Here is a 57,671-nt window from a genome sequence, read left to right as displayed (position 1 = left end):
TACTACTCTCCTTACCCCCTGTCCATTAAGGATAAAGTTGAGTTCGTACTCCGGGTGAAAATGTATAGGAAAGTCAAAATCATCTTTAATTCTGTCAAAAACCAGAAAACTGTCTTCCGGGGAGAGGGGGGTAATTTCCCGATGTACTTCAGCAGTCATTTTGTAGGTGGAAAAATCTTATTAATAAATGACAAAATCCTATTATTGAAATTCCGACATGCCAGCTAAATTTGAATGTCGTAATTTATCTGATCAGAAAATCCGAATCTGAAAAATGATTCCACAGCTAAAGATAAGCTAATTTTTTCCGATCTAAAATATCTTGTCAAACAGAAGCATGAAAACTACACCCAGCATAATACATTTTGTACAGAAGCTTTTAATTTTCACGGTTGCAATTCAATTGATAGGCTGTAAATCAACTTCAGGTATAGATTTTAACAATATCAAGGTCTCAGATGCAGAGGCAACAAATTCTACCAAATTGTTGTACCACAACATTCAGAAAATATCAAAAGAAGGAATTGCTTTTGGTCATCAGGACGCGACCGCCTACGGTATCGGCTGGAAACATGAGGAAAAACCAAATAGGTTGCGAAGTGATATAAAATTTGTAGCCGGTGAGCTTCCCGCAGTCCATGGCTATGACATTGGGCATATTGAACTTGGAAAATCCCACAATCTGGATACTGTTTCTTTTGATCTCATGAGGGATCATATTCAAAAATTATATGACAAGGGAGCTATTATTACTATGAGCTGGCATTTGGATAATCCTGTTTCTAACGGCAGCTCCTGGGATCAAACTCCGGCGGTTCCCGCAATTCTTGAAGGCGGAGCTGAACGCGAAAAATATGAGCTTTGGGTTCAAAGGTTATCCTCCTTCTTAAACTCTCTAAAAGATAAAAAAGGAAGGGTTATTCCGGTGGTTTTTAGACCATACCACGAAATGAATGGCTCCTGGTTCTGGTGGGGCGGCAACAATGTTTCTCCCGAAGATTATAAGCAGCTTTGGAAAGAAACCCAGCAGTTGCTAAAGCAGAATAACGTGCATAGCCTGTTGTATGCCTATTCTCCCAATATTGTTGGTAGTGAAGAAGAGTTCCAAAAATATTATCCCGGGGACGAGTTTGTTGACATTCTCGGAGTAGACATCTACAACTACGGTGGCAATGAAGCTTTCAGCAAAAACATAAAAAGCAACCTGGAAATAGTGCGTAAAAAGGCAAATATGGCCGATAAACCTTTTGCTCTTACTGAAACCGGAAACACCAATTTCGGGGAAGATCCAAACTGGTGGACAAAAACTTTTTATCCAGGATTAAAGGATTCGGGAGCTGCATGGGTGCTACTGTGGAGAAATGCCCGACCTTCCCATTATTTTGCTACCTATCCCGGGGAAATATCTGAAGAAGATTTTAAAGAATTTGCAAAGCTGGAGGAGATCCTCTTCCTCGATGAAGTGGAAGATATCACCAATTAAGAGAAGCTCCGTATGTTACAAGGATTAGATATTGCAATTATTTTAGCTTACCTCATAGGTACAATCCTTATAGGGCTGGCCTTGCGAAAGAAAGCTCAAAAAAGTAAGGATGATTATCTCTTAGGAGGAAAAGACCTGCCCTGGTATATGCTCGGTCTTTCCAATGCCTCCGGAATGTTCGACATTTCGGGAACCATGTGGCTGGTGACACTCACCTTCGTCTACGGACTTAAAAGTATTTGGATCCCATGGCTATGGCCGGTGTTCAACCAGGTATTCCTTATGGTATTTCTTGCTACCTGGCTTCGGCGGTCACAGGTAACCACAGGTGCCGAATGGATACACTTCAGATTCGGAAAGGGCCAGGGCGGAAACAGGTCTCACAGCATCATCGTTATTTTTGCCATTTTAAGCTGCCTTGGATTTCTGGCTTACGGCTTTATAGGCCTGGGGAAATTTGTAGAGATCTTTATTCCCTGGGAAATGGTCTCAGGTTACGTTCCCTTTAATGTTCCGGCAGAATACATTCCTCACTTTTATGGAGTGGTTTTCACCATGTTTGCGGTCTTCTACTCCGTTCTTGGAGGTATGTCCGGAATTGTGTGGACAGATCTCCTTCAGTACTCCATAATGACCGTTTCTTCTATTGCCATAGCGGTCATTGCCTGGCAGGCGATGGGAGAAAATACTCTAACCGTCCCAGATGGCTGGATGGATCCTCTCTTTGGTTGGCAGCTCGATATTGACTGGACGGGGATCATAGAAGAGGTCAATCAAAAAATAGCATCCGACCAATACTCCCTCTTTGGGTTATTTTTTATGCTGATGGTCTTTAAAGGGATACTGGCCAGTATAGCGGGACCTGCACCAAATTACGATATGCAAAAAATACTTTCCACCCGCAGCCCTCTGGAGGCAGCCAAGATGAGCTCTTTTGCTATCGCGGCTTTAATGCCTACCAGGTACTTGATGGTCGGAGGCTTCTCAGTTTTGGCAATAATCTTTTATGATGATCTAAGACTGGAAACTGCCGGAATTTTAGACTTTGAAAAGATCCTGCCGGCAGCAATTGGTGAGTTTGTTCCAGTAGGTCTGCTAGGTCTATTGCTCGCCGGACTTTTGGCAGCTTTTATGTCCACCTTTGCCGGAACCCTTAATGCCGCACAGGCTTACCTGGTCAACGATATCTATTTAAAGAACAAACCCGATGCCTCTCATAAACAGGTGAAGAGAATGAACTACGGGAGTGGCATGATCGTGGTCCTTATCAGCATCATTCTCGGATTTTTTGTGCTTGATGTCAATTCCATTCTTCAATGGATCGTGTCTGCCCTTTATGGAAGTTATGTTATCTCTAATACCCTAAAATGGTACTGGTGGCGCTTTAATGGAGAAGGTTATTTCTGGGGAATGCTCTCCGGAATTATTCCTGCATTGATATTCCCAATGATCACCGATACCCTGGATCTTTATTATTTCCCTGTGATCCTGTTGATCTCCCTCGCCGGAAGCATCGCTGGCACCTATACCGCTCCTCCTACCGATGAGCGTATACTGAAGGTTTTCTACAAAAAAACCCGTCCCTGGGGCTTTTGGAAGCCTATTCTCAAAATGGTGAAGGAGGAAGATCCGGAAGTAAGCAGAAATAAAAATTTCTCACGGGATATGTTCAATGTGATGATAGGGGTAATAGCACAAACTCTTTTAGTGCTCATTCCGCTTTACCTCATTTTACATGAGAATGTTTCTGTCATAATTTCCATTGTTGTACTTGTGATATGTGTGATCATTCTGAAAAAGAACTGGTGGGACCACATTAAAAAGGAAGCAGGGGTTAACCTGAAATAAAATTGCCTGCCACAGGCTTTTAATAAAAAAAGAAAAATAATGGGTAAAATTTCTCAATACGAACAGCTTACAAAAGCTCATAAAGAGTTGATAAAAACACCGAACAAACCAGTTGAAGATTCAAACGAAATTGTACAGCGTTACAAAAATGCGGTAGTTACAGCAGCCCACGCTCCTCTACACTGGCGTTACGACTTCAATGCTGAAACTAATCCGCTGGGGCTTGAAAGAATTGGCGTAAATGCCACTTTTAACCCGGGGGCAATTAAGTGGAAAGGCAAATATGTGCTGGCAGTGAGGGTGGAAGGGAACGATCGCAAATCTTTCTTTGCAATGGCCGAAAGTCCAAACGGAGTGGACAATTTTGAATTTTGGGATAAACCTCTGGAACTACCGCAGACCGAAGAGCCGGATACTAATGTTTACGACATGAGACTCACCCAACATGAAGACGGATGGATCTATGGAGTCTTTTGTACAGAACGCAAGGATAAATCCAATCCCGATACCAGTGCAGCAGTTGCCAATGCAGGAATTGTTAGAACAAAAGATCTTCTAAAGTGGGAAAGGTTACCGGACCTGATCTCCAATTCAGGCCAGCAGCGAAACGTGGTGATGCATCCTGAGTTTGTGAATGGAAAATACGCTCTTTATACGCGCCCGCAGGACGGATTTATTGAGGTAGGCAAAGGCGGCGGAATTGGACTGGGGTATATCACAGATATTACAAACCCTGTTCTGGAAGATGAAAAGATCATCAACCACAAGGTCTATCATACAGTGTACGAACTGAAAAACGGTCTTGGCCCTGCTCCCATTAAAACCGAAGAAGGCTGGCTTCACCTCGCTCACGGGGTAAGAAATACAGCCGGTGGCCTGCGCTATACGCTTTACCTTTTCATGACAGATCTCAATGACATTTCAAAGGTCATTCACCAACCGGCCGGCTATTTTATGGCACCCAATTACGAAGAAACCGTCGGGGATGTTCCAAACGTATTGTTCGGGAATGGCTGGATAAGGGATAATGACGGCAAGGTGTTTATCTACTACGCATCTTCAGATACCCGCTGTCATGTAGCATTTTCCACTGTGGAAAAATTGCTGGATTATGTAAAGAATACACCCGAAGATGGCCTTACCTCAAGAGCATCGGTAAATTCAATTGTAAATTTGGTGAACAGGAATAAAGAAGTGATGTAATGACAGATGCAGCCACACAATTCAGGAGTGAACTATCAGCAGAACTCGAGAATATTATCGGTTACTGGAAGAACTTCAGCATTGATGAAGCAAACGGAGGTTTTGTGGGGCAGAGAGATTATTACAATAGAGAAATTCTGGAAGCTTCAAAAGGAATTATCCTCAATACCCGGCTCCTATGGACTTTTTCCGCAGTTGCTAACCATAAAAAGGAAAGATCGGGTGAACTTGGATCATTAGCCGATCGTGCCTACCAGTATCTAAAAAAGGCATTTAAAGATGACATTTTTGGAGGGGTATTCTGGGAAGTGGATTTTAGAGGAAATGTCATCAACAGAAGGAAACAGATCTATGCCCAGGCTTTTACGATCTATTCCCTTTCAGAATATTACTTGCTTTCCGAAGAAAAAGAGGCTCTTGAATGGGCACTTGAGCTGTTCGAACTGATCGAGAAATATGCCAGGGAGTGGGAATTTAATGGTTATTTGGAGGCTTTTCAGGAAGACTGGTCGCCTATAGAAGATATGCGGCTGAGCGAAAAGGATAAGAATTCCGCCAAGACCATGAATACCCATCTACATATTCTGGAAGCTTACACTACCCTATACAAGGTGTCAAAATCTGAAAAGGTCAAAGCAGCGCTGGAAAACCTAACCGAACTTTTCCTGGAGAAATTTTACAACCCAAAAATTCAACATTTTCAGTTATTTTTTGACAATGAATGGAATCGCGAGGGAAATTTAGTTTCCTATGGTCATGACATTGAAACTATCTGGCTCATGATCGAAGCGGCAAAAGCTTCAGGAAATCAAGACCTCATCGATAGAACCAAAGCAATTGCTGTACCGGTGGCCAAAACTTTCATAGAGGAAGGCTATATTCCCGGTAAAGGGGTGATCAATGAAAAAGACCTGGATTCAGGAGAAGTGGATACAGATCGTCACTGGTGGCAACAAGCTGAAGCAATGGTCGGGCTTCAATATGCTTACCAGATTTCCGGAGAGGAGAAATTCAGAAAAGTGATGTTGGACATCTGGAAATTCACCCGGAAAAATATGATTGACCACGAGAACGGAGAGTGGTTCTTCAGAATAAATGAAAATAATTTGCCTTACAAACAGGAAGATAAACTGGGGATGTGGAAATGCCCCTATCATAATTCCCGTGCATGTATGGTGCTAACACAATAGATCATGAAAAAAATAATTTTTCTGGCTTTGGCATCGACAATGATCCTTGCCTCCTGTAGCAGTCTCAAAAATGTAAAAAACAGACCTGCTCCCATAACAGTTAAAGACGGGATCTTTTACAAAGGCAATGAACCCTACTATTTTGTGGGTGCGAATTACTGGTATGGACCTCTTATAGCTGCCAGTAATATTGGAGATAGAGAACGCCTTATAAAAGAGTTGGATCTCATGAAGAGTAAAGGAATTGATAACCTGAGAATATTAGTGGGTGCCGAAGGTGGTACTCAGGATTTCCAGGTGAAACCTGCACTTCAACCACAACAGGGGGAGTATAACGACGACCTGCTGGCCGGGCTCGATTTTCTTTTAGCCGAGATGGCCAAAAGGGACATGTATGCTGTGCTTTACCTTAACAACAACTGGATCTGGTCTGGCGGAATGTCGGCTTACCTGGAATGGAACGATTACGGCGAAGTTGCCAATCCATTCCTGGAAAAATACACCTGGCCGGAATATTTTGAATACACACAACAGTTCCATACCTGTACACCATGTCGTGAAGCTTTTCAGGACCACATAAGATTCATTATTGGTCGAACCAATCAATATACAGGAGTAAAATACACAGATGACACTACCATCATGTCCTGGCAGGTGGCAAACGAGCCGCGGATCTTTACTGAAGAGGATAGGGAGCCATTCAGGGACTGGCTAAAAGAAGTAGTTGAATTACTGGATGAACTGGATCCAAATACTCTTGTCTCAACAGGGGCCGAAGGAAAAGCAAGCTATTTGCAGGATCTTCAGGAATATGAATCCCTTCACTCCAATCCGAAGATCGATTATTTGACTGCGCACATGTGGCCAAAGAACTGGGGATGGTATGATATAGAAGATGAAAAAGGAAGTCTGCAGGTTTCTATTGATAATGCATATGAGTATATTAGTGAACATGTGGAAGTAGCTCAAAAACTGAATAAGCCGATTGTTCTTTCCGAATTTGGTTTTCCAAGGGAAAAGGAAAGTCTGGCACTAAGCTCTTCAGTAGAGAACAGAGATGAGTTCTATGAGGCACTTTTTCTGAAAATTAGAGAGAGCTACGAAGAAAAAGGACATTTGGCAGGTGCAAATTTCTGGGGCTTTGGAGGCTTTGCAAAAACTGACCAGAAGCGTGGAAAGTGGGAAAAGGGAGATGATTTTACGGGAGATCCTCCACAAGAACCACAGGGTCTCAATACCGTGTTTGCCCAGGATGAATCTACTCTTCAACTTATAAAAAAATATAACGAAATTGTAAACCCTGAAGCATTTCAGAATTAGATTTAGAAATAGTAATAAAATGAAAAGAATCAGTAAATATTTTCTGCTTTTAGGTACCCTGATGTGCCTCAGCGGATTTTCAGCAAAACAAAACCGACAAATGAATTCCTCTCCATCTTCTAATGACAGCATAGAAGCAAAGATAGACTCGCTGCTGAGTATCATGACCCTTGAAGAAAAGGCCGGGCAAATGAACCAGTACAACGGGTTTTGGGAAGTCACCGGGCCGGCGCCTCAGGGTGGCGATGCTGCTTTAAAATATGAACATTTGAGAAATGGCCGGGTCGGTTCCATGTTGACAGTTCGAGGTATAGATCAGGTTAGGGCAGTGCAGGAACTGGTAGTGAATGAATCCCGTCTCGGAATTCCTCTAATCATAGGTTTTGATGTGATTCACGGATATAAAACATTAGCACCAATTCCACTGGCCGAGGCTGCGAGTTGGGATCTGGAGGCCATAAGAAGGTCGGCTGAAGTCGGAGCTGCGGAAGCCGCTGCTTCAGGAATCAACTGGACCTTTGCGCCAATGGTTGATGTATCCAGAGATGCAAGATGGGGCCGCGTCATGGAAGGCGGAGGAGAAGATCCTTACCTGGGAAGCAAAATTGCAGCTGCCAGAGTAAAAGGTTTTCAGGGAGATGATCTTTCCGATCCTCTTACTATTGCTGCCACCGCCAAGCACTTTGCCGGTTATGGTTTTGCTGAAGCAGGTCGCGAATACAACAAAGCAGACATTGGGAATTCCACGCTATACAACATTGTTTTACCTCCTTTTAAAGCTGCTGAAGAAGCCGGAGTAAGAACTTTTATGACCGGCTTTAATACTCTGGACGAAATTCCTGTGACAGGAAATGAATTCTTATTACGGGACATCCTGAAAGGAAATTGGAACTTCGACGGATTTGTTATTTCAGATTATGCGTCTATTGAAGAAATGGTCACTCACGGGTTCGTAAAGGACGAAAAAGCGGCTGCCAAAAAAGCTGTGGAAGCCGGCGTAGACATGGATATGGAAGCTTATTCTTATGTGAATGAGATTGTGGGCCTTGTGGAGGAAGGAAAACTGGATGAAAAGCATGTTGATGATGCCGTAAGAAGGATTCTTCGGGTGAAATATGAGTTAGGTTTAATGGATGATCCCTACAAATATCTCGATGCACAAAGAGAAAAAGAAGTGGTAGGCAATCCTGCACATCACGAGGCTGTGCTGGATATGGCTAAAAAATCTATTGTTCTTCTAAAGAATGAAGGAAACCTGCTTCCGCTAAAGAAACAGGGACAGAAAATTGCTTTGATAGGAGATTTGGCAGATGATAAGAACAGTCCGCTGGGGAGCTGGAGAATAGCTTCAGATGATAACACAGCTGTTTCGGTTCTTGAAGGAATGCAGAAATACAAAGGCAATAAACTGACCTTTGAACAGGGTGCTCCTCTGGTAGTGGGTAGGGAGACCTTCATCAATGAGCTGAAGTTTAATACTACCGACAAAAGCGGATTCCCTACAGCCGTTCAAGCTGCAAAAAATGCCGATGTGGTGGTTATGGTATTGGGTGAGCACGGTTTCCAGAGCGGGGAAGGTAGAAGCCGTACAGATCTTGATCTTCCCGGGGTTCAACAGGAACTTCTTGAAGAAGTTTACGCTGCCAACAAAAATGTAGTGCTTGTTCTTAACAACGGTCGTCCTCTCGCCATAGACTGGGCTGCAGAAAATATTCCGGCTATCGTAGAAGCCTGGCAACTGGGAACCCAAACCGGAAATGCCGTGGCGCAGGTGCTCTACGGAGACTACAACCCAAGCGGAAAATTACCTATGACCTTTCCACGAAACAGTGGTCAAACTCCCATCTATTACAATCAGCAAAACACCGGGCGACCTGTAGATCCACAACCGGGAGATGAAATGGTTTTCTGGTCACATTATATGGACGTGGAGAACACGCCGCTTTATCCTTTTGGGTATGGACTAAGTTATACTACTTTTAAGTATGATAATCTTAAGCTCACCAAAAACCAATACGACATGGGAGAGGATGTACAGGTTTCTGTAGATGTTACCAACACAGGAAATTATGCCGGAAAAGAAGTTGTTCAGCTTTATATCAGAGATCTTTACGGCAGCACTGTAAGACCTGTTAAGGAACTTAAAGGTTTTGAACTGGTAGACCTTCAAAAAGGGGAAAAAAGAACAGTGAATTTCACCTTGAGTGAAGATGAGCTCGGATTTTATAACAACCAGGGCGAATTTGTAGTTGAACCCGGTGAGTTTGAGATTTTTGTCGGTGGAAATTCCATGGAGACATTAAAAACTTCTTTTATGCTGGGAGAGGAATAAAAAAGAATTATTGTTCAAAAGAAAGCCCTTCAAAAGTGTCATTTTTGAAGGGCTTTCTTAATTCTTTCTCTTTAAAGCACATTACCTGTTTTCATTGATCTCTTCCAGAAAGCTAGAAGCCGGGAGACCTGCTTCATTGAAGAGGTTTGAACTTGCAGCATTACGCCAGGAGTAGCGCACTTGTGTCGGTTCTTCGATCTTACTTATATCAAGTTCAACGTGATCTTTCTTAATTTTCATCTTTACCAGTTGAAACTCTCCATTTTCACCGGCTACTTCAAATTGAGATACTGGATTTTCCTTATCAATTTTTAATTGTTCAGCATTTGCAAAGTAGATTCGCAATCTATCTTTCTTTTTCTCTGCCTTTTCAAAAAGAGGAAAATAGGCAGCTGTTTTCTTTCCGTAGATTTCGTTTAGGGCCAGATTCGCGAACCGTAAACCCACATCTTTTTTATTCCGGGGATGGATATCTTCTATGTCTCCAATGTCGCTGGTCATGACCATGCCGGTTTTTGGCATTTTTAGCACCCTGCGTTGCGCGTCTCTTACTTTGACACCGGCGAAGTTATCTCCGTAATCATAGGGTGCAATCTGGGCATAATAGAAAGGCAATTTAGAATTCCATTTTTGGCGCCAGGAATCTATGAGTGCTGAAAACATATGTTCGTAATAGTCGGCATTATCAGTGTTTGACTCTCCCTGGTACCAAAGCACTCCTGCTATTTCAAAAAGTGTAATAGGGTTGATCATGGAATTAAAAAGCAGACCCGGTTCCCGCGGACCCCATTCAACATCGGGTAACATTTTTGCTGCTCTTAAAAGTTCCTCATCCTTCTCAATAACTTCAGCAGGTATCCACACTTCAGCCGGAGTACCTCCCCAGCTGGCATTAATAAGTCCTATAGGAACATCAAGTTCTTCGTGAAGTTTTTTTCCGAAGAAATAGGCAACTGCACTAAAGTGCTTCATAGATTCCGGACTACTCGCGATCCATTGCCCGTCAAGATCCTGCTGTGGGAATTCTGCAGTTCTATGGTGAACACTGAAAAACCTGATTTGAGGATTTTCTGCCCCGGCTATAGCTTCTTCTGCGTTATCAATTCCTGCAGCCGCAGTCCACTCCATATTCGACTGCCCGCTTACCAGCCAAACCTCTCCCAGAAGTACATTTTTTAGCACTACAGTGTTATAACCTGTTATAGTCAGCTCCTGTGGTTCCCGAAGGTTGGGTGTAGGCAGGAGAATTTCCCAGCTTCCATTGTTGCCAACCCTTGTTTGAAGTGCGTCCTTATTCCAGCTGGTCGTAATTTTTACTACTTCGCCGGGTTTCGCCCAGCCCCAGATCCTGACTTCAGCATTGCGCTGTAACACCATATTATCAGAAAAAATTGCAGGCAGGCTAATATTTGAAAATGCTTCTACAGTAGACATTAGCAGTAGGAGGATTAGATAAATATTTCTTTTCATTTTCTATTGAACTTACTAAAGAACTGTAATTATTTGTTTTTGTAGAATAAATAAAAGCTTTATAGTCGTTTCTCTTAGATCTTATTATTGGGTACTGTGCGGAATTCTTTGTAAATCTGGCTGGCTGCAAGGAAAGAGGTATGTCGAACTATTAGCCAGATTAAATAAAACCCTAACAGGAGAATCTACTCGATAACACTTGCCATCACCATTTGCCGGAATTTCCATCCGGTTTCATCTCCGGTATCCCCCTGCGTCTGTTTCAATAGAATTCCAATTACATTTTCCTCAGGATCGGCGAAGTACTGGGTATTGAAATAGCCACCCCAATCAAAGGTTCCTTCGCTGCCCAGACCACCCTTGCGGGCACCCGCTTCGTTCACCACTCCAAAAGCTAATCCATGGTCGGTATCAGAATCCCCCATGAGGTCTCCGGAATGGTTTTTCAGGATGAGATGAACTGTTGTGGGACTTAAGATCTGTTTTCCGTTGTAGCTGCCACCATTGAGGTACATTTGAAGAAACTTCGCATAGTCTTTTGCTGTACTGGTAAGCCCTGCACCACCGGAAAGAAATCTTTTAGCTCCCTTTTTCGGATAGTCGGGATCATAAAAAGTGACTGGGAAATTTTGCCATTTTCCGTCCTCTTTATGCTGGACGGCCACCAGCCTGTCCTCATCCTCTGCTGAAAGGTAAAACTGAGTATCCTCCATTTCCAGGGGATCAAAGATCCTTTCCTGAAGAAACTCATCAAATGGCTGGCCTGAAACTACTTCAACAAGATAACCCAGCACATCAATTCCCTCACTGTAATGCCATGCTTCCCCAGGAACTGACTTTAGAGGCAATTTGGCCAGCTTCTTCACATTATCACCAATGCTGACGTCCTTTGTGGTGTAAAGATCCACAATTCCGGCTTTGTTGTAAATTTTCCGGATCCTGTCATCTGAATCGATTACTCCGTATCCCAGACCCGAAGTGTGGGTAAGAAGTTGCCTGATGGTGATCTCCTTTCCTGCAGGTTTGGTGGTGTAAGAAGAATCTCTTTCATTGAAGGTCTCAAGCACTACAGGTTCTTTAAATTCAGGAATAAATTTTGAAACCGGGTCGTCCAGCTGAAAATGACCTTCTTCCCACAGCATCATCACTGCTGTGGAAGTAATCGCCTTGGTTTGAGAAGCAATCCTGAAGATATCATCCTTTTCCAAATCTCCCCCCTGAGCATTGGCCTTTCCGAAGCTTTTATGGTAGACGATCTTACCCTCTTTGGCAATTAATGCCACCGCTCCCGGGATCTGACCTTTCTCGATTGCTTTGAGGATCATCTTGTCAATCTTCTCAAGCCTTTCAGGATTCATCCCGACTTCCTTAGCCGATGCTGCAGGAGTAAGTACCACTTCAGCATTCTGAGCCGTCATGTTCACAATAAACAACAGCATCAGGATGAACATGATCTTTGAAAAAAGGTTTTTCTTAAGCATATTTCAGAAATTAATTATCAGCTTTAAAATCTCAGAGCAAAGTCAACAGTATACCTTCCAGAAAGGGTAAAAATCAGTTCTTCTTTTAACCTTGTTCAGATCAAAGATTCTGCGTCTCTATCTTCACAACAAACGCCTTCTCATCTACTTTCTGTTGAGGAGTAGTGAAATGAAGGCCGGCATCATTTAGCTCATAATCGAGTGTTCCCTGCTCTCCCAAAACTGAAACAGATTTTATCTTCGGCAACTTCTCTCCCAACACTTCTTTAGAAAATGAATTTAACTTCACCTTTTTGCCGTCTCCCGGCCAGCCCAGGAAAATTGCATAAATATTATCACCTTTTTTGGTGTATCGCACATCTTCTGCTGTATAAATGAGCTTATCTAAAAACATCCCTGATCGCTCCTGTTTCGTCGGACCTTCGCCAAATACTTCCCACGTGCGGGTGCCATAGATCGCCTCTCCATTTCGCTCCAGCCAATCCCCGATCTCAAGCAAAATTTCCTGCTGGTTCTGCGGAATTACTCCGTTGGCTTTAGGAGATACATTGAGCATCAAAGCTCCGTTTTTACTCACAATATCAGCCAGTAAGTCAATAATCTCATCTGCCGTTTTAAGTCCGAGGTCCTTGGTGTAACTCCAGCTGCCAACAGAAACAGTTTCATCGGTAAGCCAGTATTCTTCGGTCTTGTCTTTCATCCTGCCCTTTTCAAGGTCTTCGAGACTCACAGACTTCGGCAATTCCCCTTCTTTATGAGTGATGACTACTTCTTTGTTTTTGGCGTCGGCATGGTTTAAATAATAAGCTACGAATTGCCTTTTTAAAGAGTCAGGTAACTTATTAAGTTTTCCGTCGAAGTAGATGAGATCGGGGCTGTAGTTATCTATGACTTCTTTTAGCTCTCCCAGCCAGTTCCTATAAAATTGCTCCTTCGGAATATTGCCATACATGATTGACAGCAAGGAATCTTCAGAAGAAGTCGGCAGCTTTGGATTGTATGGGAAGTATGAAGTGTCGTCCAGCCATTTGGTCGAGTCCTGCTGAAAGATCTGCAGATTCCGGGCTTTATGAAAAGTGGTGACAAATTTCATATCCCTCATCTTTATTGCCTTTTCAAGCTCTCCTACGATATCTCTGTTCGGACCCATATCAACAGAGTTCCACGGATTAATCTCACTGTCCCAGTTAGACCAGCCGTCATGATGGATGGCTACAATTCCACCAAATTTTGCTCCTGCCTTTTTCCAGAGTTCGGCCCAGGCATCAGCATCAAATTCTTCGGCTTTGAACATAGGCACGTAATCATGATAACCAAATTCGGAATGTGGTCCGTATGTTTTTACGTGATGTTCATATTCACTGGTCCCCTCCACGTGCATGTTCCGCGGAAACCAGTCGTTGGCGTAAGCCGGAACAGAAAGCACTCCCCAATGGGCATAGATCCCGAACTTGGCATCCTTAAACCAATCGGCAGCTTCGTCGTATTTAGCAAGAGAATCCCAATCGGCCACGTACCGCGGTTCCGATTCTGCCACAGCGGCCTGTTCCCTGCTCCCACAGGAGGTGAGAAAAAATGCCGACAGGAGCAGGTACAACAATCCGGTGTATTTCATAATTATTTGATGTTAACAATCACTTCTTCTGAGATGTTTCTCGAAGAATTTCCGATTCTTAAGGTATAAGTTCCCGGCTCAACTACCCAGTCACTATTTTCGTTGCTGTAGTAAGCAAGATCTTTTACAGGAATTTCTATGGTAACGGTCTTTGATCCTCCGGCCGGCACTAAAGCTTTTATGAAGCCCTTCAGCTCCTGAGCGGCACGCTCTACTTCTGAATCTTCTTTTGAAACATAAAGCTGCACTACCTCTTTCCCATCAAGCTTTCCGGTATTTTCAACATCTACAGAAACTCTAATGGTTTCGGCATTAGCATAGGCTTCCGTCTTGTCTACTTTTGCATTTGACAGCTCAAAATCGGTGTAAGAAAGTCCGTACCCGAAAGGATACAGCGGTTCTATATTCTTAGTGTCAAACCATTTGTACCCAACAAGGATTCCCTCGTCGTAAGTGGCTACATCGCCTCCGGGGAAACTTTTGGTTGCATGCGCAGGAGAATCTTCAAGATTTTTAGGCATGGTCCATGGAAGTTTTCCGGAAGGATTCACTTTACCAAGGAGCACATCTGCCAAAGCATTTCCACCTTCAGAGCCATTAAACCAGCTCCACACTAAAGTAGACGCTCTTTGATCAACATTTTCAATATCAAAAGGAGCACCTGCGATCATCACCACAATGGTATTGGGATTAGCCTCCATTACTTTATTGATCAATTCTTCCTGCCCAAATGGGAGGTCAAGATTGGCACGGTCTGAAGCTTCAGTCTCGTAATCGCGATTAGAACCGGCAAAAATAATAGCAACATCAGAATTCTTTGCAGCATTTACAGCCTCTTCTAACAATTGTGGATCAAGTTCATCAATAGTTACAGGCCCATTTAAGGTAATATCACCATATTTAGCTTTATCGGTCTTAGAGTAGCGCTCCAGGTAACCCTGTGCATGGTTTATCTGAATGGATTCAGGTAACCTGTTCTGAAGACCTTCCAGCGGAGTCACCTCCAGTTTTGTTTTTACTCCGGCTCCAAAACCGCCCAAAGCATTCTTCTTTGTAGCGTTATCACCTATCACTGCTATACTTGAGATCCCTTCAAGATCTAAAGGCAGCATTTTTTTGTCATTTTTGAGGAGTACAATAGATTCTGAAGCAATATCGTACGCATCTTTTAAGTGCTGCTCGGTATTTCGGGCACCTTTTGCACGGCCGGTAGAATCAATGCTCTTGATGTTGTACATCAACCTTAGCACCCGCCTTACGTGCTTGTCCACCTCTTCTTCTGAAAGTTCGCCGGCTTTTACTGCTGCTATAAGAGGATCGGCAAAATAGAACTCATTAAAAGGCCGGGGCGTTCCCATCTCCACATCTGCTCCGGCTTTTAAAGCCTTTACAGTACTGTGAATTGCAGCCCAGTCCGATATTACTATTCCCTTAAAGCCCCACTGGTCTCTCAGGACATTCTGAAGCATATATTCATTCTCGTTGAGATAATCTCCGCGGAACCTGTTGTAAGCTCCCATTACACTGTAGGCATGCGCGTCTGTGATCGCAGCTTCAAAAGCCGGAAGGTAAATTTCTCTTAGAGTTCGCTCATCCATTTGAACATCTACCGTCCCGCGATTGGTTTCCTGATTGTTTACAGCATAGTGCTTGATACAGGCTGCCACGTCATTTTCCTGAACTCCCACGATGTAAGGAACAGTAATTTGGGTATTCAAAAATGGATCTTCAGAGAAGTATTCATACGTACGGCCACCTAGCGGAGTCCTGATAATATTGAAAGCAGGTGCTAGCAAAACATCTTTATTCCTGTCACGTGCCTCTGCGCCAATTACGTTTCCAAAGGTATATGCCAGCTGCGGATTCCAGGTAGCCGAAAGTCCTGCCCCTGCAGGAAGATAGGTAGCAAAGTCATTGGTCCAGCCTGCAGGAGCCCAGGAGTCGCGGGAAATTTCTTCGCGAATTCCAAGAGGCCCATCGGCCATTGTCAGTTCTGGAATTCCCAGTCTTGGCACGCCTGAGGTTGCAAACATACTGGTTCCATGCAGCATTCCGGCCTTTTCTTCAAGGGTCATCTGCGAGATCAATTTGGTGATCTCGTCTTCGTATTCCATGCTCAAAGGTTGCCCTTCAAAAATGGCTTTTTCGGGAGTCGTTTCTGCAACGGCCATCTCGTCCTGAACGGCGTTATTACAGGCTGTAAAACTGAATATGCTGAAAATGCCCAGTAACGGAATAAATCTATTTTTCATGTAAATCTTATTTTTGAATAGGTAATTTTTTAGTTAAATATATTTGGTCTGAAGCTCCTCCAACCTGGATTTCAACAGCCCCTTTCTCAAGAGTCCATTCTGAAGTTTCGGGATTCCAGTATTCAAGATCAGAAGCCTTCAGCGGAATTTCAACTGTTTTAGTTTCTCCCGCTTTTATTTCCACTCGCTTAAAGCCTTTGAGTTCTTTAATTGGCCTTTCTACGGAAGAATTTAGATGTTTTACGTAAAGTTGCACGACTTCTTCGCCGTCGCGTGATCCGGTGTTTTTTACGTCTACTTTTATTGTCGCAATCCCATCTTTGCTCAGATTTTGCCTGTCGATCTTCAGATTTTTGTAATCGAAGTTCGAATAGCTCAGGCCATGCCCGAAAGCGTACAGCGGTTTCGCTTTGAAATACATATAAGTGCGGCCATTCCTGATGTTGTAGTCCATCAAATCCGGCAGATCGGTAATGTCCTTCACCCAGGTTTGGGTAAGCCTTCCGGCCGGATTATAATCTCCGAAAAGCACATCTGCCAGCCCATTCCCAAGCTCCTGACTATTCTGCGTCATATGCACAATTGCCGGAACATATTTCTGCGTCCAGTTAATAGCATAGGGAAAACTGCTGATCAGCACCACCACAGTCTTCGGATTCGCCTGATGAACCAGCTTGATCAAATCTTCGGTTTCAAGACTAAGGCTTTGACGATCGACAGATTCCTTTCCTTCACTTGGAACGGGACAGTCTGCCCAGCCGGCGTCGCAAACAGGATGATTCCCTACCAGCACAATGGCAACATCTGCCTCTTTTGCAATTCGGGCCGCTTTTCCATCGGCATTGTTTTTGGCTATTAGAATTTCCACGTTTTCTCCCACTTTATTTCTGATGCCTTCCAGCGGAGTCACACGGTACGGCGGAGTACCGCTGTACCAGTCGAGAAGCACCTCATCAGTCCGCGGACCAATGACCGCAATCTTCTCAAGCTTCTTCTTCTTAAGCGGTAAAAGTTGCTGCTTTGGATCATTTTTCAGCAGTACGATAGATTTTCGGGTAGCTTCAAGAGCGAGCTCTTTATGGGCTTCAGAATTCCAGGGTTCTTCAGCATCTTCCTTTTTTCCGATTTGAGCGTAAGGATTGTCCTCCGCAGGATCGAGCATCCCGAGATTGATCATCACCCGGTAATTTCCGCGGAGCACCTCATCAAGATCGCCTTCGGTTAAATATCCCTGCGCCAGGGCACCATAAACAGCTTCGGTGTATTCATCGAGAAACTGATTAATGCCAGCCTTAATGGTCGCAGCTGCTCCTTTGTACTTGTCCGGATAATATTTATGATCTGAAAGTAGGAGCTTGAAGGCGCCACCATCTGTACAAATGATCCCGTTTTGCCCCCATTCTTCAACAGTGATCTCCTTGATCATTGGGTGAACCATTGCCGGGATTCCATTCACTTTGTTATAGGCCGCCATATAGGCCTTAGAACCACCTTCCAAAATGCCTTTTTTGAAGGGTAAGGCGTAATACTCTCTCCACAACCGGTCATCAAAATCTGACGAGGTGTAGGTACGGCCATCTTCATTTGAATTGGCAAGGAAGTGCTTCATAAGAGAAGCGGTCTGCCAGTATTTTGGATGATCTCCCTGTAGACCTTTGACAAAAGCCACGGTTAATTCACCTGCCAAAAATGCGTCTTCCCCATAGCTTTCTTCGGTACGGCCCCAACGTGGATCCCTTGCAAGATCGGCGTTTGGCGCCCTCACTACGAGTCCGCCGTGGTTGTATTTTTGAAATGCAAAGCGTGTCTCAAGACCTTCGGCAGCAGCGACCTTTTGTATAAGTTCCCTGTCCCAGGTCTCTCCCAGTCCGTAAGCCTGCGGAAAAGTGGTAGTTACCTGCACTTCCCGGTTTCTTCCTTCCCAGCCGGCAGGACCACCAAGCGCGAGTCCGTGCAGCCCTTCTACATGCCCTGTGCCCTTGACTCCGAGGCGCGGCACTGACGGATTTGTGCTCAGCGCAATCACCTTTTCATCCAGCGTCATGAGCGACAAAAGATTATCTATTCGCTCTTCCGGATCCAACTGCGGATTTTGAAAGGGATGTTCCACTGCCTGTTGTGCCCATAGGGGAGCCACAGTCAAAGCAAGTAGGATGGTAAAACAGAACTTCTTCATTTCACTTATTTCAGTTGAACAACTTCAGCCAATTTTAGTTAGAGCTTTTTAAATCTAATGGCAGTCCCTCCGCTTTCTCCTAACTTCAGGGTAAGCTTATCTTCAGAGGTTACCTCCTTTGTCGAAATTTCTACTTCTGTTGAATTAGTTTTATATCCGGTTCCTTCAGCATCAGCATAGATCTGAGCTTCATAAGTAGCTCCGGCATCAAGGAAGTCAAGCTCGATCTCAAGATCACGGGCTTCTTCATTGGTAAGGCTTCCGAGGTACCAGTCATCGCTATCTATGTCCTTGCGAACAATAGTAACGAATTCGCCTATTGAACCATTGAGTACTTGGGTGTCCTGCCAGTTCACCGGCACATCTTTCAGGAACTTAAATTCAGGCTTGCCTACGTAGTTTTCGGGCAGATCGGCCAACATCTGTACCGGAGAATAAACAACCACCAGTAAGGCCAGCTGTTTCGAGGAAGTGGAATGTACTCTTCTTCCGGGGTAACCCTGTTTATTTTCCACATCCAGGATTCCGGCAGTGAAATCCATAGGTCCTGCGAGGAACCGGGTAAAGGGAAGGATCGCGGTATGACCCGGTGGATTTCCTTCGCTCCAGGCGTTGTACTCAATACCGCGGCCACCTTCGCGAGCCATCATGTTTGGATATGTGCGGCGTTCGCCCGTGTCTTTGATAGGTTCGTGGAAATAAACTGTAAGCTTGTAATCGGCTGCTTTCTTGAGGATATACCTGAAATAATTTACCCCAAATTGCCCGTGATGCCACTCCTTCATGTTGAGCATGGAACCTACGTGACCAATCTTCACGCTGCGCACGCCCACCTTGTTGTAAAGGGCAAAGGCGCTGTCAACCTGTTTCAAATAGTTGTCAATGTTAGAACCGGTTTCGTGGTATCCAACGATCCTAACGCCATTTTTGGCTCCGTATTCAGTTACTTCCTCAAGATCAAAATCATCTGTAGAAGTAGTGAAATCAAACATGTGCATGTGGTTTTGGTACCACTCCGGCGTCCAGCCTTTATTCCAGCCTTCGATAAGCAGGTTGTCAATTCCCAGCTGCTTCGCGTAATCTATGTGTTCCTTGGCATTTTTGGTAGACGCTCCATGATTTGGACCTTCCCAAAAAGTGTATTTTCCAATGTGCATTCCCCACCAGATCCCGATGTATTTATACGGCTCAATCCAGCTCGTGTCCTCGATCTTGTTCGGTTCGTTCAGGTTGAGGATGAGATAAGAAGTAATAAGATCTTTAGGCTCTTCGGCTATTTGAATCGTTCTCCAGGGAGTGGTAAAAGAGTCTACTGTTCTCACCTTCACACCGTCTGACCATGGTACCAAATCTGTCTTCAATTTAGTTCCGGAAACAGGATATAAAGTTGTACTTGCAAAATCGGTGAGATTAGCTTCATGAAAACTGAGGGCAAGGCCGCTGTCGCTCTCGATAGTAAGCGGCGTATGAACCGTGTCCAGCGTACTTACCGGAGAAGCTTCATAGAGGTTCTCGTAGCGTTGTTCGTGATAAGCAGGGATCCACCAGGCTTTGCCGTCATGTTTCAAATCGAAAGTGGTGAGCTCGTCCATGATAAAGATGCTGTCTTTGATTCCCTGCTTCGGAAAAACGTACCTAAAGGCAACTCCGTCATCGTATGCCCTGAATTGAATTTGCAGCTTTCTTTTTTTTCCTTTTTTCTCCTGAAGGTCAACAACCAGCTCATTATAGTTGTTCCTGATCTTTTGCTTCTCGCCCCAAACCTGCTCCCAGGTGTTGTCTACAGTGTTACGAACAACATTGGTTACCTTAAAATTCTTGTTGAGAGAGTCGTTGTTCTTAAAAACGAAGCCCATTTCTGAAGGAGTAATCACTTCGGTGGCACCGTGTGAAACTGAATATTTCGGCCTTTCATTCTCAAGCTGAAATACGATCTTATTCTTTCCTTCGGGAGAGCTGAGCTCCTGAATTTTATTTTGCTGCCCGAAGCTTAACACTGATAAGAGCAAAGCCGGAATTAATGTGATTTTCCTGTTCATTTTTCTTTCATTCTGAAGAGGTTCCAAAAATGCCATTTTTGAGTCATATTCCGGAACCTGATTTTTGATTTTTATTTTCTCGAATCTATTTTTAAAGTTGTTTGTCCGGCAAGCGGATTATCTGAAATCTCAAACGAATTTGCCCTTTTTGACACCTTTATTGTTTCTACTTTATTTCCCTTCGGAAGGTAAATTTTTCCTGAAGCAGCATTTGTTCCATCGGCTGCATATACCTTCAGATTTAGATTTTTCCAGTCCATCGCCTGAGTCGACTGCGCCAGTTTAATATGTGGAATCACAGTACCGTCTTTAACCAGCACAACAATAGGAATGTCTCCTGATTTTATCTTATGCCAACCCTTTTCATAAACTTTTCCGGTTTGATAATCTATCCATTTTCCTTCCGGCAGGTATACGTCTCTTTCGGTGATCTCCTCAAATAGCGGCGCCACCAGTATATCTGATCCAAACAAATACTGGTCATCAATCAACCAGGAACCGGGATCGTTAGGAAATTCAACAAACAGCGCCCGCATCATTGGCAATCCCTGTTCTGAACTCAGTTTCGCCTGCGCATAGATGTAAGGCATAAGCTCGTAGCGCATGTTATCGGCTTTTCTGAAGGCTTTCAGGAAGCTCTCGTTGTATAGCCATGGCTCTGTTGGTGGCTCTCCGTGGCTTCTCACATGAGAGGAAAGCATTCCGAAGGGAGTCCATCGTCGATAAAGATCTTCGGGGGCTGCAGTAACAAATCCGCCCACGTCGTGGCTCCAGAAACTGAAACCGCTAAGCCCGAGGGAAAGTCCGCCGCGCAAAGTAGCCGACATTGCAGTATTTGTAGTTGCGGCATCACCACCCCAATGTAGTGGGTACCGCTGACTTCCGGCCCAGGTGCTTCGAGCCCAGATGAGAGAGTATCCCTTTTCTTTTTTGGTCAATTCAGCAACCGCTTTGTTGTATCGTAACGGATAAAGGTTGTGCTCGTAAAAGCCGGTACGGCCTGAATGGTACAATCCTTCAGCCGGAGCAGCCTCTCCAAAATCAACTTTAAAGACACCAACTCCCTGATCGAATAAATGCTTCAGTTTTCCCTGATACCATTCCACAGTTTCAGGATTGGAAAAATCGAGCACCGCATCCTCGAAAGGAATATTTCCTTTGCGATCTTTTACCGCAAGTTCCTTATCCACTATCTCGTCAAAAAGGGTATTTTTCGGAGTGAAATATGGAAGCTGCCATAAAGAAACATGGAAGCCGTCCTTTTTCATATCCTGCATCATATCTACAGGATCCTCAAATCGATCTTCGGCAAACTCATAGTTGTTTCGCCAATCTACATCAAACCATCCGGTATCAAAGTGGATCACATCACTTGGTATCTTAAACTTTCGAAGATTTGCCGCAATCTCTCTTCCTTCTTTTTCAGAAAAATAAGTGATACGGCTCATCCAGAATCCGAAGGACCACAACGGCGGCATTTCAGATTTTCCGGTAAGGTCGGTGTATTCATCAAGAATATCTTTAGGCTCCCCGAGGAAGAAGAAAAGATCGGCTTCATCGTCGCCTAACATCATGTTGTTGGCAGCGTTAAAATATTTTCCGATATCCAGCGTAATTGGGGAAGAAGTGTGCATAAATACTCCGTAGCCGCGGTTACTCATGTAAAACGGAATTGGTTTATACATGGTCTCGTTCTGTACACCGTTGGCGTCATCCACCCAAAGCACCACTTTCTGGCCGCGTTTGTTGAACTGTGTAAACGCTTCTCCAAGTCCAAAGATCTTCTCTCCCGGCTCAAGGCTTAAAACCGCTGCCATGCTTCGGGAATAATCGCTGTTCCTTCTTACATATGAAAAAGGCAGGACAGGAGTATAGGTATTGGTGACGTCGCTGCTGTGCAGGGTGCTGGTCAGTAATTTTCCATTCTCATCGTAGAGCTTAACATGCCACGGCTGTACCATGATATCTACCCGCCCGTGAGCACTCGTGTACCTGTGGCCACCATCGATCTTTGAGTACTTCCAGTCCTGCGGATTGTTTGGCGCAACCCCGTCGATCAACATCAAGGACTCCTCCTGCTTATGGAACTGAGGGCCCGAAGCTACTTTTAGCCGCACCGTCCTGTCCGAAACAAACTGCAGCTGAAACGGCAAAACAGGGGAAGCTTCATATTCGGTAGTGGGAAATTCGTTCGCTTCAATAGGAACCGGCCTCATCAACATATTGTTGAAAGCCTGCCGGGTCTGGTAGTCGTGACGCAGGAACTTCACAGTTCCCTTCCCGGTCGCGGGATCAAAATCCACCAGCTCATCGGCAAAATAAAACGTGTTGTTATAGTCGACAAAGTCTTTGGAAACGTCTACCGGAGCGTTTAGGATATCCACTTCCTGTAGTTGTGCATTGGCACCTATATTCGCAGAAACTCCAAGTAGTAAGGAAAGTCCCAGCTTTTTAAACCAGCCGTGCTTCATTTTTGTTGATTTATGGATGAGGGAATTCATGTGCTATTCTAAATTAATGGTGGTGCTTGCCTGTTCAAGACCATCGGCAGTTGCGGTTACAGTGACAGGACCGGCCTTTTTACCGGCGCGGATGATCACCAAAACTTTTCCGCTGAGCGCTGAGTGTGAGGTTCCTTTGAAAGATTCATGACTCGTAGGATCTCCACTGGCCACACCGACTATTTCAGCACCTTCGCTCACTTGGAAATTGACAACGTTATTAGCCCGCGGTGCGAGCGCTCCTTCCTTATCAAGAATATCTACAGTTACAAAAGAAAGATCCTGCCCGTCGGCTTTTATGCTGCTGCGATCGGGCTGAATACTGAGCTTTGCCGGCTCTCCGGCAGTTTTTACTTCTTTTTCAAGGACTACTTTTCCATCTTTCCTGGAAACAGCCTTTAAAATGCCTTTTTTGAAAGGAAAGCGCCACATTACATGCAGGTCATCGCCTTGTTTAGATTTAGTCCCCATAGATTCGCCGTTAAGGAAAAGCTCAACCTCATCGGCGTTGTTATAGTACGCCCAAACGTCTACGATCTGTCCTTCTTCCCAATTCCAGTGCGGCAGGAGATGCAGTACAGGTTCATCTGTCCACTCACTTTTATACATGTAGTAGCTGTCCTTGGGGAAACCGGCGAGGTCGACAATTCCGAAGTAAGAGCTTCTCGATGGCCAGCCGTAAGGCGTAGGTTCCCCGAGGTAATCAAATCCTGTCCAGATGTAGAACCCTGAAAGAAAATCCTTTTTTTTGATGACTTTCCAGGTAGCTTCATGGGTGGAGCCCCAAGGAGTCCTCACCTGATCAAATGCTGAAACAGTGTTTCCCGGATTTCCACCGGTAAACGGCAGATCCCAACGCACCGGCCAGATCTTGGTAGTATCTGAAGGAAATTCATAAAATCCCCTTGTCGCTAAGGCCGAAGTAGTTTCCGTGGCAAGAAATGGCGTGTTGGGAAAATTCACCTGATGCTTTGGATAGGTTTGATGTGCATAATTATAGCCGATCAAATCCAGGGCTCCCGAACCTGCCAAGGCATTGGGTTGTTGAGGTTCGTCAAACTGAAGCGTCACATCGTCCCCACCTGTGTGGATCGGCGGATTCATCCCGGCTGTAACCGGGCGGGTGGTGTCAACTGCCTTAACGATTTGTACTAATTCCCTGCCTATTTCGGCACCGCGTTCGCTCCATTGTTCGGGCACTTCATTTCCAATACTCCAGATAAAGATACTTGGATGATTACGGTCCCGCAGCAGCATGTCTGTCAGATCTTTTTCGTGCCACTCATCCCAGTGGTTGGCGTAATCATGTTCAGTTTTCTTTTGCTCCCACATGTCAAAAGCTTCGGCCATAACAATAAAGCCCATCTTGTCAGTTAGCTCCAGAAGCTCGGGAGCCGGGGGATTGTGAGCAGTACGGATTCCGTTGACGCCCATCTCCTTCATGATCTCAAGTTGTCTCTCAATGGCGCGTTTATTAACGGCAGCACCAAGCGGCCCAAGATCGTGGTGAAGATTCACGCCTTTGATTTTAACCTGCTCGTCATTCAGAAGGAAACCTTTTTCCAGATCAAACCTGAAGCTTCTTATCCCAAAGGTAGTCTCGTATTCGTCCACGATTTTCCCATCCAATTTAATGCGGCTCACTGCGGAATAAAGCTGTGGATCATCAACCGACCATAGCGCAGGATCAATGATCTGCAGCTTCTGTGCAATTTCTTTTCTCGTTCCCGGCTGAATCTGAAACTCTTCGGAAACTGATTTCACCGCCTGACCGTCGCGAAAAACAGAGGTCTCTAAAATGGCATTTTTGGCAGCCTTATAATTGTTGACTATCGCGGTCTCAATTTGTACCACAGCAGAATCCTTGCTCACTTGCGGCGTAGTCACAAAGGTGCCCCAGGTGGGGACATGAAGTTTATCAGATTTGGTCATCCAGACATTCCTGTAAATTCCGGAACCGGAATACCAGCGGGAGTTTGGCTGATCGGCATTATTGACTTTTACCAGCAGTTCATTTTCTCCTCCGTAGTTAAGGTATTGAGAAAGATCATATTCAAATCCGATGTAGCCGTTTGGTCGTCTTCCAAGGAAATTTCCGTTGATCCAGACTTCGCTGTCCTGGTAGACTCCGTCGAAAAGAATGGTGGTTACCTGAGTACTATCTTCAGCAGGTACAACAAAATCCTTCGTGTACCACCCCAGGCCGCCAGGCAGTGCACCGCCTCCAACCCCTGCAGGATGTTCAGGACTGAATTCTCCTTCGATGCTCCAGTCATGAGGCAGGTTAAGAGTTCTCCACTCATTTTCGGCGGAAGTCATCTCCAGGGAATCGCCCAGATAGAACTGCCAGTTTTCGTTGAAGGAGATCTTTTTTTCCCGAAGATTCTGGTTTTTCTCTTCGCTCTGGCAGGACACCAGGTGTATTAAAACTAACAAAAACAGGATTAGTTGCTTTTTCAGATTCATTTTGCTAAATTTTAGTACCTGATAAATCTCCTTTCCAGAGAACTTTTTCTGGAAACATTTCTGGAATAAATGTATGATTTACATTTAACTTTAAGAAATGTTTAAAGCAAAAATCTTTCGTTTTTGAATAAAATTCTCGACTCCTATTTATAATTATGATTAGGTATTTCTTAAGTATCTTTTCCTTTGAAAATCACAATTAGGAACTTGTAAAGCAATTCTAAAAAAAGGGATTACAAATTTGATCCCTTATCTGAATAATTTCTGTTCAACAGGCAAAGGATCTACCTACAGCCGAAATAATTTTATTAGGAGTAGAGGTAAGAAGAATTAACAAGGTCTGAAACTTGAAGTAACAATAGAGGCTCAATGGTCGTCATCCGGTCGGTCCAAAAAAGAAATGCCCTTTTTGGAAAGGGCATTTCAGAACATTTTTGATTTTGTTGTAGCCTCGCCAAGAATCGAACTTGGATCTAAAGTTTAGGAAACTTCTATTCTATCCATTGAACTACGAGGCCAAAATGGCTCACAAAAATAAAGGCTTTCGTTAGAAATAAAAAGCAAATTTCAATTCATTCTGACTTTACATCCTGATATTTTAAATTTGCCGAAAAACTATAATGAACAGATATCTCTTTACCACCATCTTGTTTAGCCTCTTAATATCTTTTTCTTCAATGGCCCAAATTGACGAAGATCAAACCGGGGCCTGGTATATGTACTTCTGGAACACGGGATTTGGGGAAAGTAAATGGGAAATACAGGGAGATGTTCAGTACCGTAACTGGAATTTAGGAGGCGATCTTGAGCAATTGCTCCTTCGCGGTGGTCTCACCTATTCACCTGATTATGCAAACGCAAAGTTTACTCTTGGTTATGCCAATATAACATCGGGGGAATTTGGAGAAAGCGATGCGACTTCCGGGGAAAGCAGGATCTATCAGGAAGCCTTGCTTCCGCATAAAATAAGTAATAGGTTCTATCTTACCCACCGTTTTAGATATGAGCAACGCTGGGTAGAAGATCAGGATTTTAGAACAAGGTATCGCTATAACCTATTTGTAAACCTGCCTCTAAACCAACCTAATCTTGATAAAAACGCCATTTACCTCGCTCTTTATAACGAGATCTTTATTAACGGCCAGCGTGAAATAGGAGATAACCGGCGTGTTGAACTCTTTGACCGGAATCGATTTTATTCTGCATTGGGTTATGCCCTAAAAAACAATCTGAAAATACAGGCAGGTTATATGACGCAGACTACAGATAATGTGAGCAAAGGCCAGCTGCAAATAAGCCTGCATCATACCTTTTAGTTTATTTGCGGGGAATACTTATCTTTAGACTCTAACCCGAACCTGAAGACATGATCCGCATTTCTATTTTTTTCTTGTTGCTGAACATTACAGCAGCTCAATCTCAGGAAATGAATATTAAAAAAGATGCATTTGCACATACATATTCCATTGTAGCACGGGATGCCGAGACCGGAGAAATGGCGGTGGGCGTACAAAGCCATTGGTTTTCTGTGGGATCTATCGTGTCCTGGGGAAAATCTGGTGTAGGGGTGGTGGCTACACAGTCCTTTGTTAATCCGGCATATGGTCCCAAGGGATTAGAGCTTATGGAACAAGGTAAAAATCCCTCGGAAGCCCTGGGAATTTTATTGGCTCAGGATGAAGGAAAAGAGTATAGACAAGTGGCATTTTTGGATACCTCAGGCAATACTGCTGCTCATACAGGCGAAAATTGTGTTGAAGCTGCCGATCATATCACCGGAGAGAACTATTCGGTACAGGCAAATATGATGCTCAACCAAACCGTAGTACCTGCTATGCAAAAGGCTTTTTTGGAGCACAAAGACCTGCCATTGGCAGAACGGGTGTTAAAGGTCCTACAGGCTGCAGAAGCTTCGGGTGGTGATATTCGCGGAAAGCAATCTGCCGCTATAATAGTCGTAGGTCCCGAAAAAGTTGAGAATCCGTGGGAAGAAAAGAAAATCGACCTGCGCGTGGACGATCATGAGGATCCACTGGTAGAACTGGAGCGACTTTTAAAAGTAGCCCGTGCTTATGAATATATGAACAGGGGTGATCTCGCTATGGAAGAAAATAATGTTGACAAAGCCCTTGAAGAGTACGGTAACGCCATGCAGCTCTTCCCTGAGAATTTGGAAATGCAGTACTGGACTGCTGTAGCCCTCGCCAATAGCGGAAGAATGGATGAAGCCAAACCTATTTTTGAAGCAGTATTCGCAGAAGATGAGAACTGGAAGGAAATGACCCGCAGATTGCCTTCTGCCGGTCTACTTACTATACCACAAGAAGAATTGCTAAACCTTATAAAATAATTGAAAATGAAAAAATTGGGACTTAATTACATCATAATCGCCCTTGGCCTGATCCTGATGGTCTCCTGCAAGGATGAAGAAAAGACTGCTGAGACTACTCCGCAGCAAACTTCTGAAACCACTGCCGAAGCTGCAGGAAGTGGAGAAGTGAAAGTGAACCCGGCACACGGACTGCCAGGTCACAGGTGCGATCTACCCGTAGGTGCGCCCTTGACTGCAAGTACCGGCAACACTCCAAATTCTACCACCACAACCCAAACGCCGTCTACTTCGGTTTCTCCAATTAGAGTTGACCAAACACCAAAGGTGAATCCGCCGCACGGGGAGCCGGGACATGACTGCTCAATTCCTGTTGGGTCTCCGCTGAAATAAAGGTGTTCGAAAATATCATTTTAGGGGCTGCACTTGTTGCAGCCTTTTCGTTTTTTACTACTTCTGAAAAAATCTTATTTTTAGAAGAAAACTATGGAAAAAGAAGCCCTGGAGTTTGCTACAAAAGCGCATGGGGAGCAAATGCGGAAGTATTCTGATGAACCATATATAGAACATCCAAAAAGGGTGGCAGAGATCGTTCGCTCAGTTCCTCATACTCCCGAAATGATCTGCGCGGCTTACCTGCACGATGTAGTTGAAGATACGCCGGTTGAAATAGGGGAAATTGAGCAAAAATTCGGAAAAAAGGTTGCCGGTCTGGTGCAGGAGCTCACAGATGAATACATGAAGGTTAATTATCCACACCTCAACCGGAGAACCCGCAAGGATAAAGAAGTGGAACGACAGGCCGGGATGAGTAAAGAAGCAAAAACCATAAAACTAGCCGATGTTATTGATAACACGCCCGATATTGTAAAGAACGATCCCGGCTTTGGCCGAAAGTACCTTTATGAAATGGAAAAACTTACCCGCGTTCTTGTGGACGGCGACAAGGAACTTTTTGAAAGAGCGCGCAAGGAAGTTGCCGAAGGTAAAAAGCAGCTCAATATGAAATAGAAAAGCTGCAGAAAATCTCTTTTTTGGCACTTTAGGTGCAATGAGTTTTCTACAGCTTTAAAAGATTACCAAAGTCCTTCTTAGTAAATATACGTTGGTCCCTTAATGTTCCCGATCAGAAAGTCGAAAACTTTGGTAGATCTTGCAGAGTAAAGAAGTCTTGGTTCTTGATTCCAGGCTCTTGGCTCTCCTAATCCACTCCTCCTCTTCTGTTAGGTGAACGCGGTTCCGGCCAGGTCATTTGTTCTCCCGTACGCGGATTGTTCGGCAACTTGATTTGTTCCCTGGAAGTCTGTTCATCATCCTCACTTGCCATATAGGCCAATACAGCTGTAAGAATGACGTTGTTCCTCACATCGTCGAACACGATCTTATCATAGGTGTCCCTATTCGTGTGCCACGTATAGTTCCAGTAGGACCAGTTAAGGGCACTAAGATTAAAGGCAGGAACTCCCGCGGCAAGGAATGATGCATAGTCAGATCCGCCACGACCGGGTCTTCCGGGGAAGTTCGTCTCAATATGATCAGATACAGTATCAGGTACTTTTGAAAGCCAGTCGCCCAGGTAATCATAGGCATGCAAAAAGCCGTTTCCCGAGATACTCACTACTCTTCCCGTTCCGTTATCCTGGTTAAAAACCGCCTGGGTATTTTTAACGATCTCAGGATGATCTTCAACGAAGGCGCGAGAACCGTTGAGGCCCTGCTCCTCACTACCCCATAATCCTACAATAATGCTTCGCTTCGGGTTTGGATAATGCTCCTTCAAAATTCTCGCAGCTTCCATCATTACAATGGTTCCGGTACCGTTATCGGTTGCTCCTGTAGCCCCATCCCAGGAATCGAAATGTGCAGAAAGGATCACGTATTCTTCAGGTAGTTCAGTTCCTTCAATAGTGGCAATGGTGTTGAAAGTCGGCACCATTCCAAGATCCTTGGATTCTGCAGTCACTCTTATTTTTGGTTTACTTCCGTTTTCGGCCAGCCTGTAAAGCATAGTGTAATCTTCAAGCGCAAGATCCAGGGTAGGAACTTTTTTAGTGTAGGCTGCAAAAACCTTATTTACACCAAACCCATCAGACCAGTTGGAAGTTATGACCCCAACCGCACCGGCTTTTTCCAATGCAGCAGGCAGGGTGCGGGAGTTATATCCCATGGTGCGGAATTTATCTCTCCATGCCTCCGTTTGCTCCCTGCGCTCATGTTTCATTTTTTCCATTGAAGCTTCGGTTGCAAATTCTTCCCAGTTGTAATCCGGTCTTCCGGTTGGTTCTTTCATGGAAATGAGCACGAATTTACCTTTTACATTGGGCAGCCAACGCTGAAATTCCAGAGAATCTGTAACGGTTTCAGGAAGAGTGATAACTTCTGCAGTCACAGGTTTTTTTCCTGTTGACGGACTCCAGGCGAGTTGCCTTCCCTCAAGAGTCTGCACGCGGGGTTCGATCATATCAATATGAGTTATACCACGTTCCCAGCCGCGCCATTCGCCCCACTTCTGCTTTTCCGCAGGAATTCCCCAGCTCTCAAACTTTTGTACCGCCCAGTTATGTGCATTATTCATTTGTGGTGTACCTACGAGCCTTGGGCCAATACTATCCAGCAACTGATGCGCCAGTTGCTCCAGATGTGAATTTTCTTCGGCTTCCCGCACTATATCCTGAATGACCTCATCATTACTTTGTGCAAAGGAAAGTTGTCCTGCAAACAACAGACACAGGAACCAAGTTCCTGAAATTTTTCTCATGTTTTTCTAATTTAAGTTCAGTTTGTCCCAAATATATTTAATTAAAGCCATATTTCCTCCTCCTGAAACTCTGTAAATACTGACGGTTTTGCAGGTTTTTGACGAATTGTCGGTTTCTATGGATTCCGGTGAAAAATTCAGAAAAGCTGATTATCAAAAGGCTAGGGCTATTTATTGAAAGAAAATTCAGAATAAATTATTGTCCCGGGTAGTCCTGTACAGTCTTTGCACAAAAAAGTCAAAATATTAAAGTAATGAAAGTTTTAGTTATTGGAGGAGGAAATATGGGCCTTACCTATGCAGAAGGAATGGCGTCATCAACATTTTTAAACCGGCGAAAGCTGATGGTGTACGACGTGTCACCAGATAAAATCGTCCTGCTGAAAGACATGGGGCTTTTTGATGTAAAGGAAAAACTTGAGGATGCTTTGCCTGAGGCAGATATGATATTTCTTGCCGTAAAACCTTACCACAGCGAAGAACTGTTTGAGAAAATGAAACCTATGATGAACGAGGAACAAATAGCTGTTTCTCTTATGGCCGGGGTTACCATCGAAAGGATCCAGGAGGGACTGGGAATTAAGAAAGTAGTGAGAGCAATGCCAAACCTGCCTGCACAGGTTGGGAAAGGCGTTACTTCCTATACGGAAAGTGATGAAGTTTCGAGAGTGGAATTGCTTATGGTAAGAAACCTTCTCGACACCACAGGAGAATCCATACACGTAAAAAATCAGAATTATATCGATGCCTCTACCGGGATTTCGGGAAGTGGACCGGCATATGTCTTCTACTTTATGAACTCTATGCTGGAAGCGGCCTTAAAAATGGGCTTTTCAGAACACGATTCCCGGGTACTTGTTAGTCAGACGTTTGAAGGGGCAGTTGAACTTTTTAACCAGAACGACCTTTCCCCAACCTTGTGGATGGACAGGGTTGCTTCAAAAGGTGGAACTACCCGGGCCGCCCTCGACTCAATGGACGATAATAATGTAAAGGAATTGATCAAAGAGGCAGCCTACGCTGCTTTTGACAGGGCTGTGGAACTTGGAGAAGAGAGCTAAGAAAACTAATAGATCTTGATAGCCGGCATGTTTGTTAAAAACTGCCGGCTTTTTTTTGCATAAGATTTTAATATTGATATTTTGAGATGCAGCTCACCTAAAGAAGACCTGTGGATGTAGTGGAATATGGCTTATATATGATATTTTTGCCTTTTCCTGCCGGAACGACCACTTGCCGCAAGGAAATATAATGTTTCAGATCTTAATATATGGAAGACCAAATAGTTATTAAAGAACCTAAGCGCCTCTTCGATTGCCTTGACTATCAGCTTCAGAATTTTCCCCTACCCGATATGCTTGCAGCCAAAGAAAATGGGAAATGGAAAAAGTACAGCACTTTGGAGGTGAGAAAAAAGGTAAATGAAATAAGTGCCGGTCTCCTAAAAATGGGATTTTCGGGAGGTGATGGTAGTATAGAAGGCAAGGACAAGATTGGGATCATTAGCCAGAACTGCCCGGAGTGGATGATGGTAGATATGGCAATTCAACAGATCGGAGCTGTTTCTGTTCCGGTTTATCCAAATATTACCAGTAATGAACTAAAGTTTATTCTTGAAGATGCCGGGGTGAAATTAATCTTTGTTGGAGATACCTCTCTTTATAAAAAACTTTTAGACATAAAAGATGAACTTCCGGCGCTGGAACAGGTATTTTCATTCAAGAAGGTTTCAGGAATTCCTCAAGTGCAGGATTTGCTTACTAAACCATCACCTGAGTTACAGCTCGAATTAGAACAGCTAAGAAATTCTGTTCTGGAAACCGATCTTGCGAGCATACTTTATACTTCGGGCACAACCGGAACTCCAAAGGGAGTTATGTTGTCCCACCGCAATATCGTTAGCAACTCCCTTGGTGCGGCCGATGTTATTCAGGAGGTGGGGATGAAAGGAAAAAGAGTCATAAGCTTCCTGCCTCTCAACCATGCGTTTGAAAGAATGGCTACTTATTGCTTTTTCTATAGCGGGGCAGCTGTATACTATGCTGAAAGTATGGATACCATAGCTGCGAATCTCCAGGAAGTGAAACCCACTCTTTTTACCACAGTCCCGCGCTTACTTGAGAAGATCTATGAGGGAATTCTCGCAAAAGGAAATGAATTAACGGGCGTGAAAAAAAAGCTCTTCTTCTGGGCACTGAACCTGGCAGAGAACTTTGAGATAAATAAGTCAAAAAGTTTAAGTTACAGGTTGCAGCTTGCACTTGCCAATAAACTTATCTTTAGTAAATGGAGAGAAGCACTGGGTGGCGAAATAAAGTCGATAATCACCGGTGCCGCGGCTTGCCAGGTGCGTTTGCTGAAAATATTCACAGCTGCTGAAATTGTGATCCAGGAGGGATATGGTCTAACAGAAGCCTCTCCAATCATTAGCGGAAACCGCTATAGTGAAGACAACAGGATGTTTGGAACAGTTGGACCACTGCTTAAGGATGTAGAAGTCAAAATTGCTGAAGACGGGGAAATTCTATGTAAAGGTCCCAACGTCATGATGGGCTACTATAAACGTCCGGATCTTACTGAAGAGGTCATGGAAGGAGAGTGGCTGCGCACAGGTGATATAGGAAAAATTATAGATGGAAAATTCCTGAAGATTACAGATAGAAAGAAAGAATTGATAAAGACCAGTGGCGGAAAATTTGTAGCACCTCAACCCATTGAAAATAAAATGGTAGAAAGTCCATGGATCGAACAGATTATGGTCGTGGGGGAACTGCAGAAATTTGTAGGTGCTTTGGTGGTACCGGCTTTTGAAGCCTTGAAAAAATGGTACCAGGAACAGGAGCTTCCCTATCCCGGAAATGATAAAGTGCTTCATGCCGCAGAGGTTCGCCAACTGATAAGTGAATCTGTGAAAAAATACAATCTGCATTTCAATCCGGTAGAACAGATAAAGAAATTCAATTTGATCCCAAATGAATGGACAATAGAGGGCGGGGAATTGACTCCAACGCTCAAATTGAAGCGAAGAACTATATTGGTGAAGTATCAGGATTTTGTGCAGAGTATTTATAGTTGATAAAATCAGGAAGAGAATTATATAAATCTCCACCTGAAGAAAGGCAAGAATTTTTTTTAAAGAAGTGCAATTTTTAATTCTTTCCTTAGTGAAATAGAAATTTTCAACTATATTTGCAACCGCAAAAATGGTTGCGACATTCCTCCTTAGCTCAGTTGGTTAGAGCATCTGACTGTTAATCAGAGGGTCCTTGGTTCGAGCCCAAGAGGAGGAGCAAAGTTTTAATGTGAATTTTCTTTGGGCGATAAGCCTGTGCCGAACGAAGCTTGAAAAGCTGAGTCGAGGTAAGCCCAGGAGGAGAAGCAAAAATAAAAAGGGTTTTAGTGACCTTTTAAAATGACACTAAAGACATACTGAAATTCCTCCTTAGCTCAGTTGGTTAGAGCATCTGACTGTTAATCAGAGGGTCCTTGGTTCGAGCCCAAGAGGAGGAGCAAAAAAGTCAACTGTGAGGTTGGCTTTTTTTTGTTTAAGACGAATGCTTCCCTGTTAAAGAATTTTTTATTCCAGGAATAAAACAGACTCTGGACCTCACTAACTCCTAAGTCGTTCGCTTACGTATTAAGCTTATTTTTTCAAACATTCCTCCTATTCAAGAGCATATGGTCACAAAAGCCTGTTGCTCAACATCCGGCACCTACCGTTACTATGAATTACCCTTCGTCGTTCTCAGTAGTTTTTGCTTTTCTCCCAGACAAAGAATGCGGTTTTCTCTGATCCTGTTTTTCTTAATGGTTCAGGGAAAGAGAGCTTTTCACAAGACAATCATCCGCTTTTTTAATTGTTATTAATTTCCTTTTTATAGCGCCTGGTTTAAGAAGAAATTATATCCCACGATTGCAGCCGTCATAATCTATTATCGACTGGTGTTGCTGCAAGTAATCGATTAAATATTCCGCAGTGGTCTTCTCGTAAGTTGTAGTGGGCTGCTGAAAATCCTGGGAATAAACGTTAGAGATATAGTCATTAAGAGCCACTGAAATCTCTGTGTTATCGGACATATTACTGCCATTGGCTGCAATCAATTCTTTCCTGCCGTTCCTGTTTTCAATTCTTATCCCCGAATAGGCCAGAGATGGCGCGTAAGAAGAATTTAAGAAGTCCTCCAGTTCTTCAACCGTCATGGTAAAGGAATCCAGACCGTTTTGAAATGGGTCAATGGTATAGATATCAAAAGGAGTGATACTTCCATAATCCAGTTGTGCCCGTACGCCGCCGTAATTCTGAAAAACAACGTCGGCCCCTGTCAAAGTGCGAATGGCATCTGTGTAAAAACAGGCAGTTTCTGCAGTGTTGTGGTTTTGAAGAGAGGTTCCTATTTCCACAAAAAATTCCGGCTGATTATTGTATTCAGCTATTAAATCTTCCATGACATCATCAGTTTCCGTCACCTGGTCAAGATATATCAGTTCATGGGAATATTCAGTGATTTCGCCATCCTCCACTGTCAGGTTTAATTTTGTAAGTATCTCTAAATTCGAACCCGATTGCACCATGTATCTCCCGTTCACTTTTTCACTATAGACCCGGTGGTTGTGACCTCCAACAACAAGATCGACAAAATCATGCTGTTCCAGGATCATTCTGTCTCCCTCTCTTCCGTAGTGCGTCACAGCAACAACCAGATCGGCAGTCATGACTCCCGAATCATTGCGATACTTGCTCATCGCATTCACACCTTCAGAAAATTCAAGCCCCTGAAGCTTTTTTGGGTGGGATAGCGGCTTATTATCTGCCGATCCTGTTTCTACCACACTTATAAAGGCGATCTCAAAACCATCCTTTTCCAGCATCAATTTTCCCTGCGGAATGGTAAAGCCTGAAGAACTGCTCTCCAGATTTGCACATAAGAACGGAAACTCAGAATCCTGCATCCTTTCCTGAAGCACTTCCTGCCCATAATCGAATTCATGGTTTCCAAGGGCACTCACATCCACTCCCGCTTTGCCCATTAGGTCTACAATAGGGAAACCTTTTTCCGGATGGTAATCAACTATGGGGTTTCCAGAGAAAATATCTCCACCTGAAAGAAAGAACACCTGGGATTCGGTTTCTTTTTCCTTGTCAATGATGGCTTTGATCTTTCCGAAATTGTGGATCCTGCCATGAGGGTCGTTAATAGAGAAGATAACAATATCTTCAGATTGCGGCTCTACTTCAGGCGGAGCAGGATCAACCGGCTCATCAGAAGAACAGGAAACTAATAAAAGAATACCTGTCAAAAATATCATTTTCCGAAGGTGTTCCGCAGCTGAGCTTGAAAAGGTTGTATTCATGGAAAAGTAAAAAAAACAAAGGCCAAAAATATCATTTTTTGGCCTGGTATGTTTAAAAAAACTTTGTCTTACTCGAAAAGCCAGCGATAGATATCATTTCCGTTAGCGAAAAGTACAAGTGCGATAAGGATCACGAAACCTACCAGTTGGGCGTACTCCATAAATTTCTCGTTTGGCTTTCTACCTGTCACCATCTCATACAGCAAGAAGACTACGTGACCCCCATCGAGCGCAGGGATAGGAAGAATATTCATGAATGCAAGAATGATGGAAATAAAGGCGGTGGTCATCCAGAATGCCTGCCAATTCCATGCATCGGGGAACAGACCTCCAATAGCCCCAAAACCTCCTACCTGGGTAGCACCTTTTTTAGTAAAGACATATTTGAACTGCGCCACATAATCGTGCAGCGTCCAGTAGGCCAGGTCAAATCCTTTCGCAATACTTTCAGAGAACGAATAATACTCTCTACTCACTTTTATGGAAGATTCGGCATCCACATATACTCCCAGATTGCCTTCTTCATTGGGAGTTAACGTAACTTCCTTTTGATTTTGTGCCAGGGCTTCGGCTTTCTGCTCATCCAACTCCACACTCTCAAATTCTCCATCCCGACTATATACCAGCCTCAACTCTTTATCTTTACTGCGATCTACCTCCCGGGTCATTTGATGCCAGTATCCAATCTCGATATCATTTATAGAGATGATCCTGTCTCCCTTTTTTAGACCTGCACGAGCTGCAGGGCTGCCGGCTACTACAGAGTCAAGCACAGGGATGGTCATTGGCACAAAAGGTTGCATAACCCCTTCCTGGAACATTTGAGAACCAATATCGGCAGGAACAGCAATAGTTTCCTGCTGCCCGTCCTGGTGTTCTACTGTGATGTTCTGCACATCCCTTAGAAAAAGGTATTTGTTGATATCAATACTGTTCTTTAAATCTTCCCCATTCACCTGCAGTACCTTGTCTCCATCCCTAAAACCAAATTCCTTGAAGGTATCATCTACCGCAAAACCGTTTGGCATATCTCCAGGTGCGATATAAGGGCTACCCCAGGTGAATACAACCATCATGTAAATAAAAAATCCAAGGACAATGTTTACGGTCACCCCGCCCACCATCACAATCAAACGCTGCCATGCCGGCTTACTGCGGAATTCCCAGGGCTTTGGGGGCTGCGCCATTTGCTCCTTGTCCATGCTCTCGTCGATCATCCCGGCGATCTTCACATAACCTCCAAGCGGAAGCCATCCAATCCCATAGACCGTATCTCCAATTTTCTTCTTAAAAAGGGCAAATTTCACATCAAAGAAGAGGAAGAATTTTTCTACTTTGATCCCAAACATCTTTGCCGGAATGAAATGCCCGAGTTCATGAAGAACAATAAGAATGGATAAACTGAGTATTAATTGAAGTGCTTTTATAAAAAAGGGATCCATATAAATCTGGCTAAATTAAAATCGCACAAAAGTAACCTTTTAAAGGTTCAAACAAAAGTTTAAAGTTCAGGTGGTTCAGGATCAATAGATTTTAAGATAGTAGAGAGTGAAAAATGACGTTTTAGAATCGTAATTTTGTCGTCAAATTAAGATTATGCTCAGCTTCTTCGCTAAATATAAGTTCTTCGGAATTTTTCTTTTTGTGCTTTCGGCGATCATTATTACGATCATTTATAATGTTCTTAAGCCTGAAGAAAGACTTCCTGTTTTCCAGCCCAATATGGTAAACAATGAGCTGGTGGATTCCACTATGCAGGAAGTGCGAAAATATCACACAATTCAGGAATTTGAGCTTTATAACCAGAATGGTGATACTATTACACGGGACTTCTACGATGGTAAGATCTATGTTGCCGATTTTTTCTTCACGACCTGCCAAACCATATGCCCTATCATGACAGATCATATGCTGGAGATACAGGAAAAGCTGAAGGATGATGACGATGTTCTTTTGCTTTCCCACACCGTGATCCCGGCTTACGACAGTGTTCCGGTTTTAAGACAATATGCCGATGAAAAAGGTGTAATGGATGAAAAATGGAATTTGGTGACCGGAGACAAGAAAGAGATCTACGACCTGGCAAGAAAGTCATATCTCGCTGCAAAATCTGACGGGGACGGCGGACCCTTTGATATGATACACACAGAAAATTTTGTACTTGTCGATAAGCAAAAAAGGATAAGAGGCTTTTACGACGGCACAGATCCTTCTGCAATTGATGAGCTCATGCAGGACATCGAGATCCTGAAGCAGGAAGGCCGCCAGGCCGATCCCAATTAAGGAAAGAAATAATAAATTTTTCTTTTGTGGGCGCAAGTTTTCGTAAGTGTATATTTTGCCTTATTTTTGCCTTGTTTAAAATCAATCTAAATAAAAGTTGATCAAAACAATTGCCGATCTTAGAAGGGGCCAGAAGGGCATCATTAAAGAGATTTCAGCTGAAAAAATTCCGCTAAAGCTTCTGGAAATGGGATGTCTTCCCGGCAATGAAGTCGAGCTGGTGCAAACCGCTCCGTTTAGAGATCCCCTTTATCTGAACATTAACGGCAGCCACCTGGCAATAAGAAAGGAGACCGCCCTGCATATTGAAATAGAAATTCTTCCCTAGTCATGGCCAAACAAATAAATGTTGCATTAATTGGCAATCCTAATACAGGGAAGACTTCCGTTTTTAATCAACTTACAGGACTAAACCAGCAGGTGGGAAACTATCCCGGCATCACGGTCGAAAAAAAAGAAGGTATTTGTAAGCTTCCCCGGAATATCAAAGCGCACATACTTGACCTTCCCGGTACCTACAGCCTTAATGCCTCCTCTCTTGACGAAAATGTGGTCATCGAACTACTGCTGAACAAAAATGACAAGGATTACCCCGATGTAGCCGTAGTAGTAAGTGATGTCGAGAATCTTAAGCGGAATCTTCTGCTTTTTACTCAAATAAAAGATCTTGAAATTCCCACCATCCTGGTCATAAACATGGCCGACAGGATGAAGCGCAAGGGAATTTCAATTGATGTTCCTGCGCTGGAGAAGGAGCTCAAAACAAAGGTGGTTCTGGTAAGCGCCCGCAAGCGAACCGGGATCGATGAGCTAAAGGAACATATTGTTAACTATAGACATATCTCAACAGAGCCCTGCCTTAATGCGTCCTCTATGGACCCGCAGTATTTTGACAGACTGCGGAGTGCTTTTCCCAATCAATCCCTGTACAAACTGTGGCTGGTAATTACCCAGGATGTCAACTTTGGAAATGTCAACCGCAAGAATGTTTCCATCAGGGAAGATTTTGTCACCAAAGACGAGAGCACCCTTAAAAGAATGCAGCAAAAGGAGACGATTCTTCGCTATCAGTTCATCAACAATGTCCTTAAAAGAACGGTCACTGTAGATGTTAGTGCTGCTAAGGGGCTAAGGGCGCAACTGGATAAGGTCCTCACCCACCGGGTTTGGGGTTATCTTATCTTCTTTGCTATACTTTTACTAATCTTTCAGGCCATCTATGACTGGTCCAGCTATCCAATGGACTTTATTGATGCAACCTTTGCGAAGCTGAGTGAAGTGACTCGTGATGCAATGCCCCCGGGACCTTTTACAAATCTTATTGCTGAAGGGATCATCCCGGGCCTTGGAGGAATCGTAATTTTCATTCCGCAGATCGCTTTTCTCTTCCTGTTCATTTCCATTCTTGAAGAGAGCGGCTATATGAGCCGGGTGGTCTTTCTTATGGACCGTACCATGCGCCGCTTTGGCTTAAGCGGAAAAAGTGTGGTGCCACTGGTATCAGGAACCGCATGCGCTATCCCTGCAGTGATGGCCTCAAGAAATATTGAGGACTGGAAGGAGCGATTGATCACCATCCTCGTAGTGCCTTTCACCACCTGTTCTGCCAGGCTTCCGGTCTATCTCATAATCATCGCACTGGTGATTCCGGAAAAATCTTTTATGGGCTTTAACCTTCAGGGGCTGACCCTTATGTTATTGTACCTTCTGGGTTTTTCCATGGCCATAGGCTCAGCCTGGGTTTTGCACAAGATATTAAAGATCAAAAGCAGGTCCTACTTTGTTATTGAAATGCCCAATTATAAAATGCCCATGTTCAAGAACGTAGGAATAAATGTGGTGGAGAAGACCAAAGCCTTCGTTCTGGGTGCAGGAAAGATCATCCTGGCGATTTCGATTATTTTATGGGTTCTCGCCAGTTATGGACCGGGAGATAACTTTAGCAATGCCCGGGAAATTGTGGAGGCGAAATACAGCGAGACCACTTTACCAGAGGGGGAACTGGATGACCTCGTTGCTTCTTATAAGCTGCAGCATTCTTACATTGGTAACATTGGAAAAGCCATTGAACCCGCAGTTGCACCTCTTGGCTATGACTGGAAAATAGGAATTGCCATTGTGAGTTCTTTTGCCGCCAGGGAAGTTTTCGTTGGAACTCTAGCCACCATATACAGCGTGGGAAGTGATGAGGAGGAAACAATAAAATCAAGAATGGCATCGGAGACCAACCACATCCTGGGAGGACCTTTGTTCACCTTTGCCAGTGGAGTAAGTCTTTTATTATTCTATGCTTTTGCAATGCAGTGTATGAGTACCCTGGCTATTGTAAAAAGAGAGACCAACACCTGGAAATGGCCGGTGTTGCAATTAATCACCATGACAGCTATAGCCTATATAGCCGCCCTGGTCGCATTTCAAACTTTGAACTAGCATTATGGAAATTCTTCAGGAAATACTCGTCTTTATAACTTTCTCACTAGCGGTGGGTTATATGTTTACCAAGTTCGTGTACAAGCCAAAGTTCATCTTTGGGGGCAAGAAGAAATCTGGGAAAGCCTGCGGCACAGGCTGTGGCAGCTGTCATTAACCTTCGCTACCGAATTCTGCGGAAATACTTAATCGATAATCTTCAGGAGCAATAGGTTTTGTTGCTTCAGGATAAGGGCTTAGGTTGTAAACCTGAATCCGGAAATCTTCAGAAACAGGAAATTCTCCTCCTGTCCCCTGTATCACCACTTCTTTTTCAAAATATCTACCATCGAAATGTATCCCCAGAACGAGCTTTGCTTCCCCGGGCCAAATACAAGTGACGCCTTTGGGACAGCGGGAATCTGATTTTACCCCGATAAACTTGACGGAAGATCCACCAATTAAAAGTTCCCGACCAATTTCAAGATTATTGATCATGTCATGATTTTCCTGCGCAATGAGCGGGACAGTCAGCAGGAAAATAAAAATAGAAGACAGTTTCTTTCTCATATTATAAAGACGAAAGAATGTCATCTATGTTGCATCAAGAAGGAAATTTTTATCTACCCTCTAACCAAGTCCCACATCCAGGGTCATCATCACCATAAATCCTCCTATGAAGCCCATGGTTGCAATATCTGTGTATCGATCCTGTTGGGCTTCGGGGATTACTTCTTCAACCACTACAAAGATCATGGCACCGGCTGCAAAGCAAAGCGCGTAAGGTAAAATTGGTTCAAAGGTAAGGACAGCCATTGCTCCCAACACCGCAGCAATTGGTTCTACTATAGCCGATAATTGACCATAGTTCCAGCTCTTCCATCGACTCATGCCCTGCCCTCTCAAAGGCATAGCGACGGCAAATCCTTCAGGGAAGTTCTGCAATCCTATCCCCATGGCAAGAGCAACGGCACCTCCTATGCTCGCTCCTTCCAGTCCCATTGCTGCCCCTCCAAAAAGGACTCCAATGGCCAAACCTTCGGGAATATTATGCATCGTAATTGCGAGGGTGAGAAGCACAGATTTATGCCAGGGAGTCTTGACCCCTTCCTTTTCGGCCATTTTGAAGTTGACATGTAGATGAGGCAGCACCTTATCCAGTCCAAAAATGAAAAATGCTCCCAAACCAAAGCCAACTACTGCGGGAATGACCTTTACAAAACCTTCTCCTTCACTCATTTCGATGCCCGGTGCAAGCAGGCTCCAAAAACTTGCCGCGACCATCACCCCTCCGGTAAATCCAAGCATTCCGTCAAAAAGAGCCCGATTCATCTTCTTAAAGAAAAAAACCAGAGATGCTCCTAATGCAGTTAGACCCCAGGTAAAAAGCGTGGCTAAAAAAGCCGCCAGTACAGGATCAAGAGATTCAAAATATGCGATCAAATTATTCATGATTCAGTGGGTTTTACAAATAAATTGGTGGAAATGCTTTTAGAAACTCGCAGCTCATTTTCATTGACCTGAATCAAAAGGGAGTCATCATATTCTTCGCGCTGCACTACTTTAATAGGTTTCCCAAGGGTGATCTCGTTCTTATCGAGGTACCTTAAAAACTCGGTGGAAGAATCTTTTACTCCAACACAAATCCCCGACTGCCCCTCCGAAAGGTCGCTTAATAGCATCTTGTTCGAGATCCGAAAATTTCCGGCTGCATCGGGAATGGGATCTCCATGAGGATCCCTTTTTGGATGCCCCAGAAATTTATCGAGTTCATCGGTAAGTTTTTCGGACTTGATATGTTCCAGTTGTTCGGCGATATCGTGAACCTCATCCCAGGAGAAATTCAGTTTCTCGACCAGGAACACTTCCCAGAGGCGGTGTTTTCGAATTACTTCTATGGCTGCGTGTTTTCCATTTTCACTCAAATGAACACCCTGATATTTCCGGTATTTCACCAGGTTTTTATCAGAAAGCTTCTTCAGCATATCTGTGACAGACGAAGCCTTGGTCTCCATTTCTTCAGCCAAAGCATTAGTACTCACTCCGGCTGAATATTTCTTTTCTAAATGGAAAATGGCCTTCAGGTAATTTTCTTCGGAAAGGCTGAACATAAAAGTTTATTTTTACGGATCAAAATTACATTTTTAAATCTTCATAAACAATTTTTAGCCTTGTCTAAAAATAGTTTATACCTTTGACAAAAATTGTGTTGTGAGAATCTTGTTGATCATTTTTGTCTTCTTCACTCCCTATAGTAATCAGGCGCAGACCGCGATGATTTCCGGAGAGATCCTAGCTAATGGGGAGCCGGTTCCCTTCGTCAATATTTATCTCGAAGGAACAAAAACGGGAACCACAACGAATGAAGAAGGACTTTTTACGATGGAAGTTCCTTTAGGACATCACGAATTGATCCTACAGGCTGTTGGTTATAAAACACAAAAACACCACCTGGATATCATAAATTCCGAACCACAGGTAATGAATTTCTCCCTACAGGAAGACGTTACAGGTCTGGACCAGGTGGTAATTTCTGCAAGTCGTAACGGCCAGCTTAGACATACCGCTCCCGTCATTGTTTCAGTTACCTCGGCAAAAGAATTTAAAGCCACCCAGTCCATTAGTCTTAGTGAAGGTCTCAATTTTCAGCCAGGTCTAAGAATGGAAACCAATTGCCAGAATTGTGGTTTTTCTCAGGTACGAATGAACGGCTTAGACGGAGCTTACTCCCAAATCCTCATTGACAGCCGTCCAGTTTTTAGCGCCTTAAATGGGGTGTATGGGCTCGACCAGATCCCGGCGAATTCTATAGAAAGAATAGAAGTAGTTCGTGGCGGTGGTTCAGCCTTGTATGGATCGAATGCTATTGCAGGCACCATAAATATAATTACCAAAGTTCCGACCGAAGATTATTTCGAAGTAGCAGGTAATTTGGCTGCTATAAATGCCGAAACTAGTGACAAGGCCGTAACTTTCAATGGAACTGTTCTAAGTGACAGTTATAACGCAGGATTAAATGTCTACGGAATGTTCAGAGACCGAAATCCATACGACCATAATGGAGATGGCTTTACCGAACTCACACAGGTCGAAAATAAAACCTTTGGATTTAAGTCATTTTACAGGCCTAATGACAGAAGTAAATTTAGCCTGGACTTTCATACTATTCATGAATTCCGCCGCGGTGGGAACAAACTCGCTCTCCTTCCTTTTGAAGCCGATATTACAGAACAGATCGAAAGTGATGTCATAGGCGGTGGCCTCACCTACGAAGCTTTTTCAAAAAGTGGAAATTTGAGATATTCTCTGTACAGCACAGCACAGTTGTCCCGCAATGACAACTTTTACGGTGGGAAGACTGGAACACTGGAAGAAAGCTTAAGAGGTTATGGAAATTCACTGGACAACACGTACCTGCTGGGTTCCCAGTTCTCCTTTGATCAGGAAAACTTTTTTGGCTCCACAGCGACCTTAACTGTTGGAAGTGAGTTCAAGAACAACCTGATGAAAGACCGAAAGCCGGGCTACAATGCATATGTCGACCAAAACCTGAACATTCTTGGTTTCTACGCTCAACAGGAATGGCAGGCTACAGAAAAATTAAAAGTTCTCGGTGGTCTGCGGGCAGATCTTCATAATGCGGCAGAGGAAAATGTCATTTTTAATCCCCGATTGAATCTGCTGTTTGCTGCAAGCGAACAATTGCAGTTTCGAACCAGCTATGCCAAAGGTTTCAGAGCACCACAAGTATTTACTGAGGATATCCATGCCAGGATCGCTGCCGGGGAAGTAAGTCTAGTCCGGTTCTCTGATAACCTTATTTCGGAAACCTCTCATAGTTATCTGGCTTCCGCGGAGTGGAGCAAAACTACTTTAGATGAAAACTACAGACTTACTTTCGAAACCTTCTACACCAGGCTCAAGGACCCATTTATTCTTGAAAAAATTTCTGAAACTGTATTTGAAAAACGCAACGGCGAAGGTGCAGATGTCTACGGAATAAACCTGGACGCTGTCTTTGCTCCCAATCCCGATTGGATCTTACAGCTTGGAGGGACATTGCAGCGAGCCCAGTACGATTCCCCTGTACAATTTAGTGATGATCCTGATGCATCCTTTGAAAATGCTGAAAACTTCTTCAAGTCCCCCAACATCTACGGTAATTTTATCCTCACCTATGCTCCTGTCAAGAACTGGCAGAACAATTTTTCCGGCGTGTACACGGGCAGCATGTATGTGCCGCATTTGGCAGGATATATTGCATACGACCGACTCGAAAAAACTGAAGATTTCCTTGAGGTGAATTTTAAAACAGCCTACATCTTCGAATTATCTAAAGGATTTCAGCTGGAATTGAATCTTGGAGTTCAAAATATCTTCAACCAATATCAGCAGGATTTTGATCGCGGTGTAGATCGTGATGCGAATTACGTATACGGACCTTCACGACCCAGAACAGCTTTTATAGGTGTAAAATTCGGGAGTAAATTGCTTCAGTAAAAATCATTTTTGGAGCCTAAAATCCCCTCTCCTTCTGGATCTTTTCGTAGGCTTCCTGTACTTTCCTGAATTTTTCTTCGGCTCCCTTGATGTATGCCTCATCCATGTGCTGAATCTTATCGGGGTGATATTTCTTGGCCATGGTCCTGAAAGCCTTTTTCACCTCGGCATCTGAGGCCGATTTGTCGATCTCCAGGATCTTATAGGCATTGTCGGTGGTTTGGAAGAACATAGCATAAAGACTTTCAAAATCCTTTACACCTATACGCAGGTGGCCGGCGATCTGTCTAATTTTACCTGCTTCGGCCTGGCTCACGCTGCCATCGGCATTGGCAATACTAAAAAGAAAATGCACTATCTGTAATCGCGCTGCATACTGAGTTCGGGCGACAAGAAATTGTGAAATACGCCTTTCATCCAGTTGCCGGTCCTTAACCACTTCATTGAAGGTGCGAAAAACAGCATTGGCGCGTTCCTTTCCGTAAGCCTGCACGAAATAGTTGCGCACGTAATCCATCTCCTGCTGGCTCACTTTGCCGTCGGCTTTTATGACAATTGCCGAAAGAGTAAGAAGATGAAGTTCAAAATCACCGGGCGTGACACGTTCTTCTTCAGAAAACATTTTAAACCCTCCACTGCGGGAAGAGGTGAGAGCATCTATAATGCTGCCAATTATAAAACCAAGGATAGCGCCACGGGCTCCATAGAACATAAACCCGACAAAGGCGGCAAACCACTTAACCATTCAAAAACATTTGGGCCGCAAAGATAACATTTAAGACGGCAAAACTTCCCCGTTTTGGAACCTAAGCCGGTTTATGTGCTTAAAATTTATGCTCTTAGTTTAATTTGTATCTTTGCATCTTTAGTTCTAACAATAAAAAATTGATATATGTATCCACCGGAATTAGTGAAGCCAATGCGGGAAGATCTTACCAGCATTGGGTTTGAAGAATTACATACAGTAGAGCAGGTTGATGAGGCAATTGCCAGAAAAGGAACTACCCTGGTGGTGGTGAATTCTGTTTGCGGTTGTGCCGCTGCAAATGCCCGCCCGGCTGCAAGAATTAGCCTGCAGAACAGCAAACGTCCAGATCACTTAGTGACAGTTTTTGCAGGAGTTGATCGTGAAGCTACCGAAAAGGCGCGGGATTATATGGTTCCATTCCCTCCATCTTCTCCTTCTATGGCTTTGTTCAGAGATGGAGAACTGGTACACATGCTGGAAAGACATCATATTGAAGGTCGCCCGGCCGAGATCATTGCCGATAATCTTACTGAAGCATACAACGAATTCTGCTAAGAATTCTTCGGAAGAAAATTACAATGAAGGCTGCTCAAAAATGGCATTTTTGAGCAGCCTTTTTTATTGCCCTTATTTATTACAGATCACTCTACTGCAATTCATTAGCCTGAATTGATTGAGAAAGATGAGCAAAATCAGCCATAAAAAGCTGCTGCTTCTCCCAAATCCTTCTATATTTACAGCTTATTTATATCAAGTCTAAGTAAGAATAGTATTTTGATCATGAAGAACTATAGCTTTCGGAAATTCATCAATGACATTCACCTGTGGCTGGGGATTGGCAGCGGAATCATCATTTTCATCATCTGTCTTAGCGGCACGATTCTGGTTTTTCAGGAGGAGATTGAGGAGATTTTTGCTGAAGATGTAGTACTCAATGGACAAGATCTGCCTCTTAAGAGCCTCACTAATCTCAAAAATTCAATTTCTGAAGCCGGGTTGGGCCAACTTAGCTCCATCACTATTCCCTCCGGAAAGGAAGGATTTTACGAAGCCCGGATTAAAACCTCGCCAGAAGACCGGCGTGGCACCAGCTTTCTTGTCAATCCTCATACGGCTGAAGTATTAGCTCAACCCGAATCGGCAGCTTCAGAATTTATGTTCAGCATGTTTAAGCTGCATCGCTGGCTGCTGCTCGACAGCTCCATTGGCCGCCCCATTGTGGGCATAGCCACAATTATCTTTATGATCCTTTCTGTTTCAGGATTAATTCTGTGGTTTCCACGGAAGTGGCGCTGGAGAAATTTTAAACAGGGGTTTAAGATCAAGACCAAAGCCAACTGGAAAAGGATCAACCACGACCTGCACAACACCCTCGGCTTTTATGCCCTGCTGCTTATCATCATCATGGGCCTTACAGGATTGTGTTGGTCCTTCGAGTGGTACAGAGAAGCAGCCGGCGCAGTTATTGGCACGAAAGTCTTCAATCGTGGCGGTGGCGTTGAGTTCGATCCCGAGCCAGTTTCGGAAGAAAATATCGCGAGCCTGGACAGGATTTACGCCATTATACACGAAGAATTTAACTACGAAGGAGAAGTGAGTATTGGATTGCCCGGAGAGGATTCGCCGGTGTATAACATCAGGAAGTATGACGAATCGGCTTTTTCACCTGTTATTTCAAACAAGCTCGTGCTGGACCAAAGCGGCAAGGTTCTTCAAAAAGACATTTTTAGTGATAAACCATTAAATGTGCAGATCGCTTCGCTTATAAAACCCATTCACCTGGGGGAGATCTATGGCACGTTTTCAAAGATACTGTACTTTATTGCCTGCCTCATCGCCACTAGCCTGCCGGTCACCGGTACTATAATCTGGATCAATAAGCTGAGGAAAAAATCTTCTAAAAAGAAATCAGCTAAAAAGCTAAGGCGGGAAAAAGTTGCAGCTTAATTCAATATTGCATAGCAGGATTAAAATGTAGAAATTGCAGCCTCTTGCAAGCAAGTAAAAATGAAGACCTTTAAAAAGATCCTTTCCTATCCCCTTTCGGTATTATTCTACATTTTCTTTTTTATCACGCTCCTGGTATTTCATCCTATCCAGTGGATTTGTCTCAAGTTGGGTGGCTACCAGGCGCACAAAAAAAGTGTGGATATCTTTAACTTTTTTCTGCTGCGCTGCCTTAACATTCTCGGTACCAGGTTCAGCATTGAAAACCCTTATGACTTGCCGGTCGACAAGTCCTGTATCTTTGTTGCAAATCACCAGGGGATGTATGATATTCCTCCCATTATATGGCACTTTAGGAAACATCATCCAAAATTCGTGAGCAAAAAAGAACTTGGAAAAGGAATACCGAGTATTTCTTATAACCTTCGGCATGGCGGTAATCTTTTGATAGACCGAAAGAATGGCCGCGAAGCTTTGGTGAAGATGAGCAAATTTGCCGACTACCTCAATGAACATAAACGCTCTGCCGTAATTTTTCCTGAAGGAACCCGCAGCCGCACCGGGGCTCCCAAGAAATTTGCGGTGCAGGGATTGCAGCTGCTCATCAAGAAAATGCCCGGGGCAGTCATTGTTCCCATCACCATCAATAACAGCTGGAAACTTTTTCGCTACGGAAATTTTCCAATGGGTATTGGAGTCCACCTGATGCTAAAAGTCCATGAGCCCATTGCTGCAAACGCTGAAGCACCCGATGCCCTCGTCGCACAGGTAGAAAGAACTATTACTGCCGATATCATCTAAAAATGCCGTTTTTAAGTACCTATGGATAAGAACCAGATCATTGACAATACCGTTCATTTTGTAAAGACTACTCTGAAGAATGCCGAAGGAGGTCATGACTGGTTCCACATAGAAAGAGTGCTTAAAAATGCGGAAATCATTGCCGCTTCCGAAGATGTGGACAAGTTTGTAGTCGCTCTGGGAGCGCTACTTCACGATATCGCCGACTCAAAATTCCACGAAGGAGATGAAACTGTCGGGCCGAGATTAGCGAGAGAATTTTTACAGGAACAACAGGTACCTGCAGCTATAATAGAGCACGTAGAGAATATCATAAAGTGGATCTCCTTCAAAGGAGGAAATGAAGCGCAGCAATTTCGTTCCCCTGAACTGGACGTCGTACAGGACGCCGACAGGTTGGACGCGCTGGGGGCAATTGGAATTGCCCGTACCTTTAACTACGGCGGACATAAAGGCCGCCCACTTTTTGATCCCGAAGTGAAACCCAACCTCAACATGACAAAAGAGGAATATAAAAGCTCTTCGGCACCAACCATTAATCACTTCTATGAAAAGCTCCTGCTTTTAAAGGACCGGATGAATACCGCTACCGGAAGAAAACTCGCCGCAGAAAGGCACAGGTACATGGAGAACTTTCTTCAGGAATTCTATAAAGAATGGGGACTACCTTCTCAAAAATGGGATTTTTAGAACAGCTTCATTTGCCCATCCTTGTATTGCTCGTGAAGATCACAGTTTAAGCCGGGCCGCTCCCGATCCTTTAAATAAAGTTTTCTCGCTATAGCAAATTGTTGTGCTACCTGGTCTGCAATATTTCCGTCACCTTTCATACGGCTTCCAAAACGACTGTCGTTGAGATTTCCGCCGTGGCATTCAGCAATTTGATGCAGGACCTTTTCAGCCCTTCCGGGCATAGCTTTCCTTATCCATTCAGAAAATATTTCCCCTATGGCACCATTCAGCCTTACTACGGTATAACCCACACTACAAGCCCCTCTTGCTGCGATTTCTTTTACCAGCGGCAGGATCTCATGGCTGTTGATGGATGGAATAATGGGGGCCATCATAACGCTCACGGGTATCCCCCTGGAGCTTAAAACTTCAATGGTCTGCAGGCGTTTTTTAATACTCGCTGTACGTGGTTCCAGCAACTGGCGGGTGCGTTCCTCCAAAGAAGTTATACTTAAATTAACCCGCACTAAATTATCCTTTGCAAGCTCCTGCAGGATATCAACGTCCCTTTGGATGAGCGCATTCTTGGTAATTATTCCCACAGGATGCCTGTACTTCAAAAAGGTCTGTAGCAGCTTCCTGGTGATCTCCAGTTTTCGCTCTACAGGTTGATAGCAATCTGTATTTCCCGAAAGCACGATAGGAGCTGCTTTCCAGCTCCTGCTGCGCAGTTGTTGTTCAAGCAACTCAACAGCATTGCGTTTTACGAGGATCTTTTGCTCAAAATCGAGTCCGGCACCATAGCCCCAGTATTCATGGGAATTTCTCGCATAGCAATAGACGCAGCCATGTTCACAACCCTGGTAAGGGTTAAGGGAATATTCCAGGCCCACATCGGGACTGGTTACTTTGTTTACAATAGTCTTAGGAAAGGTTTCAATAAAAGCCGTTTTAGAAGAGGTAGCTTCCTCACCTTCGGCCGCACAATAATTAAGGAAATCATCCCTCATCTCATAAGACAAGGCATCAAACCTGTTCTTGACCTGGTGCTGCGCCCCTCTCCCCTTGATAAAATCGTTCCTCTCCATAAGGAACAAAGATAGGATTTTTTCCTACTATCAGGAAATTTTCCTATTTACCAGGGAAGTCTGCTTTGCGTTTATTAAGAAAAGCAGAAGTTCCTTCCTTAAAGTCTTCGGTGCCGAAGGAGCTTCCAAATTCCTCTATTTCTACTTCAAAACCATTAATACCCGTCTGGTAGTTCGCATTAACAGCTTTAATAGCTGCCGCAATCGCTACCATAGAATTGTTCATGATCTTTCCGGCAAGTTTTTCGGCTAAGGGAATTAATTCTTCGGGTGTGGTAACGTGGTTCACCAAACCATGTTCTTTTGCTTCTTTTGCATCGATCATTCCCGCAGTCATGATCATCTCCATAGCCTTGCCTTTGCCTACTAACTGAGGTAATCTCTGGGTTCCTCCATAACCCGGAATGACTCCCAAAGAAACTTCGGGCAATCCCATGCGGGCATTATTGCTGGCGATCCTGAAATGTGCAGCCATTGCCAGTTCAAGCCCCCCACCAAGTGCAAAACCATTGACAGCTGCAATGACCGGCTTTGGAAAATTCGCCACTACATCAAATAATTTCTCCTGCCCTTCAGCCGCGAGACGTTGTCCTTCTTCCGGAGAGAATTCAGCAAATTCGCTGATATCTGCACCGGCAACAAAGGCTTTTTCACCACTTCCGGAGAGAATGATCACCTTGATATCCCGGTCTTCCCTGGCAGATTCAAAAGCTTCATTAAGCTCTCCAATGGTTGCCCTGTTTAGGGCATTCAACTTGGAAGGCCTGTTAATGGTGATGTAGCCTATGCTATTGTTCTCTTCAAAAAGTATATTTTCAAACTCCATTTCTTGTTATTTTGGAAAGTGCACCTTAAAGATAGTGCCTTTATTTAATTTTGACGTAAACTCTATACTCCCACCGCAGCTCTCTACAATATTCTTTACCATCGCAAGGCCTAGACCCATTCCGCTGGACTTGGTGGTGAATTTAGGCTCGAATACCTTGTCCTTATTTTCTTCGGAAATTCCCACTCCATTATCTGATACTATTAAACAGGCACGACCTTCTTCTTCGGTAACGGTCACCAGTACTGCCGGATTCTTCTCCTTATCGACTGCCTGCACTGCATTTTTCACCAGGTTTGTAACTACCCTTATCAACTGAGTGCGATCAAATTTGGCTATGATCTCCTCTTTCTCGGAAGAGAAAAGGATATAATCTTCGTTGAAAATATCGAGGGCAAGTTTTACTATTTTTGGAACATTGAGGGTTTCATTCTGCTGCGCCGGCATCTTCGCAAAATTCGAAAAAGCGGAAGCTATTGAACTCATAGTATCTATCTGCGTGATCAAAGTATCACTGAATTCATCTACTTTTTGCTGCATCTGTGGATCATTGGGATCGAACTTCCTCTGGAAATTCTGAACGCTAAGCCGCATTGGCGTAAGCGGATTCTTGATCTCATGCGCCACCTGCTTTGCCATTTCCCTCCAGGCTTGCTCCCGCTCACTGCTCGCAAGTTTGGCGGCACTTTCTTCCAGCTCGTCGATCATAGAATTGTAGGCAGCCACGAGTGTAAATATCTCTTCACTTACATTGCCTATCTCTATCTTCTGGTTCTTCTTATCCAGTCGGGTTTGATGTATCCTTTCTGAAACCGTTTTTAGACTGCGGGTGATGTATTTTGAAAGGAAATATGCGAGCAGAATGGCCAGCACCAGCATAAACAGGTAAACCTCGGTGAGTTTTACCAGAAAATTCCGTAGGTCCCGGGTGATAAAATAATCATCTTCCAGGTAAGGAAGATTGAGAATTGCCAGAGGGCGGAATTTATTATCGGTAATAAAAGTATAAGACGATTGAAATCTTTTGTCATTTTTGACGATGTGCCGAATCACCCTCTTGCTTGAGGACGAGTGCAACTGCTCCAGCACCTGGTCGTCCAGCCTTAGGTCTGTAGTATCGGGAAAGAACGATTGGTTGGATTTAAGAATAAGGTCACCATCCAAACTGTACACGTTGATTGGCATATTGTGTACCTGGGAAACCTCGTGGATCTTGTCATCCTGTTTAAGAATAAGATAGACCGTCTCCTCCTTTATTTCGTAGGTAGTACTTTCTACCACAAACTTGATATGTTCTCTTATTGCCTCTTCCTTCCTCTCCAGCCTCTCCCTGTGATAGGTCTGTGCTTCTTTCTTGTATTGTAAAACCGTAATTCCTCCAATAAGGATCGAGGCCAGTAAGACCAGGACGATCATTGAGAGGAAAATTCGGGTTCTTAAAGAGAATTTCAAATGTTCTTGTTTAAGGTGGCAAAGTACTCAACAATTATTAAACCATTCTACGCATCAGGATTTTTGGAGCGAACCCGCTTGTAGATCTTTATTCCCAACATGAGCATTCCGGCCAGTAAAAAGATCCCGATCACACCATAGATCCAGTTAAGGGCATCCTTTACTATAACTAGAAAAGTCACTGCAAATAAGATCAAAGTAGAGACTTCGTTCCACAGTCTCATTTGGTTTGAGGTCCAGGTGATCTTGTCATTTTGCATCTGCTTGAATATGTGATGGCATTTAAAGTGATATGCAAAAAGCAGAACCACAAATAAAAGTTTTACATGCATCCAGGGCATTTGCAACCAAGCCGGCACGATGATGAGGAGCCAGACAGCAAACAAGGTCGCAAGGATAGCTGAAGGCCAGGTAATGATATACCACAACCTTTTGGTCATCAATTTTAATTGGGTGCTTAAAATGCTCTTTTCGGGTTCAGGTTTTGCCCAGGCTTCTATATGATAGATAAACAGTCTCGGGATGTAAAAGAGTCCGGCGAACCAGGTGATCACAAAGATGAGATGAAGGGCCTTGATGTAATTGTAGTATTCCAATTTTATTCTGAAGGTTTTTTATCTGGATTGAGGCGGTGTTAAAAATAGCAAGAATGGTAATCTTTTTTCTTCCAATATATAGATCATGAGGTAAGGAAAAATGTTTAGAGGAAATTCTCTGAAGCCATTTTTCTTCCTGGAAAAAGCTTCAGGGTTCTGCCTGATGTAATTAACACCGCTTTCAACCTCCTGAACAAACCTTTCTCCTAACCCTTTTTGTTTATTCTCATACCAGAGATACGCTTTTATTTAATCCTTCTGGGCTTCTTTCCGAAAATCAACTTCAAAAGCCATACAAGTCTTTAATATTCTGCCTCACATCTTCCCACCTATCGCCCTCGGTCTTTCCTTCGAGGTAATCCCTGTAGCGCCTTATTAACTCCTCCTCTTGCTCAGGTGAGATGTTGAATTCTTCTAAAAGCTTAGTTTTTTGTTCTGAAATATAATCCTTACCAGGTTCCGAAGCTTGAAACACTTTTGGAGCTTGTCAACAAGTTCCATTTTAAGCCTCTCCTTTTCCATATCCTAACAAAGATAAAGAAAACTGCATTTTAAAGAGGTGTCAAAAATGGGATTATACGGCAACATTTTGGTGAGCCCATTCATCGATCCAGCGCGCCAGGACCTTCACCCAATCCTCGCGGTCATTAAGACAAGGCACAACAGTGAATTTTTCTCCTCCTACCTCTTCAAAGATCTCTTTACCTTCCATTGCAATCTCTTCAAGAGTTTCAAGACAATCTGAAACGAAGGCCGGAGTAACAATCGCGAGATTCTTCACGCCTTCGAGTCCTTTTCTCTCGATCGTACGGTCGGTGTAAGGCTGCAGCCATGGATCAAAACCAAGTCTTGATTGAAAGGATACCGAATATTTGCCTTTTTCAAGCCCCAGGTATTCGGCTACTAATTTTGTGGTTTCGTAACATTGGTGACGATAGCAGAACTGATGCGCAGCAGAAGGAGTTTGGCAACAACTGCCATCAATCTTACAATGCGACTTTGTGATATCGCTCTTCCTGATATGCCTTTTTGGAACCCCGTGATAAGAGAACAAAAGATGATCGAAATCCACTCCTTTCAGGGATTCAGAAATACTTGTGGCTAAGACCCGGATATAATCTTCATGATTATAAAACGCAGGAACCGAAGTAAAGGTCATCTGCGGAAAATGCTTTTTCCGAAGTTCTTCAGCTAACACCAGAATGGTTTCGGTAGTAGCCATAGCAAACTGCGGATAAAGCGGAAAAATGAGCACTTCATCAACTCCCTTATCCTGCAGTTCCTGAAGTCCGCTTTTAATAGAAGGCTTTCCGTAGCGCATTGCAAGAGCAATTGGCACCGAAGTCAATTCATCAACCTTTTCCTGAAGCCTTTCAGAAAGTACAATAAGAGGAGAGCCTTCCTCCCACCAGATCTTCTCATAAGCCTCAGCCGATTTCCTGGGCCGGGTATTGAGAATAATTCCTCTTACTAAAAGCGTGCGGGCCCAGTAAGGCACATCAATCACCCTTTCATCCATGAGGAATTCATCGAGATATTTTTTTACATCTTTTGGATCTGTACTATCGGGAGAACCAAGATTAACAAGTAAAACTCCTTTGCTCATCTTTTAAATTTGCTTCAAAAATACAATTATTACGTTCGGTTGAAAATGCTTCAGGAAGCTTTAGAAAAATGGTTCCATTGAAGGAACTTATAGATCAGGCTTCCGAAGAAAGGGACATCAGGTATTTTTTTGGAGTAGTTCCAAATTTTTTCCTGAAAGCAGCAATGAAATGGCTGGAAGTGCTATATCCAACCTTCAAACCGACTTCATTGACATTATATTCCCCCGAATCCAGAAGTTTCCGCGCATATTCCATTTTGTAATCAAACAGGAAACTGAAAACAGAGTCACCATAGATCTGCTTAAATCCTTCTTTTAATTTTTTCATACTCAGGCCAATTTCCCTCGAAAGTTCCTGCAAGGAAGGCGGTTCGGCCATTTTTGCAATGACTATTTCCTTCGCCTTCCTAATCTTCAATACATTTTCCTCATCTGTTAAGAAAGGACATTGCTCCACATCGGGCTCTTCAGACCTATTGAAGTAAAGGCTCAGCAATTCATATGCCTTTGCTTTTAGGTAAAGGTTCTTTATGGAAGCAATCACATTGTAGTTCATCACCTGGTTAAGAACAATGACCATTCCGGGCGTAAGCACACTATCCTTATAATATTGTTTGTCCCTGTTCTCCAGGCTCAAAAAACTAATGTATCCTGCTTCTTCAGAAAAAAGGGCATGAAATTTTTTAATGGAGATAACAATCGAGATCACCCAGCTTTGCGGTTGGAGCTCAAGGTCTATTGGCAGGTCTCGCTTGGGGTTGTACAGGAGCAATGCATTTTCCTCCAGAAGAGGGATCTTGTAGCTTCCATTATTGAAGAAAAACCTTCCTTCCCCTTTTCCGGAAAAGTGAAACTGAATAAAATTGCTGTTGATGTTTCGCTGCACCTTCAGCGCCTGCTTCGAAGGATTCTGGAACTTCAGCAAATAAAATCCCTCCTCCAGCTTCGTCTTTTCAAAGGTACTTTGAGCGACATTTTCTTCCATAGCAAATTACTTATTTTGGCGGCTTCTATTTAGAAAGATTCTAAAGAGAATTACAGGGTTACCAGATTTCACAGGTAAAATTAGCCCAAAAATATGATTTTGATCAGTTTTTGGGCTAAAATCACGTGCAGCGACAAAAAATGTACTTTGAGCGTTGTTTTTTACTTTAACGTTAGCTTAAATTTGTCCGTTGAATTCCTAATCAGGTACATGGAAGATTACAATATTTCAAGAGGGAAACATTTCTATACTATTGGGCTTAGCTACAAAAAAGCCGACGCAGAAATAAGAGGCCATTTTAGTTTAGACGAAACCGGAAAGAAAAATTTGCTTGAACAGGCAAAAGCTGAAGGTATCGACGGGCTTATTGTTACTTCAACCTGTAACAGAACCGAGATCTACGGTTTTGCCCAGCACCCATTTCAATTGATCAAGTTGCTTTGTGAACACACTCACGGCACGGTTGAGGAGTTTGAAAAAGTAGCATATGTTTACAAAAACAAGGATGCTATTTCCCATATGTTCCGCGTTGGTACGGGACTGGACAGCCAGATCCTGGGAGACTTTGAGATAATTAGTCAAATAAAATCTGCATTTAACAACTCAAAGGATATAGGAGTCTCAAATCCCTTTTTAGAGAGGTTAATAAACTCTGTTATTCAGGCAAGTAAACGCATAAAAAACGAAACAGATATTTCTTCGGGTGCTACATCGGTGAGTTTTGCCTCTGTACAATATATCCTGAAGAATTATGAAAATCCTGCAGACCAGAACATTCTTCTCTTCGGAACCGGAAAAATAGGTCGCAATACTTGTGAAAATCTGGTGAAACATACCAAAAATCACCATATCACCCTTATAAACAGAACAAAAGATAAGGCAGAAAGAATAGCCGGAAAATTTGATCTCACTGTAAAAGATTACGCCGATCTACAGGCAGAAATAAGACAGGCCGATATTCTCATTGTAGCTACAGGGGCACAAAACCCTACTATAACCAAAGAACTGGTCTACAACAAAAAGGACCTGCTAATACTGGATCTTTCGATCCCGAAAAATGTATCAGATGAAGTGGCCGATCTTCCGGGAGTTTCAATAATTCACCTTGACGACCTTTCTCAAATTACAGATGAAACTCTTGAGCGTAGAAAAGCAGCGATCCCAAAAGCGAAAGAGATCATCCACGAAATGGAAGCTGATTTTAATTCCTGGCTGGAAACAAGGAAATTTGCACCTACCATAAAAGCTCTGAAAAAGAAACTTCGCGCCATGAAAGACGCCGAAGTAGATTTTCAACGCAAAAAGATCCAGGACTTCAATGACAGGCAGGCTGAAGTTCTAGGTGACAGGATCATCCAAAAGATCATGAACCAGTTTGCCAATCATCTTAAAGGTGACTCAAATTCTACTGATGAAAGTCTGGAATTGATCCAGAAGGTTTTTCAACTTGAAGAGCCTATAAAAAGATGAGCAGGGTGATCCGAATAGGAACCCGGGACAGCGAACTTGCCCTCTGGCAGGCCCATGCGGTAAAGAACGCTCTTGAAAAGCTGGGTCATGAAACACAGCTGGTGCCGGTAAAATCCCAGGGTGACCTGGTGCTGGATAAGCCCCTTTACGAATTCGGGATCACAGGGATCTTCACCAAGACCCTTGACATTGCAATGATCACAGATCAAATTGATATTGCAGTACATTCCATGAAAGATGTGCCAACGGCACTACCAAAAGGAATTGTAGAAGCAGCGGTTCTAAAAAGGGCAAATACTCAGGACATTTTGGTTCACAAAGGCACCGATTTCCTTAACGAAGAAGGCATAGTTGCTACCGGAAGCCTGCGACGCCAGGCCCAATGGCTGCACAAATATCCCAACCACGAAATAGTAGACCTTAGAGGCAACGTGAATACACGCCTTCAAAAACTGAAAGACAATAACTGGAAT

General features: G+C 43.7%; 45 protein-coding genes and 3 tRNA genes (2 of these 48 only partly in view). 24 read left to right on the top strand and 24 right to left on the bottom strand.

Translation table 11 applies throughout. The annotated features are described in order from the left end of the window. Positions 1-159 carry the 5' end (the start) of an AraC family transcriptional regulator gene (locus tag VR862_RS07465; protein ID WP_324720328.1) on the bottom strand. The gene continues 714 nt to the left of window position 1, outside the view, so the window shows 159 of its 873 coding nt (coding positions 1-159); its start codon is at positions 157-159; its stop codon lies off the left edge, out of view. Positions 160-337: 178 nt separating this feature from the next. On the opposite strand from VR862_RS07465, the gene VR862_RS07460 reads away from it, so the two are divergent. The 6 genes from VR862_RS07460 to bglX are packed head-to-tail and all read left to right on the top strand — an operon-like array spanning position 338 to position 9,376. Next, positions 338-1,483 carry a glycoside hydrolase family 26 protein gene (locus VR862_RS07460; protein WP_324720327.1) on the top strand — a complete coding sequence of 382 codons (1,146 nt, stop codon included), beginning with the start codon at positions 338-340 and terminating at the stop codon, positions 1,481-1,483. 12 nt (positions 1,484-1,495) lie between these two features. Beyond that, entirely contained in the window at positions 1,496-3,331 is a 1,836-nt protein-coding gene (locus VR862_RS07455) for a sodium:solute symporter family protein (protein ID WP_324720326.1), read from the top strand. 39 nt (positions 3,332-3,370) lie between these two features. Further along, positions 3,371-4,534 (top strand): glycoside hydrolase family 130 protein, encoded by a 1,164-nt coding sequence (locus tag VR862_RS07450; protein ID WP_324720325.1) that lies wholly within the window; start codon positions 3,371-3,373, stop codon positions 4,532-4,534. After that, complete coding sequence (locus VR862_RS07445) at positions 4,534-5,724, top strand: AGE family epimerase/isomerase (protein WP_324720324.1); 1,191 nt, start codon at positions 4,534-4,536, stop codon at positions 5,722-5,724. Before VR862_RS07450 ends, VR862_RS07445 begins: the two co-directional genes overlap by 1 nt. A gap of 3 nt (positions 5,725-5,727) precedes the next feature. Then, positions 5,728-7,044, top strand: coding sequence for a glycoside hydrolase 5 family protein (locus VR862_RS07440; RefSeq protein ID WP_324720323.1), 1,317 nt, complete (start codon positions 5,728-5,730; stop codon positions 7,042-7,044). A gap of 19 nt (positions 7,045-7,063) precedes the next feature. Further along, a complete protein-coding gene (gene bglX / locus VR862_RS07435) occupies positions 7,064-9,376 on the top strand; it encodes a beta-glucosidase BglX (protein WP_324720322.1) in 2,313 nt (770 codons plus the stop codon). 81 nt (positions 9,377-9,457) lie between these two features. Here bglX and VR862_RS07430 read toward each other — a convergent pair whose 3' ends face one another. From VR862_RS07430 to VR862_RS07390, 9 genes are all read right to left on the bottom strand, one after another. Beyond that, positions 9,458-10,846, bottom strand: a complete 1,389-nt coding sequence (locus VR862_RS07430; protein ID WP_324720321.1) for a sialate O-acetylesterase — start codon at positions 10,844-10,846, stop codon at positions 9,458-9,460. Between the two features lie 185 nt (positions 10,847-11,031). Continuing rightward, positions 11,032-12,327, bottom strand: coding sequence for a serine hydrolase domain-containing protein (locus tag VR862_RS07425; protein ID WP_324720320.1), 1,296 nt, complete (start codon positions 12,325-12,327; stop codon positions 11,032-11,034). A gap of 100 nt (positions 12,328-12,427) precedes the next feature. After that, positions 12,428-13,942 carry an alpha-L-fucosidase gene (locus VR862_RS07420; protein WP_324720319.1) on the bottom strand — a complete coding sequence of 505 codons (1,515 nt, stop codon included), beginning with the start codon at positions 13,940-13,942 and terminating at the stop codon, positions 12,428-12,430. Between the two features lie 2 nt (positions 13,943-13,944). After that, on the bottom strand, positions 13,945-16,194 hold the full coding sequence (locus tag VR862_RS07415; protein ID WP_324720318.1) for a glycoside hydrolase family 3 C-terminal domain-containing protein: 2,250 nt from the start codon (positions 16,192-16,194) through the stop codon (positions 13,945-13,947). Between the two features lie 7 nt (positions 16,195-16,201). Then, complete coding sequence (locus VR862_RS07410) at positions 16,202-18,370, bottom strand: glycoside hydrolase family 3 C-terminal domain-containing protein (RefSeq protein ID WP_324720317.1); 2,169 nt, start codon at positions 18,368-18,370, stop codon at positions 16,202-16,204. Positions 18,371-18,408: 38 nt separating this feature from the next. Continuing rightward, complete coding sequence (locus VR862_RS07405) at positions 18,409-20,445, bottom strand: glycoside hydrolase family 97 protein (protein WP_324720316.1); 2,037 nt, start codon at positions 20,443-20,445, stop codon at positions 18,409-18,411. Positions 20,446-20,480: 35 nt separating this feature from the next. Further along, positions 20,481-22,880: a glycoside hydrolase family 31 protein gene (locus tag VR862_RS07400; RefSeq protein WP_324720315.1), complete on the bottom strand. Its 2,400-nt coding sequence runs from the start codon at positions 22,878-22,880 to the stop codon at positions 20,481-20,483. Positions 22,881-22,913: 33 nt separating this feature from the next. After that, entirely contained in the window at positions 22,914-25,376 is a 2,463-nt protein-coding gene (galB, locus tag VR862_RS07395) for a beta-galactosidase GalB (RefSeq protein ID WP_324720314.1), read from the bottom strand. A 446-nt stretch (positions 25,377-25,822) separates the two neighbouring features. Next, positions 25,823-25,894, bottom strand: a tRNA-Arg gene (locus tag VR862_RS07390). A 102-nt stretch (positions 25,895-25,996) separates the two neighbouring features. Between VR862_RS07390 and VR862_RS07385 the strand changes: the two genes are divergently transcribed. From VR862_RS07385 to VR862_RS07370, 4 genes are all read left to right on the top strand, one after another. Continuing rightward, positions 25,997-26,692, top strand: a complete 696-nt coding sequence (locus VR862_RS07385) for a DUF2490 domain-containing protein (protein ID WP_324720313.1) — start codon at positions 25,997-25,999, stop codon at positions 26,690-26,692. 110 nt (positions 26,693-26,802) lie between these two features. Then, a complete protein-coding gene (locus VR862_RS07380) occupies positions 26,803-27,726 on the top strand; it encodes a DUF1028 domain-containing protein (RefSeq protein ID WP_324720312.1) in 924 nt (307 codons plus the stop codon). 6 nt (positions 27,727-27,732) lie between these two features. Beyond that, entirely contained in the window at positions 27,733-28,098 is a 366-nt protein-coding gene (locus VR862_RS07375; RefSeq protein WP_324720311.1) for a hypothetical protein, read from the top strand. 93 nt (positions 28,099-28,191) lie between these two features. Continuing rightward, positions 28,192-28,716 (top strand): HD domain-containing protein, encoded by a 525-nt coding sequence (locus tag VR862_RS07370; protein WP_324720310.1) that lies wholly within the window; start codon positions 28,192-28,194, stop codon positions 28,714-28,716. Between the two features lie 190 nt (positions 28,717-28,906). Here the strand turns inward: VR862_RS07370 and VR862_RS07365 are convergent, their stop codons facing one another. Further along, positions 28,907-30,463: a M20/M25/M40 family metallo-hydrolase gene (locus VR862_RS07365; RefSeq protein ID WP_324720309.1), complete on the bottom strand. Its 1,557-nt coding sequence runs from the start codon at positions 30,461-30,463 to the stop codon at positions 28,907-28,909. Positions 30,464-30,717: 254 nt separating this feature from the next. Here VR862_RS07365 and proC point away from each other — a divergent pair, with 254 nt between their 5' ends. The 4 genes from proC to VR862_RS07345 all read left to right on the top strand — a co-directional run bounded on the left by proC (position 30,718) and on the right by VR862_RS07345 (position 33,973). Continuing rightward, positions 30,718-31,524: a pyrroline-5-carboxylate reductase gene (gene proC / locus VR862_RS07360; RefSeq protein WP_324720308.1), complete on the top strand. Its 807-nt coding sequence runs from the start codon at positions 30,718-30,720 to the stop codon at positions 31,522-31,524. 209 nt (positions 31,525-31,733) lie between these two features. Further along, complete coding sequence (locus VR862_RS07355) at positions 31,734-33,539, top strand: AMP-dependent synthetase/ligase (RefSeq protein ID WP_324720307.1); 1,806 nt, start codon at positions 31,734-31,736, stop codon at positions 33,537-33,539. Between the two features lie 140 nt (positions 33,540-33,679). Beyond that, positions 33,680-33,753: transfer RNA gene (locus tag VR862_RS07350), tRNA-Asn, on the top strand. Positions 33,754-33,899: 146 nt separating this feature from the next. Next, positions 33,900-33,973: transfer RNA gene (locus tag VR862_RS07345), tRNA-Asn, on the top strand. A gap of 390 nt (positions 33,974-34,363) precedes the next feature. Here VR862_RS07345 and VR862_RS07340 read toward each other — a convergent pair. Then, positions 34,364-35,770, bottom strand: a complete 1,407-nt coding sequence (locus VR862_RS07340) for a bifunctional metallophosphatase/5'-nucleotidase (protein WP_324720306.1) — start codon at positions 35,768-35,770, stop codon at positions 34,364-34,366. A gap of 113 nt (positions 35,771-35,883) precedes the next feature. After that, positions 35,884-37,257 (bottom strand): RIP metalloprotease RseP, encoded by a 1,374-nt coding sequence (gene rseP, locus VR862_RS07335; protein ID WP_324720305.1) that lies wholly within the window; start codon positions 37,255-37,257, stop codon positions 35,884-35,886. Between the two features lie 154 nt (positions 37,258-37,411). On the opposite strand from rseP, the gene VR862_RS07330 reads away from it, so the two are divergent. The 3 genes from VR862_RS07330 (at position 37,412) to feoB (ending at position 40,528) form a co-directional block, all read left to right on the top strand. Then, positions 37,412-38,098, top strand: a complete 687-nt coding sequence (locus tag VR862_RS07330) for an SCO family protein (protein WP_324720304.1) — start codon at positions 37,412-37,414, stop codon at positions 38,096-38,098. A gap of 100 nt (positions 38,099-38,198) precedes the next feature. Further along, positions 38,199-38,426, top strand: coding sequence for a FeoA family protein (locus VR862_RS07325; RefSeq protein WP_416384492.1), 228 nt, complete (start codon positions 38,199-38,201; stop codon positions 38,424-38,426). A 2-nt stretch (positions 38,427-38,428) separates the two neighbouring features. Further along, entirely contained in the window at positions 38,429-40,528 is a 2,100-nt protein-coding gene (gene feoB, locus VR862_RS07320) for a ferrous iron transport protein B (protein WP_324720302.1), read from the top strand. Between the two features lie 153 nt (positions 40,529-40,681). Here the strand turns inward: feoB and VR862_RS07315 are convergent, their stop codons facing one another. Genes VR862_RS07315 through VR862_RS07305 form a run of 3 tightly spaced genes read right to left on the bottom strand, consistent with a single transcriptional unit; the run spans position 40,682 to position 42,618 of the window. Beyond that, positions 40,682-41,077: a hypothetical protein gene (locus VR862_RS07315; protein WP_324720301.1), complete on the bottom strand. Its 396-nt coding sequence runs from the start codon at positions 41,075-41,077 to the stop codon at positions 40,682-40,684. Positions 41,078-41,137: 60 nt separating this feature from the next. Continuing rightward, positions 41,138-41,959: a ZIP family metal transporter gene (locus VR862_RS07310; RefSeq protein ID WP_324720300.1), complete on the bottom strand. Its 822-nt coding sequence runs from the start codon at positions 41,957-41,959 to the stop codon at positions 41,138-41,140. Further along, positions 41,956-42,618: a metal-dependent transcriptional regulator gene (locus tag VR862_RS07305; protein WP_324720299.1), complete on the bottom strand. Its 663-nt coding sequence runs from the start codon at positions 42,616-42,618 to the stop codon at positions 41,956-41,958. Before VR862_RS07305 ends, VR862_RS07310 begins: the two co-directional genes overlap by 4 nt. Before the next feature lie 100 nt (positions 42,619-42,718). On the opposite strand from VR862_RS07305, the gene VR862_RS07300 reads away from it, so the two are divergent. Next, entirely contained in the window at positions 42,719-45,007 is a 2,289-nt protein-coding gene (locus tag VR862_RS07300) for a TonB-dependent receptor (RefSeq protein WP_324720298.1), read from the top strand. 16 nt (positions 45,008-45,023) lie between these two features. Here VR862_RS07300 and VR862_RS07295 read toward each other — a convergent pair whose 3' ends face one another. Then, the gene (locus VR862_RS07295; RefSeq protein WP_324720297.1) at positions 45,024-45,752 is read right to left on the bottom strand and encodes a TerB family tellurite resistance protein; all 729 of its coding nucleotides are present in this window, start codon (positions 45,750-45,752) and stop codon (positions 45,024-45,026) included. Positions 45,753-45,899: 147 nt separating this feature from the next. Here VR862_RS07295 and VR862_RS07290 point away from each other — a divergent pair, with 147 nt between their 5' ends. The 4 genes from VR862_RS07290 (at position 45,900) to VR862_RS07275 (ending at position 49,193) form a co-directional block, all read left to right on the top strand. Then, the gene (locus VR862_RS07290) at positions 45,900-46,310 is read left to right on the top strand and encodes a BrxA/BrxB family bacilliredoxin (RefSeq protein WP_324720296.1); all 411 of its coding nucleotides are present in this window, start codon (positions 45,900-45,902) and stop codon (positions 46,308-46,310) included. 225 nt (positions 46,311-46,535) lie between these two features. Next, entirely contained in the window at positions 46,536-47,702 is a 1,167-nt protein-coding gene (locus VR862_RS07285) for a PepSY-associated TM helix domain-containing protein (RefSeq protein WP_324720295.1), read from the top strand. Positions 47,703-47,762: 60 nt separating this feature from the next. Then, on the top strand, positions 47,763-48,503 hold the full coding sequence (locus VR862_RS07280) for a lysophospholipid acyltransferase family protein (RefSeq protein WP_324720294.1): 741 nt from the start codon (positions 47,763-47,765) through the stop codon (positions 48,501-48,503). Between the two features lie 21 nt (positions 48,504-48,524). Beyond that, entirely contained in the window at positions 48,525-49,193 is a 669-nt protein-coding gene (locus tag VR862_RS07275; protein ID WP_324720293.1) for an HD domain-containing protein, read from the top strand. Here the strand turns inward: VR862_RS07275 and VR862_RS07270 are convergent. From VR862_RS07270 to VR862_RS07240, 7 genes are all read right to left on the bottom strand, one after another. Further along, positions 49,190-50,263 (bottom strand): PA0069 family radical SAM protein, encoded by a 1,074-nt coding sequence (locus tag VR862_RS07270; RefSeq protein ID WP_324720292.1) that lies wholly within the window; start codon positions 50,261-50,263, stop codon positions 49,190-49,192. The two genes, VR862_RS07275 and VR862_RS07270, sit on opposite strands and share 4 nt — an antisense overlap. A 43-nt stretch (positions 50,264-50,306) precedes the next feature. After that, positions 50,307-51,089, bottom strand: coding sequence for an enoyl-CoA hydratase/isomerase family protein (locus VR862_RS07265; protein WP_324720291.1), 783 nt, complete (start codon positions 51,087-51,089; stop codon positions 50,307-50,309). 6 nt (positions 51,090-51,095) lie between these two features. After that, the gene (locus VR862_RS07260; RefSeq protein ID WP_324720290.1) at positions 51,096-52,505 is read right to left on the bottom strand and encodes a sensor histidine kinase; all 1,410 of its coding nucleotides are present in this window, start codon (positions 52,503-52,505) and stop codon (positions 51,096-51,098) included. Between the two features lie 83 nt (positions 52,506-52,588). After that, entirely contained in the window at positions 52,589-53,137 is a 549-nt protein-coding gene (locus tag VR862_RS07255; RefSeq protein WP_324720289.1) for a CopD family protein, read from the bottom strand. 283 nt (positions 53,138-53,420) lie between these two features. Continuing rightward, positions 53,421-53,612, bottom strand: a complete 192-nt coding sequence (locus VR862_RS07250) for a hypothetical protein (RefSeq protein ID WP_324720288.1) — start codon at positions 53,610-53,612, stop codon at positions 53,421-53,423. Positions 53,613-53,711: 99 nt separating this feature from the next. Then, positions 53,712-54,743 (bottom strand): ferrochelatase, encoded by a 1,032-nt coding sequence (hemH, locus tag VR862_RS07245; protein ID WP_324720287.1) that lies wholly within the window; start codon positions 54,741-54,743, stop codon positions 53,712-53,714. Positions 54,744-54,837: 94 nt separating this feature from the next. After that, a complete protein-coding gene (locus VR862_RS07240) occupies positions 54,838-55,728 on the bottom strand; it encodes an AraC family transcriptional regulator (protein WP_324720286.1) in 891 nt (296 codons plus the stop codon). A gap of 210 nt (positions 55,729-55,938) precedes the next feature. Between VR862_RS07240 and hemA the strand changes: the two genes are divergently transcribed. Continuing rightward, positions 55,939-57,198, top strand: coding sequence for a glutamyl-tRNA reductase (hemA, locus tag VR862_RS07235; RefSeq protein ID WP_324720285.1), 1,260 nt, complete (start codon positions 55,939-55,941; stop codon positions 57,196-57,198). Next, positions 57,195-57,671 carry the 5' portion of a hydroxymethylbilane synthase gene (gene hemC / locus VR862_RS07230; protein ID WP_324720284.1) on the top strand. The gene runs 447 nt beyond the window's last position, so the window shows 477 of its 924 coding nt (coding positions 1-477); its start codon is at positions 57,195-57,197; the stop codon falls past the right edge of the window. The genes hemA and hemC overlap by 4 nt, the downstream gene beginning before the upstream one ends.

This window comes from Salinimicrobium aquimaris (genome assembly GCF_035607535.1).
Taxonomy (GTDB): domain Bacteria; phylum Bacteroidota; class Bacteroidia; order Flavobacteriales; family Flavobacteriaceae; genus Salinimicrobium.
This window is presented reverse-complemented; position numbering and strand designations above follow the sequence as displayed.

Coding starts and splice junctions, on each gene's coding strand:
- VR862_RS07460 (WP_324720327.1), top strand. CDS start 338: ATGAAAACTACACCCAGCATAATACATTTTGTACAGAAGCTTTTAATT.
- VR862_RS07455 (WP_324720326.1), top strand. CDS start 1,496: ATGTTACAAGGATTAGATATTGCAATTATTTTAGCTTACCTCATAGGT.
- VR862_RS07450 (WP_324720325.1), top strand. CDS start 3,371: ATGGGTAAAATTTCTCAATACGAACAGCTTACAAAAGCTCATAAAGAG.
- VR862_RS07445 (WP_324720324.1), top strand. CDS start 4,534: ATGACAGATGCAGCCACACAATTCAGGAGTGAACTATCAGCAGAACTC.
- VR862_RS07440 (WP_324720323.1), top strand. CDS start 5,728: ATGAAAAAAATAATTTTTCTGGCTTTGGCATCGACAATGATCCTTGCC.
- bglX (WP_324720322.1), top strand. CDS start 7,064: ATGAAAAGAATCAGTAAATATTTTCTGCTTTTAGGTACCCTGATGTGC.
- VR862_RS07430 (WP_324720321.1), bottom strand. CDS start 10,846: ATGAAAAGAAATATTTATCTAATCCTCCTACTGCTAATGTCTACTGTA.
- VR862_RS07425 (WP_324720320.1), bottom strand. CDS start 12,327: ATGCTTAAGAAAAACCTTTTTTCAAAGATCATGTTCATCCTGATGCTG.
- VR862_RS07420 (WP_324720319.1), bottom strand. CDS start 13,942: ATGAAATACACCGGATTGTTGTACCTGCTCCTGTCGGCATTTTTTCTC.
- VR862_RS07415 (WP_324720318.1), bottom strand. CDS start 16,194: ATGAAAAATAGATTTATTCCGTTACTGGGCATTTTCAGCATATTCAGT.
- VR862_RS07410 (WP_324720317.1), bottom strand. CDS start 18,370: ATGAAGAAGTTCTGTTTTACCATCCTACTTGCTTTGACTGTGGCTCCC.
- VR862_RS07405 (WP_324720316.1), bottom strand. CDS start 20,445: ATGGCATTTTTGGAACCTCTTCAGAATGAAAGAAAAATGAACAGGAAA.
- VR862_RS07400 (WP_324720315.1), bottom strand. CDS start 22,880: ATGAAGCACGGCTGGTTTAAAAAGCTGGGACTTTCCTTACTACTTGGA.
- galB (WP_324720314.1), bottom strand. CDS start 25,376: ATGAATCTGAAAAAGCAACTAATCCTGTTTTTGTTAGTTTTAATACAC.
- VR862_RS07385 (WP_324720313.1), top strand. CDS start 25,997: ATGAACAGATATCTCTTTACCACCATCTTGTTTAGCCTCTTAATATCT.
- VR862_RS07380 (WP_324720312.1), top strand. CDS start 26,803: ATGAATATTAAAAAAGATGCATTTGCACATACATATTCCATTGTAGCA.
- VR862_RS07375 (WP_324720311.1), top strand. CDS start 27,733: ATGAAAAAATTGGGACTTAATTACATCATAATCGCCCTTGGCCTGATC.
- VR862_RS07370 (WP_324720310.1), top strand. CDS start 28,192: ATGGAAAAAGAAGCCCTGGAGTTTGCTACAAAAGCGCATGGGGAGCAA.
- VR862_RS07365 (WP_324720309.1), bottom strand. CDS start 30,463: ATGAGAAAAATTTCAGGAACTTGGTTCCTGTGTCTGTTGTTTGCAGGA.
- proC (WP_324720308.1), top strand. CDS start 30,718: ATGAAAGTTTTAGTTATTGGAGGAGGAAATATGGGCCTTACCTATGCA.
- VR862_RS07355 (WP_324720307.1), top strand. CDS start 31,734: ATGGAAGACCAAATAGTTATTAAAGAACCTAAGCGCCTCTTCGATTGC.
- VR862_RS07340 (WP_324720306.1), bottom strand. CDS start 35,770: ATGATATTTTTGACAGGTATTCTTTTATTAGTTTCCTGTTCTTCTGAT.
- rseP (WP_324720305.1), bottom strand. CDS start 37,257: ATGGATCCCTTTTTTATAAAAGCACTTCAATTAATACTCAGTTTATCC.
- VR862_RS07330 (WP_324720304.1), top strand. CDS start 37,412: ATGCTCAGCTTCTTCGCTAAATATAAGTTCTTCGGAATTTTTCTTTTT.
- feoB (WP_324720302.1), top strand. CDS start 38,429: ATGGCCAAACAAATAAATGTTGCATTAATTGGCAATCCTAATACAGGG.
- VR862_RS07315 (WP_324720301.1), bottom strand. CDS start 41,077: ATGAGAAAGAAACTGTCTTCTATTTTTATTTTCCTGCTGACTGTCCCG.
- VR862_RS07310 (WP_324720300.1), bottom strand. CDS start 41,959: ATGAATAATTTGATCGCATATTTTGAATCTCTTGATCCTGTACTGGCG.
- VR862_RS07305 (WP_324720299.1), bottom strand. CDS start 42,618: ATGTTCAGCCTTTCCGAAGAAAATTACCTGAAGGCCATTTTCCATTTA.
- VR862_RS07295 (WP_324720297.1), bottom strand. CDS start 45,752: ATGGTTAAGTGGTTTGCCGCCTTTGTCGGGTTTATGTTCTATGGAGCC.
- VR862_RS07290 (WP_324720296.1), top strand. CDS start 45,900: ATGTATCCACCGGAATTAGTGAAGCCAATGCGGGAAGATCTTACCAGC.
- VR862_RS07285 (WP_324720295.1), top strand. CDS start 46,536: ATGAAGAACTATAGCTTTCGGAAATTCATCAATGACATTCACCTGTGG.
- VR862_RS07280 (WP_324720294.1), top strand. CDS start 47,763: ATGAAGACCTTTAAAAAGATCCTTTCCTATCCCCTTTCGGTATTATTC.
- VR862_RS07275 (WP_324720293.1), top strand. CDS start 48,525: ATGGATAAGAACCAGATCATTGACAATACCGTTCATTTTGTAAAGACT.
- VR862_RS07270 (WP_324720292.1), bottom strand. CDS start 50,263: ATGGAGAGGAACGATTTTATCAAGGGGAGAGGGGCGCAGCACCAGGTC.
- VR862_RS07265 (WP_324720291.1), bottom strand. CDS start 51,089: ATGGAGTTTGAAAATATACTTTTTGAAGAGAACAATAGCATAGGCTAC.
- VR862_RS07260 (WP_324720290.1), bottom strand. CDS start 52,505: ATGATCGTCCTGGTCTTACTGGCCTCGATCCTTATTGGAGGAATTACG.
- hemH (WP_324720287.1), bottom strand. CDS start 54,743: ATGAGCAAAGGAGTTTTACTTGTTAATCTTGGTTCTCCCGATAGTACA.
- VR862_RS07240 (WP_324720286.1), bottom strand. CDS start 55,728: ATGGAAGAAAATGTCGCTCAAAGTACCTTTGAAAAGACGAAGCTGGAG.
- hemA (WP_324720285.1), top strand. CDS start 55,939: ATGGAAGATTACAATATTTCAAGAGGGAAACATTTCTATACTATTGGG.